Origin of the sequence: Cribrihabitans pelagius, assembly GCF_048820915.1 — a bacterium.
Lineage (GTDB): Bacteria > Pseudomonadota > Alphaproteobacteria > Rhodobacterales > Rhodobacteraceae > Cribrihabitans_A > Cribrihabitans_A pelagius.
In genome coordinates this window covers 55910-112508 of sequence record NZ_JBMERR010000014.1, presented here as the reverse complement: position 1 = coordinate 112508, position 56599 = coordinate 55910, and the positions used below count along the sequence as shown (strand labels likewise).

Here is a 56599-nt window from a genome sequence, read left to right as displayed (position 1 = left end):
TGCCAATCCGGCAGTTGGAGGCGCGGCGCCTAGTTGTTCAGAAGGCAGCGGCCTCTTTTACGCTGAAAATTCTTGTTGCACTCCCAACGGTTACCCGTCCTGGCGAGGTGAGCATTTTCGGGCAGATCAATCAGAAGACACCGCTCACCGGACACTGCGTAGCCGCGCTCGCACTTCCATTGCCGTCCATACGCTGATGCCGCCAGAAAGGCGTTCTCAGGCACTTCGATGGCTGCGCAGGTTTCGCCTTTGGCTTCAAATCCTCGATTGCAAATCCAGGCAGGCCCATGTGTGCCGTCAGTCAGAAAGGCGTCAGGCGGCAGCACAATCTTCTGGCAGGTATCGTCAATTTTCCTGTAGCCGCGCAGGCAGTTCCATCGTCTGCCTGAGGGGGCAAGATACCCGCCTTCGGGCACAAAGACCTTTGCACAGGACGACCCTCCAACCTCAATGAAACCGTGCATACACTCCCACCCTGAACCGTAGTTTCTATGCGTTGGGTAGGCATTCTGCGGCACCACTACAGCAATGCAGGTATCGTCGGCGGCACGGAAAGAGCGATCACATTCCCAGCCATCGCCGTAACTGCTCTCGTGTGCGTTCTCAGGCACTGAAGAAGCCGCCGCTTCCGGATATGCAGGCACTGTGAAGACTGCCAGCAGGCCGAACACCACAACGAGGCGCGTCATCAGGACTTGGGGATAGCTCAATACTCTGATCAGCCGGTCGAACATCTCTGTACCGGCGTGGAGAAGCGGCATTGGCGAAAAGAAACTACGATGCATCTAAATCCAGCCCGGCGAGACAAGCCTGTGCAAGGTCACGGTTCGGGCTCTCTGAGCCTGGAACCGTTGCCCAGCCCGTTGCGATAACGGCATCCCGTCGCTTGAACGACTTCGCCTCCTGGATTGACGCCAGCTTGGCGGTCCGTTCGGAATCTGTTTGAGCCATACTGATGCAAACTGGCACCAAGGCAGCAATCAGTTCGTCATGGGACCTGGAGTTAGCCATTGATTCCGCATGACCTCCTGTCATCCAGCCGCCCCAGGAAAAACCGGCGATAGTAATGGAGACAGCACCGATCAAGGCACCATAAACGCCGGGTCTCAGCCATTCGGGATAAGTCATTTCCGGTCCTCCTGCGGAGAAAGCGCCGCCTCGCTATGATTGCTGTTACGCGCCGGGCCCGCTGTCGCGGTTCAGCGCCGCTTCCAAGTCCTTCTGAGTGATCAGGCGCACTTCGGTCCGGCCCGCGCGGCCGCTCCTGCCGTGGACCATCAGATAGGTTGCCGTCCGTCGGTAGGCCTCGAAGCTGAGGCCCTGAAGAAGCTCTTCTTCAACGGCGACTTCATACTCCCCGGCAGGAAGTTCGTCCTGGTAACCCGCTAAAGTGAACGGGTTGGAAAACGTCACCATCGATCTGGACGACCGCATGTTCATCCTGGACTTCCTCGAATTATGTATGGCTTTTGTGATGCCTGCAGCCGCCGGCCAGGCGCGCTCGTCGGCGAGAACCCGGCAAGGCTGAGCGTTCTCGTTTACCTTACAGCATGAAGGAGGCGCGCGCGCTGATCGATGTTAGCCCCCGCTGTGCCTGCCCGGCTGGGGCGGAATTGCTGCCCCAGCAGTCATCGGCCGCAGGGGCAGGCACAGGCGGCTGCTGACTTGTATCAGGGGGGTGCCTCTTTCTCGGCTGCCCGGCATTGATCAATGCCAGAGGCTGAAAGCGAAAAGGCCGTCAGTATGCTCTCAGCGGACGTTCTCCGGCCTGCGGCGCATCCCTTGGTTAACCTGCGTTAGTGCGCCTTGGCCCGGACAGAGCTAGGGATTCCGGGCCGGCCGCATAATTGCCGGTGTGTTTTTTACGAGTACCCAAGAAGCGCGGAGGGTGTGCCGGTCCTCAATGGTTTTGCACGCAATTCGCGCTTCTTTTTTTCCTGGACGCCGAAGAAAGGACAACCGAATGACACCCGAAGCAAAAGAGATATCCGTAAAGCTGGCCTCAGTCAGGGCTGCCTGCGAGAGGGCCCCGGCCGGACCGCAGAAGGCCGCGGCCCTGAAGCACTACCGGCTGGCTGAACTGGCACAGAGTGAAGAGAACGATACCGAAATGTACAGGCAGCTCGACGCCGCAAAACAAGCGCTTGCGTGATCTCCCCGCCTGAACCGATCCCCCGGCTGTCCAACCATCACCGGAGGGCGGCCATTTCATTTCAGAAGCGGCCCAGTCTGGTCCAAATACGCGGGATCGAATTCTGCCAGTGCCACCAGACGATCAAGATCGCCGAATTTCACATGGCCGCCGCGGAAGGAGACGAGTCCGCTTTCCCGCAATTGCCGCAGAACACGATTCACATGAACCGCGCTCAATCCCAGCGCGTCGGCAAGGTGGTATTGTGTCAAGGGACAAGCATAACCCGCTTTGCTGCCTTGCCCGACAAGAGCCAGCCTGGCGCCAAGTTCCAGCAGAAAATGCGCCATTCGTGCGTCTGCATCCCGGCGTCCAAGACCAACCAGATGCTCCACTACCATGGCCTCGTCCCGCGAGGCTGCCCAAAGTATGGCCGCAGCTAGCCGCGGGGTCTTGGCAAAGGCCTCCAGCAGGTCATCTGCCAAGACTTCGGCGGCTTCGATCTCCACGATCGGTTCGATGCTATGATCCGACGTCCGCAAAAGAACGCTGCGCAACCCCAGGAAATCACCCGGTATCTGGAAGTCAACAATCTGGCGCGATCCCTCCTGCTGGATCTTGTAGGAGCAGGCCCAGCCGGAGGACAGAATGTAGGCAGCTTGTTCCGGCTGCCCCTGATGCACAAGGTCGCTCCCGGCAGCAAACGTTCTGCGGCGCTGGTGTAAACGCTCCAGCACGGCAAGCTCATCTTCTGACAACACGGCAAAAGCTGATAGTTTTCTTGTGAACGGGCTATTTTTGATGGCGTTCATGACCCCCTCGGACAGACGCGGCATTTCAGGACGTCCCCAGGACAGGGACTGCTCTCGATCAGTCCAGCACACTCCGCTTTCTGCAAAGATGCCCTTGATCACCAGTCTGCCACATTGGCTTGATATGCAATGCAAGAAAGGAAAATGCAGGATGCCTGAGTATTCCGACAATGCTGGAATGGCCGCCCTATCGATCTGCGAGGCGCTGCTGCTTGCCATGAATGACCTCCAAATGATGCCGGAGCATGAAATCGCCGGAATCCTCCGTGACGCTGCAGCCTCGCACGAAAACGCTGCCGGTACGGATGCGGAAGTCGCAACTCACAAGGCAGCAGCCGCTCTGATCAATCAGATTATCGCCAATGGAAACTCTGTCCGTCGGCCGTGATCCGCGGCTCCCGGCAAGCGGCGCGAAGGACTGCAATCGGGAAGCGATCAGTACTTTGCAAAGCCCGCTTCCTGCGCTTGCACTAAATCGCTCCGCGATAGGGGCTCTGCGTGGCAGGCGTTGGGCTGAAGCGGTATTTGTTTCGCGGTTTAGGAGGTCGGGTGTGTGCTGTTGGCCGAGGTGATTTTGCCTCGGTTGACAGAGGGTTTTCCCATGACCAATCAGCACCCTGCACCGGCGACACCCCTTCGGGCGCGCATGATCGCGGATATGTCCGCACGCAATCTCGGACCGGCGTCGCAGACCAGCCACCTGCGGGCCTGCAAACGGTTTGCCTCCTGGCTCGGGCGATCTCCGGAGACAGCCTCCCCGGATGACGTGAAGCATTTCCAGCTGCATCTGATCGAGAGCGGGATGAGTATCTGCACCCGCAACCAGACCATGACCGGGCTGAAGTTCCTGTTCCGGGTCACCCTGCGCCGGCATGACCTGGCGGCCGAAGTGTTCCACCTCAAAAAGCCCGTGAAGGTTCCCCTCGTGCTGAGCCGCAACGAGGTCAGGCGCATCCTCGCAATGGCCCCCTGCCTGAAGGCGCGCGTGATGCTGTCACTCGCCTATGGTTGCGGCCTGCGGGCAAGCGAGGTCGTCCGGCTGAAGGCCGGCGACATCGACGGGGAACAGAACATTATCCGCATCGTGCAGTCGAAGGGACGCAAGGACCGCAACGTGATGCTGCCCGTTGATATTCTGAGCCTGTTGCGGGCCTGGTGGACCGAACGCCCGACCGTCAACGACAGGGGTGTGTCCGGGCCTGATCGCGCGCTCTTTCCCGGCTATTGCGGGCGGCATCTTTCGGCCAGACAGATCTCGCGGCTGTTCAAGCAGGCAGTGCTGGCCGCCGGGATCACCAAGCCGGTCACTCTGCACACCTTGCGTCACAGCTTCGCGACGCATCTGCTGGAACGCGGCGTGGATATCCGGATCATTCAGGCGCTGCTCGGGCATGCCAAACTCACCACCACGGCGCACTATGCCAGCGTTGCCACCGGCATGATCTCGGCGGTGGAGAGCCCGCTGGACGGCCTGACCGCGGCGAAGCGCAGGAAAGGCGCCTCATAGACTGCGTTGTCCTGGCCGAAGCTGGAGGTTGCGGATATCTTCCGGCTCCATGGTTCTGCCTGGCGGGCGGCCAATGCAGGCCATATCAGCCTCGACCAGTTGAAAGTGATGAACGCCATCACGCGCTGCCGCACGGCAGCGCTCGGCGGCCATGCCGCGCGGTGTGAAGACTGCGGGCATGAACACATTGCCTACAACTCTTGCCGCAATCGCCATTGCCCCAAGTGCCAGGCGGGTGCGGCCAAGGCCTGGCTGGCGGCGCGCGAGGCGGAACTGCTGCCCGTGCGGTATTTCCACCTGGTCTTCACGCTGCCAAAACCGGTCGCCGACATCGCCCGCCATAATAAACGAGAGATCTACAATCTGCTGATGCGGGCGAGCGCGGACACGGTGATCCGGATCGCCGCCGATCCCAAGCACCTTGGCGCCCGGGCCGGCATCACATCCGTCCTGCACACATCGTGCCGGAGGCGCGTCTTCGACACGACGGGTTCGGCGATGACGCACCACCCGCATGTCCACATGATCGTGCCGGGCGGCGGCCTGTCTGCGGACGGTGCGCGGTGGATCGCCTGCCGCAGGAACTTCTTTCTCTCCGTCCGGGTGCTGTCCCGCCTCTACCGGCGCCTCGTTCTGGACGGGCTGGCCCGGCTGCACAAAGCCGGGAAGCTGCATTTCTTTGGCGACCAAGCCGGGCTTGCGGATCGCGCAGCCTTCGACGCGTTTCTGCAACCGCTGCGCAGGATCGATTGGGTTGTGTATGCCAAGGAGCCCTTCGCCGGACCCAGGGCCGTGCTGGCATACCTGTCGCGCTACACCCACCGTGTTGCGATCTCCAACAGCCGCCTGATCCGCATGAACGGCCGGAGCGTCACCTTCCGCGCCAAGGATTACCGCGTCAACGGTCCGGGGCGGCATACCACCATGACCCTCAAGACCGGCGAGTTCATCCGCCGCTTCCTGATCCATGTCCTGCCCAAGGGGCAGCATCGCATCCGCCACTACGGCTTCTTCGGGAATGGCAACCGTGCCGCCAATATCGCCAGGATCAGGGAACTGCTCAGGGTCGAAACATCTGATCAGGGTTACGCGCACAACGGCACGGCCGATGACGCCGATGCACTTGCCCGCATCCTCGCGCTGCCATGCCCCTGCTGCGGCGGGCACCTGATTATCGCCGAAACCATCGCGCCAGAACGACGCCCCAGGGCGCCGCCAGGAACAGCGAGGGCCGCCACATGACATGCACGCCAAGGACCGGAAGTCCAATCGCCGTTGCTCGCGATACCGCTTGCGGCCCATCCGGCATGCCTGCAGCCCGGATAGTAGTGGTGGTGAGGTTGCCGAGCCCCGCGAGACGCGGCGCATGCCCCTCAAAGCTCACAAAATCCGTGCCGAAGCTGCCTGCAACGAGCGCAGTTGGCCCAACCTGCAGAACAAGAACCAAGGCCATCAACCGCTTCAAATCCCCATAGAGCCAGCTGGTCTACCCAATTCCAACACCGCGATTTCCAGCTTGCGCGCTTCTCCGACGCCAGGCAATGCCGCGCATCATTCAAACGTCGCGCGTGGCGTCCGAGAAACCTGCAGCAAAGGTGCCGTTAGCTGTGTGCTATCATGGGTTTATATTATTGCGGAGAGGGCAGGTAGGATACGGCGGTTGCCTGCTCCCGCAACCAACACTAATTCCTCTGGAATATCAAAGACTTCCGACGTACCACCGGAGGCCTTCTTCGTGTTCGGGCCCTCCGCACCCGTGGCCAGCCGCAGCAGCCCGGCCAGATCGCCCTCCAGCGTCAGATCCAGGCCAGTGCCTTCCGCCGCGGGCGTCAGCACGATCCGCTCCACCAGCGCCCGCAGCGCCTCCTTGGCTTCTTCCATGCCTTCGGCGGTGCCAAGGCACCTGATCAGCCGCGACACCCGGGCCCGGTAGGCTTCGGCCATCGACGGGTGAAACACCACCGGGTCCGGGGCAGGGGTGTGCGCCAGCTCCCGTTCCAGCTGCTGGCGCCGCGTGCCGAGCTCGATCATCCGGTCTTTGACCTGCTCCGCGGGCACGCCCGCGATGATCGCATCCACCAGTTTCTGGTGATCCCGCTTGGCGCGGGCCAGTTGCTGCTCCTTCTCCTTGCGGTTCCCGGCGGCTGCCGCCTTCAGCCGGTTGCGCTCGGCTGTATATTCTTCGCAGAAGACCTGCACCGCGTCCGGATCCATCAGGTGGTTCGCCAGTGCATCCAGCACCCGGGCTTCCAGGTCGGCCTGCTTGATGGTGCGCTTGTTGCTGCAGACCGCGGCGCCCTTGTTCCGCGCCGGGGAGCAGCCGAAGCTGTCCTTGGAGATCTTGGCAAAGCCGCCGCCGCAGCAGCCGCAGGCCATCAGGCCGGAGAACAGGGTCTTCGGGCGGCGCCGGTCCCAGACCGGCTCACTTGTGCCCGCGGTCTTCAGGTCGCCTTGGCGGGCCCGGACCGCATCCCAAAGATCCTGATCGACGATCCGCAAATGCGGGACGTCGGTGATCGTCCACTCGCTTTCCGGGTTCAGCCGCGAGATGCGCTTGCCGGTTTGCGGATCCTTGACGTAGCGCAGCCGGTTCCAGATCTGCCTGCCGATGTAGAGCTCGTTGTTGAGGATGCCGGTGCCGCGCTGGCGGTTGCCGTGAATGGTGGAGGTGCCCCAGTGGCGGCCGGACGGGGCGGGGACACCTTCCTGGTTCAGCGCTTCGGCGATCTTCTTCGGGGACAGGCCGCGGGCATAGTCTTCGAAGATTCGGCGCACGGCGCCGGCCTCTTCCGGGTGGATCTCCCGCTCGCCGCGGATCACCTCGCCGCTGGCCGTGAGCTGCGGCTTCATGCGGTATCCGTAAGCTTTGCCGCCTGCGGACTTGCCCTCCAGTGCGCGCCCTTTGAGACCGCGGTGAGTCTTCATCGCGATATCCTTGAGCTGCAGCGCATTCATCGTGCCTTTGAGCCCGATATGAATCTCCGAAATCACACCCTCGGCCAGGGTCTCGATCGGGAGGCCGTTGAAACAGAATTCCTGGTAGATGTGGGCGATGTCGGCCTGGTTGCGGCTCAGCCGGTCGAGAGCTTCCGACACCAGCACATCGAATGTGCCGCCGCGCGCATCGCGCAGCAGCGCCTGCATGCCGCTGCGCATGAGGCTGGCGCCCGAGATGGCCCGGTCCGAGTAGGTAGAGACGACTTCAAGCCCCTGCGCCTTGGCGTATTCCGTGCAGCTGCGGATCTGGTCTTCTACGGAGGCGTCGCGCTGCAGGTCGCTGGAATACCGGGCGTAGATCGCGGCGCGGAGTTTGGGCTGGGACATCGGTGCCTCCGAGGATTGGTTCTAATCTGGTTCCTTGCCGTCCCGGTGGTCGGCGCGGGCTGCCTCGCGGGCCAGGGCGCGCATCAACGCGTGCAGTTGCGTTTGAGTGCAGATCGTATCGTCCGGGCGGACGGTGGTATTGTCGGCGGGCGCGTTCGATGCCCGCTGGCAATTGACATAGCTCTTCTGGTCCCGTGCCATGGGCCGAGGTCTCCCGCCGCTCCCGGACACAGGCCCGGGGCGGTCTTCTGATGCTGCTGATCTGGCCGGGATCTGTCCCGGCACCTGTTGGCTTCATCATATCGGGGGAGGGAGGACGGCGGGTCCCGTGAAAGAGTGCTGGGTGCCGCGGCTGGCCGGGTTTATGTGGATAACCCCGCTGGCGGGGCTCATGTCCGGCGCCGAGCGGGGGCGCCGGAGGTTTGCTTTTGGGACAGCGCCGGGCCGCAAACTATTACCGGCAGGGAGTTATCCGGAACCTGGGCTGAATGCAGTGGCTTCGTTTGAATTATCATCTCCGGTGACTTCCGGATCATCGTCCGGGCCGGGCTTGCGAGGCACGGCCTGCAGCCAAGACTTTACGGTGCTAGCGTCAAACTCCCGTTCCCGGGTCAGAACCGAGGCCATTTTCTGCAGCAGGTGCCTGTGTGGATACAGGAGGGCGCGGGCAAAGTCCTCGGCATGGTCAAGCCGCTCCTGCAGGCGTTTGCGCTCGCCTGCCGAAAGGCGGGCAAAGTCCGGCGTCCCGAGCCAGGCGTTTCCATGAACGCCAAGCCCGAGTTCATAATCCATCGCTAGGGCTAGCTGTGCGGCTTTCGCGAGGTCTGAATTTGCGCCTCCGCCCGCCCCTGCGGAGATCGTCCCGAACACAAGCCGTTCCGAAGCTCGGCCCGCCAGATGGATGGTCATCTGCCTGTCGAAATCCGCCTCCAGCCCGGCACCCGGCGGTGCGCTGCGCTCGGTCAATCCTCCGGTCGGGCAGAGGCAGACACGTTTGATCTCTTCACCGTAGAGCCACGCGGAGATAACGTGCCCGCATTCATGCACGGCAATGCGCTCATCCAACTGCTTTCGGTATCCTAGTTCCTTGCCGAGGACCTGCTCAAGAAATCTTGGGTCAAAGCTGCGCCCCTGGCGCCGCGCCTTAGCGCGGGCGTCGCGGATTTTTGCATCGATCACGGCGGGGGTCTGTCCGGTCAGGTTCCGGGACAGCGGAACCAGATATTCCCCGGTGTCCGGGAAAGCTTGCTCAAGCATGACCAGGATCTGCTGCCGGGTTGGAAGCGGCATCTCGTGTTGCAGGTCGAAACGGCCTGGGCGGAGGATGGCCGGGTCGATCTTTCCGGGAAAATTGGTGGCGCCGATCAGCAGAATGCCTTCTTCCTGATGCAGCAGATCGATCTGGCGCAGGAACTCGTTGATCACCTGTTGGCGATAGGCTTGATTGCGGTCGCTGGTGTCGGCGCGAGACCCGCAACTGTCGATCTCATCGATGAACAATACGCAGGGCTTCCGGGATTTGGCATCCTCGAAACAGGCCAGCATAGCGGCCAGCATATCGCCCAAGTGACCCCGGGCCTGCCAGGCTCCGAAGGATCCTTGGATCAGGGGAACCCCGGCCGAGGCAGCAATCGCCTTTGCAAGCACGGTTTTTCCGGTGCCGGGTTCGCCGTAGATCAGCAGCGAGCGGGACATGTCGCTCCACTCGATCTCACCGCACTGCCAGCTGCGCAGATCGGCAACCAAATCTGCCGCCGCATTGTGCGCGGGAGAGGTGCCGTTGATGCCCTCCAGGGACAACCCGTGGACCCCGCCAGCGTGCTGCCGGGTCCGGGAAACCGCCGCAGCCAGGCGCTCTGCCGCGCTGCGGGCATCCGGAGCGCGGAGCGCCAGAAGGATATCCGGATCTCCAAGCAGGGACAGGGCCCCGTCGTCCGGGATGAGTGGTTCCACGGTCTCGCGGTCGATTTTGCCGGTCGCGCTGTGACTGTGCTCCAGCTGCGCCATGACGATGTCGCGGCTTAGCGGCTCCAACTTAATGGGGTCGGGCAGGACCGTATTGAGGCTGTCCGGGATGCTTTCGCCGTCCGGAAGCAGAACCAGCAGCGGGCTGGGCTGCTGCAGCGCTTCGCACAGGTTGCGCTCCAGGCGGTAGAGATCGCCGGTCCGGGAAGACCCGGTTGATGTGGTGATTTGAAGTACCCGGAGTGTCTGCTCGTGGTGCCGTTCGTCGCCCCGCGTTGTGACCTTCCACTCTTCGGGCAGAATACCGCAGCGGCAGGCTGCCAGGATTTGATCGGCGTCCGCGGTGCGGAACCCGGAGAGCACGGTCACGGCACCCGGAGCGAGCAGGGTCTCCGTGACGTTCCGGGATGAGATGAAGGTGACCGCGAGCCGAAGCGCGATCAGGCTTTGACTTACGGGCAGGACGGTTGCCGGACGGCTGCGTCCCTGATCATCCAGCGCCCAGCCGTCGATGCCACTTTCCCGTAATTTGTCTAGCTCCTCGCTGGCCCGGTGCTGCATTCCGGGCAGGTCGTTGAGCGCGTCTAGGAGATTGGATTTGGGGGGCTCCGGGGTGGCAGCGCCGCGTTTGTCTGCCGCGCTGATTTGCTCCGAGATCATCCGGCGCAGGACCTGTTTGGCGAAGGGAATCCAGGCGGGACGTGAGGGGTGAGATGAGAACTGTGGCATCGGTTGTCTCCGAAGAAAATGCAGACAAAGGGGCACCGCCCACCCGGCCTCCGGGTTGGCTGGGGCGGCGCTGAGAGGGCGGATGAAGGAGCGTCAGGCGGTGCTGTCAGTATCGTTCTCGTCCAGCATCCGGACGATCTCCCGGGTCACCTCCGCGAAATAGATCTCGCTTCGGACATTGAGGGATCCGGCATAAAGAACGGGTGGAGCAATACTGTCCGGAAAGGCGGTCTTAAGACGCGCGTGCAGCCGTTTCTCAGTCTGCAGGGCACGTTGCCCGGTCTCCATGGGGACGGTCTTCAGGATCTGTGCTACCACGCTGCAGTGCTTCAGCAGCTGGTGGCGCAGCCTGGAATCCGGGTTCCGGGAAAACCCCAGCTTCACCAGCTGCGCGCCATTCGGAAGCTTGAACTGCATGGCGTAGAGATGGCTTGGTGCCGCGGGCCAGTTCTCGCCGCACCCGCCACAGTCAAACCGTCCGGTTTGCATATTGGCACGGGCCACCCTTTGGGAGTGCCCGCATTCCAGATGACGGTACAGACGATAGTTCGGGTCCCCGTCCGGGCCGGGGCCGATCAGCTCCCAGCCCTGAGCGGCGGCTTCCTCTTGTTCCTTCCGGGAATGGCAGAGTTCGCAGCGCAAGTCGCAGATCCCTTCGGCCGCTCTCTTGACCAGTTCGAACTGCCGCCGCAGGCGGTGGCCGCAGGCTGCAATGTAGAAACCATGGTGACGGCTCTCGGGATCGCGGCCGGCCCATTGCAGCCCGGCGGCCTTGGCGTCAGCTTGCCAGCGGTGCTCGATGCAGTGCGGGCAGAGGGGCTGGTTGTTCATCAGTACAAAGAGTTTGCTTACGTGCGTTGCGCCGCACGCCCGGCACGCCAGCAGCAGGTGGTAACGGTCGCGGATGCGCTTCAGAATGTCGAAGCCTTTGCTCGCGGCGGTCTCGCGCCAATGGGCGTGGATCGTGAGCGGAAACGTCGGATATGCGGATTGGGTCATGAAAAGCTCCAGTCAGGCAAAGGGATAGGGGACGGCGGGCGCGCGGTGCGCCTGCCGGGGTAAATTCGGAAAAGGACAGGACATGGCCGGACGCAGGCGGGGAGATCCGTGGCGGGTGCCAAGTCAAGTTTTGTCAGTAGGAAAAGGAAGGGGCGGAATCAGACCGGCGCGAAGCCCAGCGCTGTCACTGCCATTTCCACGATGGCATCGACTTGCCGGGCTGCGCGGTTCAGCGCCTGAATCACCCCGGGATCCGCGGTGGTGAAAAGGTCCCGGTGCGCGTGCATCAGCTGATGGAAATGCAGCGCCTCGTCCGGGCTTGTGGCTTCAATGAGGAAGTGCATCAGCATGGCCATGCGCTGCAAGGGCTGGTCTGATGCGGAGGCCGGAGCCGCTGCAAGAATGTCACCGGCCAGGCGCAGGCAGTCTTGCCAGCAGCTCTCGGCTTCTTCCGCAAAGCCCAACATGGCCGGGTCCCAGCTCATCGCATGCGACAGGTCGCGCTCCATCTCGACAGCGGACTCCACCGCGTCGATCAGCGCGGCGAACGTCCAAAAAATCGGGGTGGGTGCCTGGTCAGCAACCGGGGCGTTCAATGCAGGATGCAGGTCTTTCGCCGCGCTCACGCGCGTGGTAACTCGTGCTGTAGTCATTCTGATCTCCTCGCAGATCGGATTGATGAGGGTGGGGGAAGAGGTTCCAGCTCTTGCCTCGCCCGCACAATATGCGATAATGCCATTATGATGTCAACATCAAAATGGTAATATTGAAATGGCCCCTCCCAAGAAAGATACAGCAGCTCTGACGCTTAGACTGCCGCGAGAACTCATCGATGCGATCGACGAAAGGCGGCGGCTCGAGCCTGACGTTCCGACACGCCCAGAAATGATCAGGCGCGCATTGATAGACTGGCTGGACAAGACAAGCTGATCGCCAGCGAGCATTGGAACCGAAGACCTTCCGCCTATCCAGATTATCGAAAAACAATTAGGCATCCTTGGCCCCCGGCGGGGCGGGTCCAGAACTCCTGTGATGGCAATGTAACCGGGGCGTCAGGGCCAAGCCGGGTGTAGTTTGGCGCCGAAGTGTAGGCAGTTCGAAGCCCAATAGAGACAACCAAAAGCAAACCCAATGCAAGGCCGGGAACCGGCCGCGCAAGCACCCGCAGGGCTGCTGGAGCGCCTCCCCGGCGTAAGGGGCAGACGAGGTAGCTTCAGCTACCTATAGTCTGTCCCTATGGGGAGCATTTGCGCGCGTGCGGCGCATCATCCTGTGCTGCCCCAAGTCACAGAAAAACAATATGGCAACAGAAACCCAATAATTTACAGGGTGTTATCGGTCGGATCCGCTTTTGCGTTTTCGCCGAGGTCGCGTACTCAATGAAAAAAGGAGTACCGCGAAATGGCATACCAATTCGTCCATATCGAAACTTATTCTCGCAAGCCGAAGAAGTTGAAGGGAACCAAAGATCAGTGGAACTGTGCGCGTCAGGTGTTTGAGGAAGCGCAGCGCAACCCAGACTTCTCCATGCATGTCGAAAACCCGCGCGCGCCACTGCCGGTTCTGAGCCGAGGGGCGATGGCCGTCAGTGATCTTCAGGCGCTGCACGATCGGCGATGCAGCGAAATCCGGGAAACCGTGACCGCGAAATCCGGAAAAACTTACAGCCGCAGCCTGCGGTCCGATGCGCCGACATTGTACACTGAGATCCATTCACACCCCATGGCGTCCAAGGATTTCCTGGCGGATCGGGCAAGGCACCAGAAGGAGATCGCCCGGTGGGCGGACTTGGCTGTGCGGGATTTCCGGAAGCGGATGCCGGAAGGCGTCGCCTTCGCTGGGGTCATTCACCTGGATGAGGCGCATGTTCACATGCACATCCTCGCACTGAATGCGGGCGATCCGCGGTTGGATGCGAACAAGCTGCACGTGGGTAAAGCGGCGGCTGCGGAATACCGGGCCGCGCATGACAAGCCGCAGACGCTTTCGTCATTGCCGAAACCGGAATTGCTGCCGAAACCCAAGAAGCCAAAAAAGCCGCGCCTAAGCAAGAACCGGGTCACCCAGAAAAAGAATATGGCAAAACACGAAAGGGCATTGGCCGAATGGAGGGCCGCTTGCGCCGGGGTCGAGGCCGCCAATGCCAGAAAGCTCGAAGAATGGTCGGTAGAGAACGGGCGCCATCTGCATGCCGCCCGGAAGAAAAGATCTGGGAATAACCCGGAGAAGGCTGCTTTCACGGCGGCGATGAAAGCTTTCCAGGACTGCTACTACGAAGCGGTCGGCCGGCCTTGCGGGCTTCTTCGCAAAGGGCCTGGCCACGAGCGCCTGACCACCAGGCAGTACGCCGCGCGCAAGACCGGTGCCAAAGCCCGCGCGGAAGAGCAGCTGGCGAACCTTCGGTTCGAGACCCAGCTAGAGGAAAGGGAGCAGGCGCTGGAAGCGCAGGCACGCCGCGTCGCGGCGGAAGAAAATTCTTTGAAGAAGAAGGAGGCAGAGGTCACGGCCAGAGAAGAAATGGTCTCGAGAAGGGAAAGGGAGGTTGAGGCGAGGGAAGGGTCCTTGAAAGAAAAGGCCGAACGGGCTGCGCAGCAGGAAGAAAAACTGGCCGAACGGGAAGCAGCACTTTGTGCCCGGGAAGAGGAAGCTGCGGTTGCTTGGGCACAGGCTAAGGCACTAAATTTGGGATTGGAATTGATCCGCAGAGACCAGCTGCGATGGGTGCCCATTAAAAAAGGCGGTGGGGGCAAGCTGGTGCATGGACCGCGCGATGCTGCGGAACGTCCGCTGCCCCTGGAGATGCATACTAGGCTTGAACCAGCCATGTCGCTGCTCGAAATCCTTCTGAAGATCATCGCAGAGATCATTGAGGACGCATTGCACGAGCGCCGAATGGAAATTGCCCGGGACGCTGAGGCGGTCGCGGTATGCCGTAGGCAGCTGGATTTACCGGAGGATCCTGTCATTTCCGGGATCTTGCAACGCGGCACCCAAGACCAGAGATTTGATTTTTGACATCGGCGAAAGGTCTGCTGGGAATTCTCAGCCTGGAGGTTATGGCAGTAGGGGGAGTCGCTGCGCTTATGTTGGACGGCAGGAACGCGCAGAAAAGCGACCTTTGCAAACTCAAGGTTCAAACGGCGGCAAAGCGGACTTTACCGCCGTGGCTCTTGCGGGATCTTGCTGGCGCAGCATCTCCTCGCAGGTGCGGCACACTCATTGTTGCGATGCAGCGGATGTCACCGAAGAGGTCATTCAAAGGTGCCAGTTTTGCCTGGACCGCAACCGTGCTTTCGCCGCAGATTGATCCGACAACTCAGACGCGGAACCAAGCAGCCATTTGCTGCGCGTGCAACCTGTACTAATTAGGAAACTCGCTTCGCGCGTTACCTTTTGAGACATCGGCATTCCCCCGATGCCATGCTAAGGCCCGCAACAGAGATGCCGATCAGCTACTGCCTATTTATTCGCACTCGAGCTTCATTCCCGTGCCTTGGTTTCATCAAGGCAGGCGTTCTGCAGATCTTGAGCAAACAGTTCTACGGCATGTCTGAGAACGTGCACACGGCGGGTTGCGAGATAGAAGGTTGAGTTCCAACGTATTTGGGTATTCCTGATTTCCCGGAAATTGCCTTCTGCAACCCGCCTGCGGGCGAAATGCGTTGGCAGTGGCCTTAGAAACTGACCGGTTTCAATGAGCATCGCCATGGCCTCCATGTTGGCCACGACCGCCATCGGTTCGGGCGATCCGAGTTCCGGTGATACCAGCATATCATATGATCGCTGGCACAACTGATACCGCCCGATGGTTTCAAGACAGATTTCACTGTCCAGCTCAGAGAACAAGGGATGTCCCAGGGCACAGTAGAGCCTGTGCTCCTCCCTGCATAGTTCCACATACTCCAGTTCGGGCACCTGGTTGCGGAACGGCGCCACGGCAGCGTTCAGCTCGCCGCTGATCAGCTGCTGTGTCAGGTCCATGGGGGAGGCGACCACGATTTCGAGCGGCAGCAGAAACTGAGACACGAAGGCGTCTAAGAAACGCGGGGCTATTCAGTCCGGCGCTTGTGAGGCCATTGAAAAGCCACTGCGACAGTGGCCTGGCCTCGAAACCAACCCGCTCGAAGGTGCCGTCAATACCAGCCAGCACTTCTCCAATGTCGGAAGGGTCCGAGACCGCCTTTGCCTCAAGGATCATTCCGCCCTCGGCATCGACAACACAGATGCTGGTCATCTCGACTGAGACGTCGAGGCCCACGTACAAAACTCTGGTCATGGTCGTTCTCCCGGTTGTGGCCTTACCGGCAAGAAGACTACCGGCGATCCCGGGGACTGCGCCCCGATTACGCCATCTGAACGCGCATTTCTTCGCCAACCTGCGCCACGCACGGGAGCTGATTGCGGCCTGGCATGACGATTACAATCACCAGCGCCCACATACGAGCCTAGACGGGCTCACCCCGTGGGAGTATCACCAACGGTCAGAAGAGGACCAAACCCTGAACAGAGCTAACTTATAAACGCGGGTTCCGAGGGGAGCAGGTCAGCACAAATGCTTGATGTTCCGCGCGGCAATGAAAACCACCCGGCTGCTGTTGCGTCAGCAAGCTGGCAAAGCCCTGCAGCGGATTGATTGCAGAAAGAGCGCCCGCGACAGGTCGTACGGGCGCTCCGGGAGTATTGAGCGCCGTTACTCGGCCGGAAACCGGTCCTCATCGTCCACGGTCGACGCGATTCCGGCCATGCTCCGGCGGCTGTCGTTGATGATTGCCTTGATCAGGGCAAAGCCCATCAGCACCATCGCGAAGCTGAACGGCAATGCGGCGATGACCATCGCGGTCTGAATGGCCTTGAGACCGCCGACCACAAGCAAGGCTCCGACAACCAATGCCAGCGCAAATCCCCAGAAGATGATATGGGGGCGCGCCTTGGGGCCATCGTCCCCGGCTGCATTGATGGTGTTGATGATCAACACGGCCGAGTCTGCCGATGTCACCAGGTAGGTCAGCAGCAGGATCACCACGACGACGGAAAACACCCAGGTCAACCCGTCGGTGAGCAAGACCGAAAGCGTGGCATAGAGCTGATCCGAAATCCCGACGCCGAGGATCGCGTTATCGGCCGCGCCACTGAGTTCCAGATCGATGGCGGTGCCGCCGATGAACGCGAACCAGATGAAGCACATGATCGACGGAATGATCATAGCGCCGAGGATGAATTCGCGCACCGTGCGCCCCCGCGAGATCCGGGCGAGGAACAAGCCGACGAATGGCGTCACCGCGATCCACCAGGCCCAGTAGAACACGGTCCAGCCGCCTTGCCATCCGGCCAGCGCGGCGCCCTGTTCGGTGCCGTCATCGGACCATACGGTAAAGCTGATGCCGGGCAGGGCGCGCAGGTAGTCCCAGATGCCGACAAAGAACACCTCGAGGGCGAACAGCGTCGATCCGAAGATCAGGAAGAAGGCCAGCAGGAAGAAGCTCAGCCCCATGTTCAGGTTCGACAGCCACTTGATCCCGCGTCCAACGCCGGACAGAGCTGACGCCGTGGAAGCACCGACGATGACCAGAAGGGCGAACAGGATCGCGGCAAAGGAAGCTTTCTGGCCGCCGTTTCCGTCGTCAACCAGCAGCCAGTCGCCGACACCAATGCGTGCAAGACCGGCCACGAATTGCTCCACGCCGAACCCAAGCGTCTGCGCGATGCCCAGAACAATGGCAACCACCGATACGATGTCCACCACGTGACCCAGCGGCCCGGACAGCGATTTTCCGAACAGCGGGATCAGCGCCGTGCGCACCGTCAGCGGCAGATTGCGCCGGTAAGAGAAATAGGCAAAGGCCAACCCGGCGATCGCATAGGCGCCCCAAGCCGACAGACCCCAGTGCGCGAAGGACCAGACGTAGGCCGATCGCACCGTCTCGGCCGACATGCCGGCGACGTCACCGAGGATCACGTTAGGGTTGTTCTGGAAATGATAGATCGGTTCGGCGGTGGCGAAGGTCAGCATGCCGATCCCGATCCCCGCACTGAACATCATGGAGAACCAGGAAAAATTAGAGAACTCCGGCTTTTCATCATCGCGGCCCAACCGCAAGCCGCCGGAGATAGGCAAGATCGCCAGAACCAGGCAGAGGATGAGGAAAAACGCGACGGCGTAGATGTACCAGTAATTGAACACGCCAAGAATGAGCGTGTTGAACGAGCCCAGAGCGGTCGATGCGCTTTCGGGGAAAGCCACCGCCCAGACGATCAGCGCCGAAACGAGCAGCTTGGCTCCGACGGCCACGTTTTTAGAGAAGCCAGCGTAAAAGCCGCTCTCTGAAACTGGAATCTCCAATTGGTCTAAAGGTGGTTTCACGCTTTCCTCCCTGGTTGGTGAAACAAGTCCGCCAGCAGCCCCCGGCCTTGGGGGCTGTTGACGAGAAATTGGTGAGCTGGAGTGTCTGCTCAGGTTGTTTGGCCCATCAGGCGCTCATCGAAGGGGTAGCGGGTCAGGTTTTCGTAACCGTCCTCGGTGATCAGCACCTGATCTTCGAGCTTGATGGAGAAATCGCCGCCCTCGGGGCTGACCAGCGCCTCGACACACAGCACCATTCCCGGCTCCAGCTCGTAGTCGAAGGCGCCTTCGACCATCTGATCCGGATAGGCGATCAGCGGCCATTCATCACACAATCCGACACCGTGCATCATGCAGCCGTATTTCTGCGCCTGGAACTGATCATCCAGTTTGTGGCAGGCGCGGCTGATGTCTTCGATATTCGCGCCGGGTTTCAGCAGTTCCATGTTGGCCTGGATATGCTCGTATCCGTGCTGCATGGCGTAGATCATGTCGGGTCGGGGCGGTTGATCGCCGATCCACCAGCTGCGCGAAATGTCGATGCAGATGCCGTAGGCGCCGACCAGGTCGGTATCGAAACTGACGATCTCATTGTTCTGGACGATCCGGGGGCCGCATTCCTGGAACCACGGGTTGGTTCGCGGGCCAGAGGTGAGCAGCCGGGTCTCGATCCACTCGCCGCCGCGGCGGATGTTCTCGGCGTGCAGGACCGCCCAGATGTCATCTTCGCTCATGTTGCCCTGCGGCACACCTTCGCGCGCGGCCTGTTCCATGATTGCCACCGCCTGTTCGCAGGCGTGATGGGCGCAGCGCATGGCCAGGATCTCGTCCGGCCCCTTGACCGCGCGGCACTTCTCGGAGACTTCCTCGCCGGGCATGATCTCAAGCCCTTGCGCCTGCAGCGCGTGCAGCCCGTGCAGCATGACCTTGTCGACCGCCAGGCGTTTGTTGCCGCCCGCGTGTTCTTGCAAAAGGATGCGGACTTCGTTCGAGAACTTGTCCGCCGCAACATCGATCTTGTCACCCCGGTCGAAGTAGAAGAGATCTGCCCCGGCGCGCTGTTCCCGCACCAGCGGGTTGAACTCGCTGAGGAACGGCGATTGCTTGTAATCCCAGATGACGAGGTAGCCATCGGCGCACAGCAGCACTGCCCGGAAGGGGTTGTGGGTGTTCCACAGCTGCATGTTGGTGCTGTCGGTGATGTACCGGATGTTCAGCGGGTCGAACAGCAGGATGCCGCCGTAGCCGCGATCGTTGATGAAACGTGTCAGCCGCTCCCAGCGGAACTTGCGCATGGCCTGCAGGTCGGGCAGCTGCAGCCCGGCGGCTTCCCATTCGCGGAAGGCCAGCTGGGTCGGGCCGATCTCGACCCGGTCATTGTCATTGGGCGTGTTGTCGCCCAGCGTTGCGCCGCGGCTGGGATCGATCTTTCGGACATCTCTGTGATGAGAATTCATGACGTGATCCCCCTTCTAAGGTCTGATTGCATGCAAAAATGCCCGCGCAACATTGGTGCGCGGGCCGTTGATCAAGCTATGTTCGCGGCCTGGTCCACGTATTGGCCGATCTCCGAATTCGGGATGCTCAGGTCGTGTTGTTCCGAGGCCTGATCTGCATATTTGCCGATCGCTGCACGCGGGGTGCGCGGGGTGCGCTTTTCCGCGGTGTAATCGTTGATCAGGTCACAGGGCGTGTAATTGCGTTCGATCTCGTGCAGATCTTCTGCATCAAGCTCGGTATCAAGCGCAGCAAAGGCCGTATCGAGCTGTTCAACGCTATCCGCCCCCACCAGCATGGACGAGATTTCGGGCTTGCGCAGAACCCAGGCCTGCGCCACCTGCGGGGCGGTGATGCCCTTGGCGTCCGCCACGCGCTGCACGGAACAGGCGATGTCATACGACGCCTGATCGTTGTACATCTGCGCCGTAAAGAAGTCGGTCTTGTTGCGGAGCGAGTGGGGTTCATTGGCCAGAATGCCCCGCGCCAGAGGGCTGAACGACGACACACCGATCCCCTGATCGATGCAGTAGGGGATCATCTCGCGCTCTTCTTCCCGATAGGCGCAGTTCAGCTGAAGCTGCATGTTGATCGGCTTGGACCAGCCATGCCGTTCGCAGACATTCAGGATCTTGGCGAATTGCCATGTGTACATGGTCGACACGCCGATATACCGCGCCTTGCCGCTGCGCACGACGTCGTTCAGGGCTTCCATGGTTTCTTCGACCGGAGTTTCGGTATCGAAGTAATGCAGCATGTAGATATCGATATAATCCATCTTCAAACGCTGCAGGGAGCCATCGATGGCGTCGAGGATATGCTTGCGCGACGTCCCGTAGGAATTTACGTCCTGACCGATCTGGTATCCCAGTTTGGTTGTCAGGATCAGCTCATCACGGCGCGCCAGACGGCGCAGGATGTTGCCGACCACGGCTTCGCCTTCGCCCGCCGAGTAGAAGTCCGCGAGATCGATGAAGTTGATGCCGTTATCCAGTGCGTGGCCGATCAGCGGCTCGCTTTCGGTTTCGTCAAAGATCCAGGGTTTCCAGTCTTTGGATCCCATGTTCATCGTACCAAGGCACAGCCGAGAGACGCGCAGGCCGGAGTTTCCAAGGCGTGTGTATTTCATTCGACAGTCTTTCCCAGTGAATGAATTGATGGTGGAGAGGACGGAGCTGGATCACCCGTAGGCGATCCAGACCCCTTTGGTTTTGGTGTAGGAACTTAGCGAGTGGATGGCCATTTCCTTGCCCCAGCCGCTTTCTTTGAAACCGCCAAACGGGCTGGACAGGCCGTAGCAGCCATAGCGGTTCACAAAGATCATGCCCGCATCCAGGCGGTCCGCCATCCGGTGCGCGACGTTGATGTTGCCGGTGTAGACGCCGGCGGCCAGGCCATAGGTGGTGTCATTGGCCAGGGTCAGCGCGTCTTCGGCAGTGTCGAAGGGTGTGCAGGACAGAACCGGCCCGAAGATTTCCTCCTGGGCGATGCGCGCGGAGCCCGGCACATTCGCGAAGATCGTCGGACGGATGAACAGGCCGCTGGCATTGTCACCCTGCTGATCCGCGTAGCCGCCGGCCACCAGTTCGGCTTCGCCTTTGCCGATCTCGATGTAGTCCATGATCCGCTTGAACTGCGCCGGGTTGCACTGCGGGCCTTGCTGCGCATCCGGCGAGAGCGGGTCGCCACAGCGCACTGCCTCGGCCTTCTCGATCAGGCGGCTCATGACATAGTCATAGCTGCCCTTCTGGATCAGGAAGCGGGTCGGCTCGGAGCATTTCTCGCCTTTGTGCGAGAACATGACAGTAAAGGCGCGGTCGATTGCAGCATCGAGATCCGGCGTGTCGTCAAAGAAGATGCACGGCGACTTGCCGCCCAGCTCCAGCGTCACCGCCTTGAGGTTCGACTGGCCCGAGTTCTGCACGATCTGACGGCCCACGTTGGTGCTGCCGGTGAAGGACACCTTGTGGACGTCGCGGCTGACCGTCAGGTGGTTGGCGACCGGTCCGTCACAGACCAGCAGGTTCAGCAGCCCGGCGGGCAGGTCCAGCTCGCGGTCGATCAGCTCGAACAGGAATTGCGTGGCCAGCGGCGTGTATTCGGAGGGCTTCATCACCACAGTGTTGCCCATGGCCAGCGCCGGGGCGATCTTCAGGCTGGCCTGATAGAGCGGGAAGTTCCACGGCGCGATCAGGGCGCAGACGCCCACCGGCTCCTTGTTGGTGAAGTTCAGAAAGCCGTCTTCGACCGGGGAGACCTCACCGTAGAACTTGTCGGTCCAGCCGGCGTAGTATTCGAAGATCTCGGCGCAAGTCGGGATATCATCGACCATGGCCTCGGAGAGCAGTTTGCCATTCGGCAGGCTTTCCAGAATGGCCAGCTTCTGCGTGTTCTCCCGGATCAGTCGCGCAATGGCATTGAGCACGTCGGCGCGCTGCTTGCGGGTGGTCTTGCGACTCCAGACATCACTTTGGTGGCAGCGGTGGGCGGCGGCGGCGGCGGCATCCGCCTGGCCCGCATCGGCCAGCGCAATGGTGCTCAGGGTTTCGTCTGTCGCGGGGTTCTTCACCTCCCACGGCTGACCTGCACCGGCCACCCACTGGCCGTTGATATATTGCTTCCTGTCCTCTTTCAGCCAGGCCTTGGCCCAGCTCAGATCTGCATCGAGTGTCATTGTACTTCCTCTATTCCGGAAAGTGCTGCGCGCACGATGGACACATCGCCCGCGGCCCGTTTCGCCACAGCCGAGGCACGGCTGTAGCCAAATTTGCGTTTTAGCTGCATGAGACTCGGCCCCAGCCCTTGCGCATTCTCGGTGTTGCGCTGGGTGTTCAATTCCAGCTCATGCACGCAGTTGCGGCGCAGCGAGGCGACGCCGCTCTGCAACAGGGCGGTCATGTCCAGCAGGGCGATCACGACCAGCATCTGCCAGGGGTTGTAATCCAGTTCCCCGTGATCCTGGGTCATGCGCACCGTCGCCGCGCGGCCGCAGGCCATCATGGCGCATTGCATGGTGAATTCCGGAATCGTCGGGTTGATCTTGCCTGGGATGGCCGAAGAGCCAGGCTGTTTTTCCGGCAAGCGGATCTCGCCGAAGCCTGCATTCGGTCCTGATGCCATCAGGCGCAGATCTCCGCCAATGCGGATAAGAGTCCGGGCGATCTGTTCCAGCGACGCGGCCAGGTTCTGCAGCGGATCATGAGCCTGCGAAGCCGCAAACAGATTCTGCGCGCGGCGCAGATCATGGTCCAGACCCGCCTGCTTCAGTACCGCGTTCAACTGATCAATGATCTGGGCGAAGAAGCCCGGATCACAATCATCGGTCCGGCCTATGATGTTGCCGCCCAGGTTCACCGCTGCCAGATCGCTGGCATCGGCCCGGGCGCGCTGCGTCAGCTGACGCAGGTTATGCGCGACCCCGCCGAAGTAATCGGCGGCTCGAATGTCCACCGCATCCTGCAGGCAGGTGCGCGCGAGCTTGGGCTGATCCCCGGTCCGTTCCGCGAACCGATCGAGATCATCCACCAGTCCCAGCAGCTCGGTTTCCAGCCCCGTCCAGGCTGCGCGGGCCGCGATATGGCAGGCGGTGGACAGGCAGTCGCTGGTGGAATGGTTGAGGTTGATGTGGTCATTCGGATGCAGCGGCGCATAGCTGCCAAAAGGCGCGCCGAAACCCTGATGATTGGCGAGATTGGCCAGCACTTCATTCACGTTCATGTTGATGCCGATCCCGCCACCTCCATGAAATGAATGTATGGGGAAATCAGTCTCCAGAGATCGGGCCAACAGGTGGTCAATGGCTGCGCTGATCGCGGTTTCGACGTCTTTCGGCAGCGCGCCGATGGCCGCGTTGGTTCGCGCAGCCGCGCGTTTGACGTGCAGAATGGCCTCTATCAGCTGCGGATATGCAGATAGTTCCTGCGCACCGGAAACGGGGAATAGGCCAACGGAGCGCTGTGTTTGAGCACCATAGCAGGCAGCCGCGGGGACAAATACCGCGCCAAGAGTGTCATGCTCTGTCCTGAAGTGATCCACCGGCCCCACGCCTCCCTTGTGTCGAGCTGCCATGGCGCGTCTTTGGGGAAATTCGGGGATTCAGGCAAATTACAAAAAGGAACAGTCATTCTTTTTTGTAATGACCTTGGCGCGAGTAGCCCTTAGGCTACGTGGCAACCCTTCCCAGCGGCGTGCGCATCGAACCCATGAACACTCTTCCTAGCCTTACCTCGCTCCGGGCGTTTTCGGTTGTTGGCAATTGTCTCAGCGTCACGGGCGCGGCCCGGCAGCTTGGCGTCACCCAAAGTGCTGTAAGCCGCCAGATCAAGGCATTGGAGGATACATTGGACCTCAAGCTGTTTGATCGTGTCGGCAACAGCATTTCATTGACGGACGAGGGCCGGGCTCTCCATCAGCGGGTCTATGAGACGTTCGGCCTTCTTGAAGACGCCGTGGGCGAAGCCACGGGCTCCCTGAAACGGCAAAAAATAAACCTTCTGGCGCCCCCCACCTTGGCGTCCCGCTGGCTGACGCGGCGCCTGTCGTCCTATCCGCAACGGTTTCCGGGTGTCGAATTGGCGGTCCACACTGTGGCACGGCCGGATATCCGCATGGATTGCGTCGTGCAGTTCGGTGCCCAACCCACCGCAGGATCGGAACATGTGCAATTGCTGGTGGAGCAGCATATCGCCGTCTGCTCGCCCGCACTTTTCGAGGACCGTGAGGCCATGCGGGCGAGCTGCCTTTTGCATGTCTTCGACAAGGGGGTACGGTTCCCCTTGTGGGAAGACTGGCTGGCACTTGAGCCAGACAACCCGGATCTTCCAAGCGGGACATCGATGGAATTTGCAACGCTTGAGCTTGCCATTCAGGCGGCCAAGAATTCGGTTGGCGTCGCCGTGGTGGATCGCAACATGATAGAATACGAACTCAACGCAGGCAGTCTTGTCCAGATTTCGCCAACAACTGTGGTGGGGCCAAACGGATACTGGCTGGAGATTTCAGAAGAGCAACAAGCCAAGGGGCGCTCGGTGCAGTTCTTTCGATGGCTCAGAGGCGTAGCAGGCTTGACAGTGAACGCGTTCTAGCAACGGCATTTGCAGTTAGCTTGCCACAAGCCGTGTACTCTTACTGAAATTCTGCTCGTCAACGGCGGAACGACTTTCGGCCACAGCGCAGATGGCGGCAGCGGGACGGTTCCAGCCGCTCAAGTGAGCTACCCTCCGAAATTCGGGCACTGACATAAGCTACGATTTGCAGTCTGCTCGATCTTCGAGGAGAAGGAGATCAGAGATGTCGAAACGCAAAGAACGCGCGCCGGTGTTCAAGGCGAAGGTCGCGCTGGAGGCTCTGAAGGGCGAGGAAACCGCAGCCGAGCTGGCGAGCCGGTTCAGGCTGCATCTGGGACCGGCAGGTGTTTGACTGCAAACACCGATAAGCGACGATGATCCATCAATGGAATCTGAGGAAACCCGTCGGCCCGAACCGCCTGCGCTATTTGAGGGCTACGGCGCCTCCGGCCAGCTGCGCGCACGTCAGGCGGGTCTCTGTTGAATGCCTATGCAGTCTCGCGATTTCATGCCGATTGACAGATTGATGAAGATAATCCCGCTCACCACCCTTCTGCCATCAACCCGTGGCTTGCCATGCGACTTCGGGAAGAAAGGGGAAAGCTTGGCCATAGTTTCATCGGACAGCTCGAAAAGGTCGTTGATATTCCCGCTCCGTTTTCCGAAGCGTGAATCATGCATCCCATTGAAGATCGATACATCCCGACCCAAAACACCTCAGCCGAAAGGCGCGGCAGAAAGCAGGAAGGGTTGGAATAGAACCGGCGAAACCGCTTTGGCGGATCAATTTGCCTGCATGAACTGCCTGACTGGCGCGCCCCGTTCCCGCAGTCCTGGCTCTGGCATTCCGCACGAATTCCAATATTGTGGACTTAGCAAGGCTCTCGCTGCCATCAAGGAGCAATCTAATATACTGGAATCCAGAAATGAATTCACATACGACCACTCCCGATATCGGGAAGATCATGAAGGAAGCCAGGAAATCGCTTGGCCTGACATTGGAGCGGCTCTCTGAGCGTACCGGGGTGTCCCGATCCATGCTGTCCGCCATCGAAAGGGGGGCCACGAACCCGACCTTCTCCATTGTCTGGGCTCTTTCTCAATCGCTCGGGGTTGATCTCAGCCTGCTGGAAAGCGGGCCGGGGAAAGACGCGCCAATCGAACACCTTCACCACTATTCCACGCCGATGCGGCGAAGCGCGGATGGGAAATGTGAATTGTATATGCTGAGCCCTCGGCGAACGGTTCTGCCGGTTGAGTGGCACAGACTGCTGATGAAGCCCGGAGCGGAGCTTGATTCAAAGCCTCATGCCCCCGGCACTTTTGAACACCTGACGTGTCTGTCCGGCGCGCTGTCGGTAATGGTTGGCGATCGAACCGTCCGGGCGGAGGCCGGCGACACACTGCGGTACCGCAGTGACTGCAACCATCGCATCAGCAATGAGGCAGAGGGGGAGACGGAGGCAATTCTCCTCGTGGCCCAGCCGACGCAGTATCAGGAGCCGGCTGCGTCAGTCTGACAGCCGCTGTTGAAGGGCTTGACCGAATCCCGGCGCTTTTCCTATATACAGGATTTAATGCGGCATATTGGAAATGGCGAAGTGAATCTGCGTATGTTGCCTCAGGGTCTTGGCGGGCCTGCAAGCCCGCCGCCCCCGCTAGTTTGAGCGGCGGCCTGCGAGTTGGTTCTTCATCCGGCTTCCGTCCGTAGAAACGGACTAGAGGGCTTGAACCCAACCCTCTCGTTCCCAAGCTCAAATCCGGCAATGAGGGTGCTATCGGATGTCAACTGACCAACTGTCCCGAGGGACGCGCGGACGCCGCGGGCGCCGCCGTGATGGCGGGGCCCCGGCCCCGGCAATCGTGCAGCGGCCCTTCACCCAACTCAAGCGTCCTTATCCGGCCGTTGAGCTCATTTCGGATGATCAGGTCGAACATATTCACCAGGCATCCCTGAAACTGCTTTCAGAAACCGGCTTGGACGTTTTGCACGATGACGCGCGCGCCGTGATGAAAAAGGCGGGTGCAGATGTCAGGGATGGCGAAGTGCGCGTGCGCTTCGATCCGGATCTGATCAACGAAGCCGTTGCAAGTGCTCCGTCGGAGTTCACGCTGCACGCGCGCAACCCCCAGCACAACGTTGTTATGGGTGGGAACAATATTGTTTTCAACATGATGGCAAGTGCGCCGAATTGCTCTGATACGGACCGGGGACGGCGTTCTGGCAATCAGGAAGACTATCGTAACTTTCTGCGGCTGGCCCAGATGCACAACGTTCTGAACGTGACCGGCGGGTATCCTGTCGAACCGGTCGATATTCACGCCTCTGTCCGCCATCTTGATTGCATCCAGGATTACATCACGCTGACCGACAAGGCTTATTGTATCTACTCGCTCGGTGAGGAGCGTGTTTCCGATGCGATTGAAATGACGCGGATTGCCCATGGCCTGTCACACGACCAGATGCGCGATCAGGCGTGCATGTTCTCGATCATCAACACGAACTCCCCTTTGCAGCTCGATATTCCGATGATGCAGGGTGTGATGGCTTTGTCTGAAATGGGCCAGCCTGTCGTGATCACACCCTTCACACTTGCTGGGGCAATGGCGCCCGTCACGATTGCCGGAGCAGTTATGCTGCAAAATGCCGAGGCATTGGCGGGAGTGGCCTTTACCCAGATGGTGCGCCCCGGAGCCCCGGTGATGTATGGCGGTTTCACGTCCAATGTGGACATGAAGACCGGCTCACCCGCATTTGGCACGCCGGAATACATGAAGGCACAGCATATCGGCGGACAACTGGCGCGGCGCTATGGCATTCCTTATCGCTCTTCGAATGTATGCGCGGCCAATACGGTCGACTCGCAGGCTGCATACGAGGCGGTTTTCTCGCTTTGGGGCGCCATCAATGGCGGCGCAAATATGCTCATGCATGGGGCAGGCTGGCTCGAAGGGGGCCTGTGCTGCTCGTATGAGAAAGTGATCCTTGATATCGACCTGCTGCAGATGATTGCAGAATTCCTGCAACCGGTTCCGACCAGTGTTGACGATCTGGCGCTGGAAGCCATCAACGAGGTCGGGCCAGCGGGCCACTTTTTCGGTACTGAGCACACCCAGGCGCGTTATCGCGATGCCTTCTATTCACCAATCCTGAGTGACTGGCGAAACTTTGAAACGTGGCAGGAGGCCGGATCGCCGATTGCGATCGAGCGTGCCAACGCAGAGTGGAAGAAGCGGCTCGCCTCATACGAGGCTCCGGCTCTGGATCCGGCGATCAGGGACGAGATTGACGCCTTTGTCACCAAGCGCAAGGCCGAAGGTGGCGCAGCAACAGACTTCTAACACTTACGGGATCGCTTCGCGGGTCGCAAAGGGTGCGATCGCGCTGCCGACCAGTAAATCACTAAAAGTCAGAAACCCCGCTTTCATTTAGAAAAGCTCTGGGATTCAAACGGGGTGCGCGCACTCCATTCCCGGGCGCTGTGAGAGCTGAATCCCTGAGGATGAACGAGACATGCCTACTATTCAGACCGACGAGTCCACCGGCGGAAAGAAACTTCCGTCACATGCCAAAGTCGTTGTCATTGGCGGTGGCGTTGTTGGTTGCTCGATCCTGTTTCACCTTGCCAAGTTCGGGTGGAAAGATGCGGTCTTGCTTGAACGTGACGAACTGACATCCGGTTCCTCCTGGCACGCGGCCGGGGGGATCCACACCATCAGCTCTGACCCGAACATCTCGCGCCTGCAGTCATATACGATCAATCTTTACAAAGAGATAGAGGAACTGTCCGGCCAGTCCGTCGGCCTGCATCAGACCGGTGGGTTTTACGCGGCCTCCACCAAGGAATGGTATGACTACCTGAAGGGCGAGCGCTCGAAGGCCCGTTACATGGGCCTGGACCAGGAATTCATCTCGCCCAAGGAACTGGCCGAGCGGCATCCGCTGATCGATCCCAACCACTACCATGCGGTTCTGTGGGATGCGCAGGATGGCCATCTGGACCCATCCGGCACGACCTATGCTTTTGCCAAGGCGGCCAAGGTGCATGGCGCGCAATATTTCACCCACTGCGGTGCAACCGGTATGACACAGCGCCCGGATGGCAGCTGGGACATTGTCACCCCCGAGGGTACCATCAATGCAGAGCATGTCGTGAACTGCGGCGGCCTGTGGGCGCGTGAGGTGGGCCATATGGCAGGCATTCAGTTGCCGGTTCAGCCGATGGAGCACCATTACCTGATCACCGAGCGCATGGATGAAGTTGTAAACTTTGGTCAACAACTGCCGCACGGGATCGACTTCGAGGCCAATGTTTACTGCCGGCAGGAAGGGCAGGGCATGCTGCTGGGCACCTACGAGGCCCAGGCAACACCTTGGAAAGTCGGCGGGACGCCCTGGGACTTCGGCCATGAACTGCTGCCGCCGGATCTGGACCGCGTGGCAGACCGCCTGGAAACCGCGTTTGAACGCCTCCCGGCGATGGCCAAAGCCGGCATCAAGGATGTGATCAACGGCCCGTTCACGTTTGGTCCCGATGGCAACCCGCTGATCGGTCCGGTTCCGGGCGTGAAGAACTGCTGGGTGGCTGTCGGCGTCATGGCAGGCTTCTGCCAGGGCGGCGGCGTGGGCCTGACCCTGGCGGAGTGGATGATTGACGGCGAGCCGTCCATTGACGTCTGGGCGATGGACGTGGCGCGGTTTGGCGAATTCGCGACACCTGACTGGGGCACCATCAAGTCCTCTGAAAACTACGAACGCCGCTTCGTGATGACTTTCCCGAACGAAACTCTGCCTAAGGGGCGCAAGCAAAAGACGACCGCGCTCTATGACCGCATGATCGCCAAGGGGGCGGTGATGGACCAGGGGTTCGGCTTGGAACATGTGCTGTGGTTTGCCGACGGTCCCGAGGATGCGCATGAGGTTCCATCCTTCGAGCGCAACCGGTCGCACGACTATGTCGCGCGGGAAATAGAGGCCGTGCGCGACGCTGTCGGCGGCATCGAGATTGCGAACTTTGCCAAGCATGAGTTCAAGGGGGAGGGCGTTCGCGAATACCTGAACCATATCCTTGCCGGCTTCATTCCCAAACCCGGACGCCTGGCGCTGACACCTATGCTGACACCAAAGGGAAAGCTTTATGGCGACCTGACGGTGGCTTGCCTGGCCGAGGACCACTTCATGCTGTTCGGTTCGGGCGCGATGCAGGAGGCGCACCGCCGATGGTTCGAAAAAGATCTGCCCGCGGGCATCTCCTATGCAAATGTGTCAGACGACTGGCACGGCATCGCACTGTCAGGCCCGAAGTCGCGGGAGCTGCTGGCCCGGCTCACGCGTGACGATGTTTCAGCCGAGGCCTTCAAGTTCCGCGACCTCCGCCAGACGTTTGTGGGCGGCGTGCCGGTGATCATCAACCGGATCAGTTTTTCCGGTGAACTGGGCTATGAGATCTACTGCAGGCCGCAATACCTGATGCGCCTGGCAGACGCCATCGAAGAGGCCGGCGCCGATCTGGGCTACCGCTGGTACGGCGCGCGCGCCCTGCTGTCGATGCGGCTTGAAAAGGGTTGGGGCGTCTGGACGATGGAATACCGTCCCGACTTTAACGCGGTCGAATCCGGCATGGATGTCTTCATCAACTGGAAAAAGGACTTTGTCGGCAAGGAGGCAACGCTGAAGGCCCGCGACGGCGGCGCATCCAAGAAGCTGGTGACGATGACCATCGAGGTTGAGGGGATCGACGTGGTTCATGACGAGGCGATCCTCAAAGACGGTGAACCGGTCGGCTACGTCAGTTCGGGCGGCTACGCGCATCGTATCGGCAAGTCGATGGCTATGGGCTACGTCGCGTCCGGGTTCGCGGATCCCGGAACGAAGCTCCAAGTGGAAATCCTGGGCGATTTCTATGATGCGCAGGTCCTGGCAGGACCGGCCTACGACGCCAACGGCGCCAATATGCGTTCTTGATCCGGGGTCAGGACGATGGGGCGGCCAGAGAAGAAAATAGAATCAAAACGATGCGGTCCGGTCACGATGAACCGTTTCGTATTCCTGCTGATGCCGGGGTTCTCAGCCTTGGAGTTGGGATCGGGAATTGAGTCACTGGCCGCCGCAAATGAAACATCAGGAAAGACTCTTTTCCAGTGGAAAATTGTCAGCGAAACGGGGGACAGCGTTATATCCTCTTCGGGACTGACTGTGGCGGTCGATACTGGTTTGCCGGATGTGCGCCGCGAAGATTGCATCGTCATTTGCAGCGCCTTCAATTCCCAGAATTACCCCAAATCCGGCAAGGCCGCGGCTTGGTTGCGGCAGGCAGCGAGACTCGGGGCGCGGCTTTGCGCACTGGGAGGCGGAGCACTATTTCTTGCCCGGATCGGCATCGCAAAGGAGGGGCGCATCAGCTCGCACTGGAGAATGAAGCCCATTTTCCAAGAGAGCTTTTTTGAACTGGATCCTGTTTGCACGATCTTCGAGGAGACTGCCAACGTCGTTTCCTGTGGCGGCGGCGCTGCCACGCTGGACCTTTTCTCCGCGCTGATCAGTCAGAAGGCCGGCCCCGAGGCATCCAGTCTAGTCGCGGATCAGCTCTTGAGTGCATCTGTCCGGGAGGGGAGCAGCCGCCAGGCTGTGGCCAGTCTCCGGCGGGTCGAATACAGGAATGAGAAATTGTCGAAAGCAATAGGCTATATGCAGGAATGCTTGGAGGACCCTGTTTCGCCGTCAATTATAGCTAAACAAGTTGGTATATCGACACGGCAACTTGAGAGACTTTTCAGCCAGCATTTGGGAAACAGTCCCAAAAGCTACATGACGATCCTCAGGCTCGAAAAAGCGCGCGCGCTCTTGCAGCAAACGCAGATGCGCGTGATCGATGTCGCTGCGGCCTGCGGTTTCTCATCGGTCAGCCACTTTTCAAAACACTACAAGAAACAATTCGGCATTACCCCCCGCTTCGAAAAGGCCGTGCTCGCTCGCTAACTCCGGACTGCCTCGCTCCATTATGGCTGAGCTGCACCCCGATCTTTGGACAGGATCTGGCGTAACTTATGCTGCTTGTTACACCTGCTGATCGGATTGCTTGATATGGCACTGTAAAGTTAACCGGCCTTGCCCGAAGCTGGGGCAGGCTGCGATGTCCACTCGGCTCGGAGATTTGCGATATCGCGCCACGCATCCATGGCGGCATGCGGAGCTCGCGAAATTCTGCGGATGTCATCTTGTGGCGGGGCTGGTGAAACAGGTTTGCAATCGGATCGTGAATGGAGACGAAGCGCTGCATGTGCCGAGGCGGGTTGAAGCGTTTCATAATGCGTTCACGCCTTCGGATAGGCTGGTGGGAGGTATCGGCCCGGTTGTTCAAACCCTTATGCGAGCGGTGTTCAACCCCCGGCATGATCGCACGCCCAGCGGCTTAGTATGAGCGAAGCTTGTCGGTGATGAAAACACGCAGCGGATGGCCTTGCCGGGTCAGCAGCTTGCGCATCAGGCGGAGAACAGCCCGCTGATCGCGGCGGGCTTGGACCAGGACATCCAGCACAAACCCTTCCTGATCAACGGCCCGCCAAAGCCAATGCTTGCGTCCCCTGATCGAGACGACAACTCTGTCCAGATGCCACTTGCCGCCAAGCTTGCCAGCCGACCGGCGGCGGATTGTTTTTGCGAGTTCCCTCCCGAACTTTTCAGCCCAGGCCCGCACTGTCTGATGCGATACGATGATGCCGCGCCCGGCAAGAAGATCCTCTACCATCCGGAGGCTCAGCGGTAGCTGGAAATACAGCCAGACAGCGTAAGCAATCACTTCGGGCGGGAAACGGCGGCGCCGATAGAGGGGGGCGTCGGTCATGCCGCCATGTCGCATTTTATGCGGCCAGCCGCATTAGCCTTACAGTGCCCGCTGGCGATATTTGCGATCTATTCAACCCAATGGAGTGCTGGAACTTCATCAAGGCTGCCGGGTATGCCTCAGATTAAATGCAAAATGCTCTATTTGCATGATGCGCGGTGTACACCCCTCGGGGTTTTGCCTTCCCTGGCCGGATCACAACGCCCAAACAGCTTGGCATCCCCGCGCCGGTGCTGCCTTGGCCACGGCAGTGGCCAAGGAGATTGGAGCTGTACCCGCCAACGCTCCTATTGGAACATGCGCCCTTCCGCAGCGTATTCGCGCAGGATTGCGGGGGGCTGGAAGCGCGGGCCGTACTTCCCGGCCAGTTCCTCACAGCGCGCGATGAACCGATCCAGGCCATAGGTGTTTACATACTGGATATATCCCCCGGTGTGGACCGGCGCTCCGATACCCATGATCGACCCGATATTGCCATCGGCGGCGCTGCGCAGAACGCCCTCCTCGAGACACCGCAGGCTTTCCAGAACCGGGCGGAACAGGATGCGGTCCTGAATGTCCCGGTCCGAAATCTCGGCATCATCCTTACGCCACTTGGACAGGCCGGACCAGATCGCCTTGCCGCCGTCTGCGTAGTCGTAGAACCCCTTGCCGGTCGCGCGGCCATGGCGGTCGTGATTGTCCAGCATGTCCGCCAGCATCGCCCGCGCCTCGGGGTTTTGTTCCTCGGCCGGGTCCAGCAGGCCCATTTCGATCTGCGTGCGATAGATATCCGTCACCAGCTTGATCTGAACTTCGTCCAGCAGCGACAACATCCCCGTGGGCATTCCGATCAGTCTGGAAAGGTTGTCCACCCGCAGGGGATCATGCCCCTCGGCGACCAGTTGCACACCTTCGATGATCTTCGTGCCGATCGTGCGCGAGGTGAAGAAACCCGTCTTGTCCCCGACAATGATCGGCGTCTTGCGGATTTGCTGGGCAAAGTCGAACGCCCGCGCCAGCGTTTCGTCCGAGGTTTCCTCGCCCGCGATGATCTCCAGCAGCGGCATCTTGTCGACTGGCGAGAAGAAGTGCAGGCCCACAAAGTTCTTCGGGTTCTGCGCTTTAGACGCCAGCCGCGTGATCGGCAGGGTCGAGGTGTTCGAGCCCCAGACCCCGTTCTCGGCCAGATACTCTTCGGTCTCGGCGATCACCTTGTCCTTGACTTCGATCTTTTCAAAGACCGCTTCGATGATCATGTCGCAGCCGCGCAAGTCTTCCATATCGGCGCTGGCTTTGATCCGGCCCAGAACCTCGGCGGCTTTCGCCTCGTCCATGCGGCCCCGCTGGACACGTTTTGCCAGCAGTTTCTCGGTATAGGCTTTGCCACGATCAGCAGCCTCTTGCGTCATATCCTTCAACACGACCTCGATGCCGGCCATGGCCGAGGAGTAGGCGATCCCCTGTCCCATCATTCCTGCACCCAGAATGCCCAGCTTGCCCACCTTGCTGCGCGGGATGTCCTTGGGTCGGCTGGCGCCGCCATTGACCTGATTGAGACCAAAGAAGAAGGTCGAGACCATGTTCTTCGCTTCGGGCGACACAAGCAGCGCGCAGAACTGGCGGGTTTCATAGCGCAGCGCCGTGTCGAAATCCAGCTTGCCGGCTTCGACCATGACGTCCAGAATCCTGGCCGGCGCAGGCAGCAGGCCGCGCGTTTTCTGGAACAGCATCGCCGAAGCGCCCGCAATCTTGGGGGCTAATTTGGGCGAGTTCGATCCGCCTCCGGGAATACGATAGCCCTTGGTGTCCCAGGGCTGCCTTGCCGCCGTCTCGTCGTCCTGAACGGAGAGGATCCATTCGCGGGCGCGGGTCAGCAGGGCGTCAGCCTCGACAACCTCCTGCACCAGCCCCGCCTTCAGGGCTGCGGCAGGGGCCAGTTGCTTGCCTTCCAGCAGGAATGGCATCGCAGCTTCCAGTCCCAGCAGCCAGGTCAGGCGCACAACGCCGCCGCCACCGGGCAACAGGCCCAGCGTGACCTCGGGCAGGCCGATCTTGGATTTCGGGTTGTCCGCGGCGATACGGTGGTTCGATGCAAGGCACAGCTCATAGCCGCCGCCCAAAGCCGCGCCGTTGATCGCGGCGACCACCGGAACCGGCAGCTTTTCCAGACGGCGCATATCGGCCTTGATGCCCTCGACCTCGTCAAACACGTCCTGCAGCTGATCCTGCTCGACCGCCACCAGCCGCTTGAGGTCACCCCCGGCAAAGAACGTTTCTTTGCCCGAGGTCAGAATGACGCCTTTCAGCCCCGCTTCGGCCTCAAGCTTGTTCACCATGCCGGCATAGAGCGGCCCGAACTCTTTGTTCATCGAGTTCACGGGACCGTCCATATTCATGGTCACGGTCACGATGCCGTCTGCGTCTTTTTCGTATGTAAATTCGCCCATGTGACTATTCCTTCTCAAATGCGCTCGATAAGCGTAGAAATTCCCATGCCGCCAGCGACGCACAGCGACACCATTGCCCGTTTGGCATCACGCCGCTCAAGCTCGTCCAGCACGGTCGAAACCAGCATGCCGCCGGTCGCGCCCAGCGGGTGGCCCATCGCGATCGCGCCGCCGTTGACGTTGGTGATCTCGTGGTCGATGCCCAGATCCTTCATGTAGCGCAGGGCGACCGAGGCGAAGGCTTCGTTGATTTCCCAGATGTCGATGTCCTTGACGGACAGTCCCGCCTTTTCCAGGCACTTGTGCGCCGCCGGTCCCGGACCGGCCAGCATGATGACCGGGTCGGTGGCAATGACGGTTGAGGCGACGATCCGCCCGCGCGGCTTCATCCCCAGATCCTTGCCTGCCTGTTCCGAGCCGATCATGACCGCCGATGCGCCATCAACGATCCCCGAGCTGTTGCCGGGCGTGTGGACATGGTTGATGGCCTGCACCTCGGGGTATTTCGCCAGCGCCATGTCGTCAAAGCCAATGCCGCCCATCTGAGCGAACGAGGCCTTCAGCGACCCCAGCTTCTGCATATCGGTGCCGGGTTTGATGAAATCGTCACGTTGCTGAATGACCAGACCGGACTCATCCCGGACCGGCACGACCGAGCGGTCGAACCAGCCATTGTCCCGCGCATGCGCCGCACGGCGCTGGCTTTCCACGGCAAAGGCGTCGACATCTTCGCGGCTGTATCCGTCGATCGTGGCGATCAGATCAGCGCCGATCCCCTGCGGGGCGGACTTGTTCTCGATGACGAATTCCGGGTCAAAGAGCATTGGGCCGCCGGACGATCCGAGCGGCACGCGGCTCATCGATTCCAGACCGCCCGCAACGACCAGGTCCTGCTGGCCCGAGCCGACCTTGGCGGCGGCGATGTTAACCGCCTCAAGCCCCGATCCGCAAAACCGGTCAAGCTGCACACCGGGCACGGCCTCGTCCCATCCGGCGGACATCACAGCGGCCTTGGCGATGCACGAGCCCTGATCCATCAAGGGGGCGACGCATCCCAGGATGACGTCCTCGACCTTCGCGGTGTCGAGGTCATGGCGTTCCTGCAAAGCCTCCAACAGCCCTGCGGCCAATCGGACCGGTTTGACTTCGTTCAGAGTGCCGCCCGCTTTGCCTTTGGACCTCGGCGTTCTCACTGCGTCATAAATAAATGCCTGGGACATAAGAGTACCTCTTTCTGTCGGAATGGTTGTTTTGGCGATCAGAGCTTGCGCGAGATCAGTTCTTTCATGATCTCGTTGGCGCCACCGTAGATGCGATGCGCCCGAATGTCGGCGAAGGCGCGAGTGATCGGGTATTCCTGCATGTAGCCATAGCCGCCATGCATTTGCAGCGCTGTGTCCGCCACTTCAAACGCCATTTCACTGCACCAGAGTTTGGCGCCGGCGGCGTCTTCGGCCCGCAGTTTGTCGAGGGCAAGATTGGTCATGCATTGGTCAACCATGGCCTGTCCCGCTGAGATTTTGACCTTCATGTCAGCGAGCTTGAACCGCACATCCTGAAACTCGGCCAACGGGCGGCCAAAGGCCTGGCGCTCTTTGGTGTAGCTAAGTGCTTGTTCGTAACAGAACTTGGCACCTGCTACTGCCCCGATGGCGATCATGAGCCGTTCCCAGGCAAGTTCACCAAACAGCATCATCAACCCGCCACCAACGGCCTTTTCTCCGCCAAGGACGTTTGATTTGGGAACGCGTACGCCTGAGAAGTTCAGGATACAGGTGTCCTGAGCTTTTTGGCCCAGTTTCTTCAGCGGTTTTTCCTTGGTGAACCCGTCGCGGCCGGCTTCGACAAGCACCAGTGACAGTTTCGGTTCGCCACCCACGGCCGGATCAACAACCTGTGCGGCGACGATAACAAGATCGGCCATGAAACCGTTGGTGATGAAGATCTTCTCACCATCCAGAACAAGTTCGTCACCATCCGCCATGGCCCGTGTCTTGATGCCCTGCAGGTCAGACCCCGTACCCGGTTCAGTCATAGCGATGGCGCCGATGACCTCGCCCGTGGCCATTTTCGGCAACCAGGTTTGCTTTTGCTCCGGGGTGCCGTAATTCCGGAGGTAAGGGGCGACAATGTCGGAATGCAGCGCGAAACCGGGGCCGCTCGCGTTGGCGCCGTAGAGTTCTTCGAGGATGATGAGGCTGAACCGGCGGTCCACGCCTGCGCCACCATATTCCTCGGGGATGGTTGGGCATAGGAAACCCTGTTCGCCAGCCTTCCGCCAGGCATCCCGGCTGATGTGCTGGTCAGTCTCCCATGCCGCGTGATGGGGACTGATCTCGGTTTCGACGAACTTGCGAAACGCTTCGCGGAACATGTCGTGTTCCGGTTCAAAGAGGGTGCGGTGCAACATTGGAGTCCTCCAGTCCATTTGGCTGGAAGAGAAACATCGGGCGCACCCTTACTCAAATCGAAATGAATACGTTAATATCTAAAAAATGAATACCTCAGAAAGAGTCTTCAGGCCTCAGCATCAGGCGGGAATTTCCGAACTGCGGCAAGACAGGCGCGAACGGCCCGGCTTGGCAGCCAGCGCGACAGATGCGCAACGCCCATGTTCAGTGGAGGGAAGACATCCAGATCAAGCAGCGCAAAGTTCTTCTGGAAACTGCGCGTGCTGCCATAGGTGCTGCTGACAATGCCAATCAGGTCGGATTCAGCGACGGCCGTTTGGGTCACGACAAAGTTTTCGATGATGTGCAGCCCGCGACGTGGATCGACGTCGCCCTGCAACAGAAACTCGGCGAAGCGCTGCGCATAACCGACATGATAATCAGGCGAGACCACTCGGTATCGTCCAACCAGTTCCAGCGAAATCTGTGATGCTGACAGAATGGGATGCCCTCTGCGGCAAAAGAGCCGAGGATGGAATGTGCCTAGCTCTTCGACGGAAAAGTCTGGCTCTCGCGCCAAGTCTTCTGTTGGAGCAAACAGCAGATCGAGGTCTCCGCGCTTCAGCATCCGCACCCCACGCTCAACCGGCAGGCCCACCATGTTCAGGCAAATATCCGGGCTGGTTTTCAACAAATGAGCAATGGCGCGGTTAAACAGACCTTCCTGCGAGGCCGGAGAAATGCCAACCCGCAGAAACTGGTCGATCTGTTCCTTCTGGGATCGGGTATCCTCAACCAGCATGTCGAAATCAGCGACGATCCTTTCGGCTCGATTCAAAAACTCCCGTCCTTCAGGCGTTGCTGACACCCCACGGGCGGTGCGATGAAAGATGACCAGACCAAGGTCCTGTTCCACGTCGGCAACGGCCTTGGTGAGCGTCGACTGGCTGACATTCAGAACCTTTGATGCGGCAGAGAGCGATCCCGCCCTGTCTATTGCAACGATCTGCCGGAGCTTGGTCGATGTGAACATGGTATTCCTAAATTAGATATTGTCACTGTAAAATAGATTGGATTTGTGGTCAGGTCTATGGCTCCTTTCCGTTCGCAGGCGCCCTTGCAATTTGCCGGGTTTGGAACGGAGGACATGATGCAAGAGAAACCGCTAAGTGGCATTCGCATTTTGGAGTTTGCTGGCATTGGGCCAGGGCCGTTCTGCGGCATGCTTTTATCCGACCTGGGGGCGGACGTGGTGCGGATCGACCGTCCCGGCGTGACCCCTCAAGGCGTTGGGCCGGTCACGGGGCGGGGCCGACGCTCGGTGGCGCTGGACCTTAAAAGTGCCGACGGAGTGACGACGGCGCTCGATCTGATTGCAGCCGCTGACGCCTTGTTCGAAGGGTTTCGCCCCGGCGTGATGGAACGCATGGGCCTTGGCCCGGAGGTGGCGTTGGCGCGCAACCCGGCGCTGGTATACGGGCGCATGACGGGCTGGGGACAGGAGGGCCCCCTATCGCAGGCTGCCGGGCACGACCTGAACTACATCGCGATTTCCGGTGCGTTGGGGGCGATGGGGCGGCCGGCGGTTCCACCTTCGCCTCCGCTGAATCTTGTGGGGGACTATGGCGGTGGTGCGATGTTCCTCGCAATGGGAATGCTTGCCGGAATACTGCGCGCTAAAACGACAGGTGAGGGGCAGGTGATCGACGCTGCGATGAGCGATGGCAGCGCACTGTTGATGGCCATGTTCCATGATCTCAAGGGTATGGGGCTTTGGCAGGATCAGCGCGGATCCAACTTTCTCGACGGCGCCGCGCCTTTTTATGACACCTATGAATGTGCGGACGGAAAATACATCAGCATCGGGTCAATCGAACCACAGTTCTTTGCAGTTCTGATGGAGAAAACCGGCCTGTCCGATGATCCCGTTTTTGCCACGCAGATGAACCCTGCCAGGTGGCCGGACATGAAAGACAAGCTGGCACGCGTGATCAAGGGCAAGTCGCGTGACGAATGGTGCGAAATCATGGAAGGCACTGACGTGTGTTTCGCGCCGGTTCTGTCGCTGGGTGAGGCTCCCTCGCATCCTCACAATATCGCGCGCGAAACCTTCGTAGAGTTTGACGGGCGGCAGCATCCGGCACCGGCACCCAGATTCCGCAATGTACCGAACCGTCCCGATCGACCTGCACCCAGGCCGGGAGAACATACTGAAGAGGTCCTCGGCGAATGGATTTCGCCGACCTGACACCCGCGTGATGCGCGGAACAAAAACAGACACGCTGGGAGGACGTGACATGACTACTACAGACCTGAAATGCCCGATCGATCAGTTGGAGCTATGGGCGCAAACACGGCCTCAGAGCGTATATTTACGGCAGCCGGAACACGGAAAAATTCGCGAAATAACCTGGGCAACGGTGTGGGATCAGACGCGCCGCATGGCTGCCGCTTTGCATTCGATGGGGCTTGAACCCGGTGACCGGGTCGCCATCATCGCCAAGAACAGTGCCGAATGGTTCATTGCTGATTTCGCGATTCAGGCCGCCGGGCTGGTGTCGGCGCCGGTCTATCCGACAGCATCGCCAGAAACGATCCGGTATATCCTGGAACACAGCGAGTCCAAAGTGGCCTTCATCGGCAAACTGGATGACATGACGCTGGTCAAATCAGGGTTGCCCGAGGATGTCACCACAATTGCGATGCCCTCTCCAACCTTGCATTGCGATCACCGGTGGCAGGATCTGATCGAGACCCATGATCCGCTGCAGTCCATTGCAAGGGCTGCGTTGGATGATCTTTTGACCATTGTCTATACGTCGGGATCCACCGGTAAGCCCAAGGGCGTTGAACTGACCTGCCGCAACATGGCCTATGGCGGCAAGGTGCCGATGGAGAAATTGGAACTGGGGCCAGAGGATCGCATGCTGTCTTATCTGCCCCTGGCGCATGCATTCGAACGCACCGTGGTAGAACATGGCAGCTTGTATCATGGGGCCTCGGTTTCTTTTGTGGAGTCCCTCGATACCTTCGCCGATGATCTGCGAAATGCTGCACCAACGATTTTCCAGTCCGTCCCCCGTCTTTGGATGAAGTTTCACTCGGGTGTTTTGGGCAAAATGCCCCAACGCAAACTGGATCTCTTACTGAGCATTCCTGTTCTGGGGAATGTCGTACGCAAGAAAATCAAGACCCAACTAGGCCTGCAGAACGCCCGCTTGTGCATCTCCGGCTCGGCTCCGATTTCACCGGCCATCCTGCATTGGTTTGAAAGACTGGGGATCAACATAAGCGAAGGGTGGGGCATGACCGAGACGGGTGGGGCCTCGACCGTCAACTACCCCTATCGCTCCGACAAGGTGGGCACGATTGGCGACCCAACTCCTGGAACGGAAATCAAGATATCGGCTGAGGGCGAAATCCTTGTGCGCGGGGACGGGGTGTTTTCCAGCTATCACAAGGAACCTGCGAAAACCGAAGAGGTAATGTCGAACGGATGGCTGCACACGGGTGACAAGGGCGAAATCGACAGTGACGGATACCTTCGGATCACCGGGCGCGTGAAAGACATCTTCAAGACAGCCAAAGGGAAATACGTTGCACCCGTGCCAATTGAAAGCCTGTTGTTCGAGGACCAGCATGTAGAGCAGGTCTGCGTGGTCGGCAGCGGCTTACCTCAGCCCGTTGCCATCACTGTCCTGTCACATGAAACCACTGATGCAGTCCCGGAGCATGAAATTCGGCAATTGTTGAGCCAATCTCTGAACAGGGTCAATGCCCAGCTTGGGAGACACGAGCAATTGGGACGGATCATCGTCGTGCCAGATGCATGGACCGTTGAAAACGAGCTCTTGACGCCGACGATGAAGATCAAGCGCGAATTGATTGAGGAAAAGTATGAAACTGTCGTGGCTATGCCTGCAGACAGCGAGGTTGTATTGCTGTGAATGTGACCTGGCCCCCTTTAATGGTCCTTACCCGAGAAACTGATCCGATCTGAATGCGAAATTTTGGGTGCATTTCTGGCACGAGAGGAGTGTACCGATGCCGAAGAAGCGCTTCAGCTCGAACCCCGCCTGGCCGAGATAATGTGCCAGTGCCCGATGATAGTTGCCAGTTGCTTCGAACCCGATCCCAACCGGCAGGCCGCAACCGGAAAGAGCCGCCACCAAACGCCCGAAGTCATCCGGAGTATTGGTGATGGTCATGCGGCGGAGGCGCTTCTTGCCGGGAGCCCCGATCAGAACACCGTGGCAGTGTTTGGAAATGTCGATGGCGGCCAGTAGCGCCGACGCAGTAGAATAGGTGGCGGTCATAGCCGGTTTCCTCAACGGTGTGGTTTACCCAAAACCACTGTTGAGACCCGAGCCTCGGTTATGGCCACGCGCGAACTGAGGTCTGCGCGCGTGGCCATAACCTCTCAGCGGCTAATCTTCCCGACGTGCTACGGCTCTAAGTTCGCAGGGCGGCCGCTGGACCAGTGGGCTTATCTGAACGAGCTTATCTGAACAAAGTCGAGCTGGACTTCAGCCGGCCAGGGAAGCCGACAGACAACGCCTTTGCGGAGACGTTCAACGGGAAGGTGCGGGCAGAGCGCATTGACCAGTAGCGGTTCTTGCCGGTCGAGGACGCCCGGTTAGAATGTGAGATGTACCGCCATGAGCACTGCAATCAATGGCTGCACAGCTCAGTCGCAACGTAACACCGGCAGAGTTCACGAAATCTAATGGGGCCACCTGCCACCCAATGGCATAGAAAACGGAAAAACGCTCAGGCCCGTGGTCCAGCATTGGGGGCAAGTTCATTACAACAGCAGCCTGCTGACACCCAAGCTGGACCACTCGGATGGCGCTGATCACGCCGACCACCCCGCGCCGCACGAACTGTTGCCGCTCATTTGCTGAAGCCGCTCTGTGCGTAGTTTCTTGCGCAACCGTCAGGTTACCAAAAGTATACTGGTTGAATTTCGTACCAGGTATTCGCAGGTACGCGACTTAAGCAGGAAACGCGGAGTGACACCATATGATCCCGCACGAAATCATGAGCCGAAGCTTTATATACAGTGATCATCAGCCCTGTCTCTTCGACATGCGGCCAGGGGCGCCGCGACCTACTGCTGCAGAATGCTCAATCGGGTTGGATGAAAATCATCGCTCTGAGTCGCGTATCGACGGCCTGCCCTATCCTTGGGTTCGGGATGGCCGAGACCCGTTTGACGATCAACTTTCCTGAAATGGGTTCAGAGCTGAAATAGCGAAGGCGAAGCAATGGCAGGTACGTCAAATAAGAAATTCACTGTCCTTATCGGCGTGTTGGCGATCGCCGGTCTCGGGGTGTGGTTCGCCACACGCCCCGATCCGATCATTCTCCAGGGAGAGGTGTCCGCCGATCGCTACGATGTCTCTGCGCGGGTTTCCGGCCGCGTCGTGGAATTGGGTGCAGATGTCGGCGACACCGTCGAGAAGGGCGATTTGCTGGTGATGCTGGAATCTCCGGAACTCCAGGCGTCACTGCAGACTCGCAAGGCAACCGTCGAAGTTGCCAGGGCCGACTATGAGCGCATCATCACCGTGCGCGATGAGGAAGTGGCCGCGCGGCAGGCGGAGCTTGAAGCCGCCGAGGCCGAGCTGGGACTGAGAGAGCACGAACTGGGACGCTTGCAGAGGCTGCGCGATTCCCCCGCCTTCTCCCAAGCTCAGCTGGATGTTGCAGTGCGCAATCGCGACTCCGCCCTGAAGCGGCGGGACGTTGCGCAAGCGACGCTGCAGCTGACGAAAGAAGGGGCGAGCGAGGCGGATCGGCAACTGGCCCGGGCGAGGGTCGAAGAGGCCGAGGCGGCCCTGCAGTCCGTGCAAGCGCAGATCAGCGAGCTTTCGGTCAAGGCACCCGTCGGCGGCCTCGTGACAACGCGCGTCGCCGAGATCGGCGAGAACTTCAGTCCGGGCGCCCCCCTGATCTCTCTCGTCGATATGAATGATCTGTGGTTCACGTTCAATGTGCGCGAAGATCTTCTCGAAGGCATCGAGATCGGCGACGTCCGCACGGTGCGGGTGCCAGCCCTGGCCGACAGGGAGGTCGAGGCGCGCGTTACCTTGATGAACGTGCTGGGGCAGTTCGCGGCGTGGCGCGCCACGCGTGCGACGGGCGATTTCGACTTGCGCACATTTGAAATTCGCGGCAAGCCCGTCGAGCCGGTGGAAGGGTTGCGGCCCGGGATGAGCGCGGTCGTGAGCGTCCCGGTGACGGAACGCTAAGGCCGATGAGGAGGAAAACCGTCCGACCCGGATTCTGGCTCGTCTTCAGGCGCGAAGTCCGGTGGCTCATCCGCCGTCCGTTTCTGGTCCTGCTCGCAAGCATCATCCCGATTGCGATGTTCTTGATCCTGGCGAGCGTCTATGCGCGCGGCATCGCGACGGAACTTCCCATCGCCGTGCTCGATCAGGATGACAGCCCCGGCTCTCGCCAGCTTGTGCATCTCGTCGATGCCGCGCCGGACATCCGGATCAAGACGAAAGTTGTCGATCTGGAGGAAGCGAAGCGCGGGATACTTTCCGGCAGCTACCAGGGACTGCTCTTGGTTCCGGAAAACTTCACGCGCGACGCCATGGCTGGCCGCCGGCCCGAGATCACGTTTTTCTACAACACGCAGATGATGGTTGCCGGCAACCACTCGGCGCGCGGCGTGTCGTCGGCCCTGCCTTCGATCGCGGCGCAGGTTCAGGCGGCGTCGCGCATGGCACGCGGCATGACCGCAGATCAGGCGGCGATTGCCGTTCAGCCGGTTGCGATGGACGCCCATGGCCTGTTCAATCCCGCACTCGATTACAGCCACTTCCTGCTCGCCGCACTTGTGGTCGCGGTTTTGCAACTGACGACGTCGCTCGCGACCTGCTACAGCGTTGCGCTGGACGTCGAAACGCCCCACAGCCTGAGAATCCTGCGCCGTCTGGGCGGCGGCATCGTGCCGGCCGTCCTGGGCAAGCTCTTGCCACTGACGATCGTCGCTTGCCTGGTTCACGCTGTGTGCGACATTATCATGTTCGGGTATTTCGGGCTGCCCCTCGACGGCTCGGGCTGGCTCCTGGCTCTGTCGGCGCTGGTCTTTCTTCTTTCCTGTCAAATCCTGGGAGCGCTTGCCGCGCTTTTTATCGGGGCGCCACCGCCGGCGCTGTCAGTCCTGGCACTGACGGTCTCTCCCTCGTTCGGCTATCTCGGGGTCTCGTTCCCGCGCGAGGCGATGAACGCCTTCTCGATCTGGTGGGGCAACATCTTTCCGGCGACTCCTTACGTTTCATTGCGGATCGACCAGACTGTGAGAGGGGGGCCAGTGGACGTGTCGCTTGCGATCCTGCATCACCAGTTTGTCTATCTCGCGGTCGCAGTGTCGATCCTCCTTTTCATCCTCGTGCGGATCAGACGGAAAGCGGCCACTGCGGGCACGCAACCGCCGGGTCAAGCAGCGGCGCCGGAGGTGTAGTCCATGACAACCTTTTTTTCTGTTGTGCGTGGCGAACTGGACAACCTCGTCACCAACGGCCGCATCTTCGCAATCTTCTTCATCGCAATTGCAATTCTCGGGCTTTATTATCCGCAACCCTACAGTTCCGAGGTCTTGCGAGAAGTCGCGGTCGCGGTGGTGGACCGGGACGACACGACCTCCTCGCGGCAGCTCACCCGCGACGTGGACGTGTCGCAGAACGCCCGTGTCGTCATGAAGCTGCCCGATGTGGCCTCGGCCGAGCGCGCCGTCTTCGAGCGCAGGATCTCGGGCTATCTTTTCATTCCGCAGCATTTCGAACGCGAGGTGTTGAGCGGACGGCAGGCGGCGGTCGCTTTTTACGGAGACGCCAGCTATTTCCTCATCTTTTCTAAGCTGCGATCGGCCATCGGCACCGCCATTCAACGGCTCGGGACGAACGTGGTGATCGGACAGCTTGCCGCCGACGGGATGAACCCGGATGAGGCGCTCGCGGTGGCTTCACCAATGCGCATCAACATGATCCCGCTGTTCAACCCCGAGGGCGGCTATGCCAGCTATGTCGTTCCGGCCGTCTTTCTGTTGATCGTTCAGCAGCTTCTTTTGATGGGGGTCGGCCTGCTGAACACCCTGCCTTCAGAAGCCCCAAGGGTCAGTGCCCCGCCGATCGTGGCCACCGTCGGCAAGTTAATCTCCTACGTGATCCCCGGCGTGTTCCTATACCTCGTGGCCACGATCATCATCCCCTACGTCTATAACATTCCGCGCATCGGCGATATCTGGTCGAGCCTCGCGATCGCGATCCCGTTCAGCCTAGCCGCCTCGGCGCTTGGCCTGTTCCTTGCAGCGCTTCTGCGGGATGCCATGATCGTCCAGCTTGTTTGCAGTCTGCTCGGATTGCCGCTGTTTTTCATGTCCGGCATCGCATGGCCGAGTGAAGCGATGCCCGAGCTCTTTCAGTCGCTGGCCCTCCTGATCCCCTCGACATCCGGCATCGACGCCGCAGTGCGCGTCAACCAGATGGGCGCGGACCTGTCGGATGTCACCGGGCAGGTCCGGACCCTGTGGATCCTCGCCGCGGGCTACGCGGTGCTGGCGGCTCCTGCCATGCGGCTGAACTCAGGCAAAGCAACGAAACACATTGACCGTATTCCCTAGCCCATGTCTCAATGAGATTAACCATTAAGGCCCTCGATGACAGCCCCGTAACAGGCCGCTGAAGAAGCCGGCTTTAGACGCGGCCTGCGGAACACGCTTCACCCTCCGCACGATAGTGGCGGTGGGGAATGATGCAGGGGACAAACGAGGCGCGTGGATCGCTTTGTAGCTACGTCGATCTTGACGCCCGCATCCCCGCACGTCGCCAGGTAGGCGCGGCATTCAGCAATCAACGGGCGCACAACCCGGCACGAAGGCTGCGCCTTGTCCCGGAAAAACCGCATGCGGATCGCGGAGGCGAATGGCTGGCTAAGATTGCTGGCGGCATGAGGCTGGATGAGACCGCCACAGGCCTGCCTCCAGCCACCCAATCCGGAAGATCTAGGAGGGACCTCAATCCAGCAGGGAAAACGGCGTCCCGCTGGCCTGGCCAATTCAGCGGCCTGTTAGATTGAACGGCAGCAACGCTAAGCCATCCGCCTGGCGACGCTAGCGCCGAGGGATTGAGACGACGCCGGTGCAGGAGGGGCTTGCCAGCGGCGCCAACGCGGCGCTGACCTTCGGCCGCTACGAGGGCGCGCTGCACCGGTTCAATGCCGAGGTCGAGGCCCGGCTCTGAGCCAGAGGGCCTAAACGCTCACCAGCTGGGCGCGCAGGAAGGCGACGTTGAAGGCGAGCCCCGGCAGCAGCCACTGGAACAGGCGCACGACGGCGAGGACCTCCTGAGGGTCGGCATCCTCTGACACGGCCTCTGTCAGCGCGTCCGGCGTGAGGCCGGTGGCATTGGGCAGTGCCAGCGCCAGCTCCACTGCGCGTTCGTGAATGTCCTGCACCGCGGGTTCGTAGCGGCCGGAGAGGATCACCGGCTTCAGGTCTCCCCAGGCCGCCGCGAAATAGCTCGGCCAGCGGGCAAAGGCGCGGTAGTCGGTGTTCACGAAGGGCAGGCCGAGCGTCTCGCGGAGGTCCGCATAGAGCGCGGCGGTGTCCGGGCTGGCGTGATGGGCCTCCATCAGCACCGGATGCGCCCCGGCGGATGGCTGAGCGGACCGGGACGCGGCCTCGCCCTGCGCGGTCCAGGCCTGGCCCTCCAAAAGCGCGCGGGCCAGCGACGCCATCAGCAGATAGGGCATGTTCCCGGCCGAGAAGACCTCGTTGCAGGCAGTGATCTGGTCCAGCTCGGCCGCGTCATAGCCCGCCTCCGCGAGCCGCGGCCCGATGGCAGGCGGGGAGAACGCACCGGCCCGCGTCTCCGCAAAGCTGCGCAGGTCCCGGCAGGCGGCGGCAAAGGCCTCGCTCGCGGCCACCGGCTCCAGGGCCTGCCAGAGCGTCCTGTAGAAGCCCGGGTAGCGGGCGAAGGCCATCGCCACGACCCCCATCCACGGCACACCAAGCCCGCGCTTGGTGCGGGCGTAGACATCGGCGAGCTCGCCGGTTGCGGCGCGCTCCGGCACGGGCTGGATGGACGGCAGCGGGGAGGGTTTCAGCCGGGCCAGCATCTCAGGCCTCCGCCGTCACGCTTGCGGGCAGCCCTTCGCTCCACTTGCGCAGCTCGTCCAGGAACCCAAGCGCGGTGCGGCCCAGATCGGTGATCTGGTATTGCACCGAGACCGGCGCGGTATCCAGCACCTGCCGGGTCACCAGCCCCTGCGATTCCAGCTGGCGCAGGCGTTCGGTGATCATCTTCTTACTGGCGCCGCCGATCATCCGGGCGAGATCGTTGAACCGCACCGGCTCGTCCTTCAGATGCCACAGGATGGACCCGGTCCACTTGCCGCCGATGATCCGCATACCCCGCTCGATGGCGCAGGGTTCAAAACAGGCGTCATAGGCGTTGCGGCGGCCTTTTTCGTCTTCTTCCACGCGAGCGCGCATCATTGCCTCCATGAGGTTTCGAAGAGGATTCGGGAGACAGGAAAAGTGATCAGGTGACTTTTCGTTTCCTTCCGCCACCCTTCATGAATTTCTTGCAGTTGTCAACGCGGCCTTCCCGGGTGCCGGTTTCTCCTTCAGTTTCGGGGCTCTAGCGGGTCCCGTCCGTGCAGGGCGCAGGCGTCGCGGGTGGCATGATCTCAAGGTTACCAAAAGTATACTAGTTGCGAAATGTTTCGTTGTGTCCAGATTGCTCGCTGTGCAGCGGCCGATCCCGCCGCGCCGCAGGCAATCGCAAGGAAGACACCATGAGCAATATTCTGATCCTCAACGGCCACCAGCCCTATCCCTTTGCCAAGGGTGAACTGAACGCAGCCTTCGTCGAACGCGCTGCCGCATATCTGGAGAAGGCAGGCCACGACGTGCGTGTGACCAAGGTCTCCGAGGGCTATGATGTCGAGCAGGAGATCGCCAGCCATCAATGGGCCGACATCGTCATCATGCAGTTCCCGGTGAACTGGATGGGGGTTCCGTGGTCGTTCAAGAAGTACATGGACGAGGTCTACACCGCCGGCATGGACGGCCGCCTGACCAATGGCGATGGCCGCGTCGCCGAAGCCCCGAAAGAGAACTACGGCATGGGCGGCTCGCTGACCGGCACCACCTACATGCTGTCCGTCACGCTGAACGCGCCGGCCGAGGCCTTTGACGACCCGTCCGAGCCGTTCTTCGAAGGCGCGTCGCTCGACGATCTGCTGCGTCCGGTGCATCTGAACGCGAAGTTCTTCGGCATGGCGCCGCTGCCCACCTTCGGCGCTTTCGACGTGATGAAGAACGCCGAGCCCGAGGCCGACTTCGCCCGTTTCGACGCGCATCTGGGCCGTGTCTTTGGTGCCAATTCCGTATCGGAAGTGGCCTGATCTGCGCCTGTGGAACTCATTCCAGAAAAGGAGGCTCATGAGATGAGCAACTCTCCCCTGATCACCGAAGGCCAGCGTGCTCCGCTGGCCGACGAGGCGTCGCCCGACATGTATGAAGAGCTGGTGAACACCGGAATTACGCGTCTGGTCCGCATGAAGATGCCGCCGGGTGCGACGGATGAGCCGCACCGCCACCCCGAGGAGATCGTCTACTTCATCAAGGGCGGCACGCTGTCCATCAAGCTCGAAGACGGCTCGATCGTCGAGAAAGAGGTGGCTGATGGCGACTTCATGCACAACGGACCCTGGATGCATCAGGTCAGCAATGTCGGAGCCACCACGGTTGAGGCCGTGCTTTTCGAGCGTCTGGACAATGACTTGGAACCGCACGACTGAGGCGAGGAACGGCAGATGAGCAAGACTATTCTGATCACTGGTGCCGGCTCCGGGCTTGGCAAGGGTGCGGCCTTCGAACTGGCGAAGCAGGGTCATCGCGTGATTGCGACGACCCACGGCGCAAAAGGGGCGGAAACGCTCAAGGCAGAAGCGGCTGAGCTGGGCCTAGCGCTGGAAACCGTCAAGCTGGACATTACCAGTGCGGAGGACCGTCAGGCCGCCTTCGACCGCTTTGGCGCCGAGGTGGATGTCGTGGTGGCAAACGCCGCCATCGGCGATACCGGCCCGATTGCCGAGGTTGACGTCGACCGCATCCGGAATGTGTTCGAGACCAACGTGTTCTCAACCGTCGAGTTCGTACAGCCCTATGCGCAGGCCTTTGCCCGCCGCGGGCGCGGCAAGGTGGTGTTCGTCTCGTCGATCGCCGGGTTCCTGACCTTCCCGTATCTGGCCCCCTATACCGCGTCCAAACACGCGCTGGAGGCCATCGCCGAACTGATGCGGGAAGAGCTTGAACCGATGGGTGTCCAGGTTGCGACCCTCAACCCGGGCGCGTACCGGACCGGGTTCAACGACCGGATGTATGACAAGATGGACGAGTGGTACGATCCGGAAAAGAGCATTACGCCGCCGGAAGCGATCCGCAAGGTCCGCGACCTGTTTGCAGGCGACGGCCTGCAGATGGATCCGCAGCCGATGATCGACAAGATGGCCGAGGTCATCGCAGCGGATCACCACAAGTTCCGCACTGTTTTCCCGGAAGAGGCGATCCAGGCCGTGCTGGATTACCAGCAAAAACACTGGACGCTGGAAATCTGAACCCATCGGGCCTGCGCGGCAACGCGCGGGCCCGGACACTCGCCCTCAGGAGACAATCATGAGCAAACCGGATATTCACCTTTATACCGCGGCCACGATGAACGGCTACAAGCCGGTCATCTTCCTGGAGGAAGCCGGGGTGCCCTACGACCTGACCTCGATCGACTTTGCCCGCCAGGAGCAGAAGGCGCCGGAGTACCTCGAGCTCAACCCCAACGGCAAGATCCCCACGATCTATGACCGCGCCGAGGGCCGGGCGGTCTTCGAGTCCGGGGCGATCCTGTGGCACCTGGCGGAGAAATACGGCCGGTTCCTGTCGGACGATCCGGTTACCCGGTCGGAAACGCTGCAGTGGCTGTTCTTCCAGGTGGGTCACGTCGGCCCGATGATGGGGCAGGCGATGTATTTCCAGCGCATCGCGGCGCCGAACGGGCAGGAGGAGCCGTTCTCGATCAAGCGCTACGTGGATGAATCCCGCCGCCTGATGGAAGTGCTGAACACGCGCCTTGAGGGACGCGGCTATATCGCGGGCGAATATTCCATCGCCGACATGATGATCTACCCCTGGGCGCGGGCCTACCCTTGGGCGCGGGTCGAGGTTGACGACTTGCCGCACCTGAAGGCCTGGTTCGACCGCATCGACGCGCGCCCGGCGGTGCAGAAGGCGCTGACCATCCCCAAGGCGCAGCCTCAGTTCTGGGACGAAAACGCGGATGCGGAGGCCTTCCTGAAGGAAAACGCGGCGCGGTTTGCGGGCGATGTGAAGAAGGCGTGAGCCTTGCAGGGCGGGGCGTGCGCAGCGCCGCCGCCCGCGGGGCCGATTGCCGGGAAGGAGCGATGGCATGAAGACACTGGTATACCTGGCGCATCCGCGGCCCGGCCGCTCGGAGATCAACGCGCCGATGTTCAGGGCCGCGCAGGCGATCGAGGGCCTCACCTGCGTCGATCTCTACGGCGAATACCCGTCGTTCGGCATCGATACCGACCGCGAGCAGCAGCGGCTCACCGAACATGACGCCATCGTATTCCTGCACCCGGTGTTCTGGTATTCCGCGCCGGCCTTGCTGAAGGAATGGCAGGACCTGGTGCTGGAGCACGGCTTTGCCTATGGCCAGTCGGGCCACGCGCTTGACGGCAAGGTGACCTTCAACGCAGTCACCTGCGGGGCCGCCGCCGAGGTCTACACACCCGACGGTGCAAATGGCGCGCATCTTCGTGACTTGCTGATGCCGTTCGAGAAAACCGCTGATCTGTGCCGGATGCGCTACCTGGCACCCTTCGTGCTGTTCGGCGCGGGGCGTGCGGTGGACGAGGGGCGGGACAAGTCCCACCTCGCCGAATGGCGGGCGCTGCTGCAGGCGCTGCGCGACGATACGCTGGACATCGCGGCGGCACGTGCGGCGCTGACGCTGAACGGGATCGCGGCGGCAGGGGCCGCCAAGCTGGAGGCCGTGTAATGGAACTGCTCGCTGCCGGTTTTGTCTATCTCGCCGCTGCCGTCCTGGCGGTGCCGCTGGCCAAGCGTCTCGGCCTCGGCTCCGTCCTCGGCTATCTGATCGCCGGGGTGGTGATCGGCCCGGTTCTGGGCATCGTCGGCGGCGAGACCGCCGACATCCAGCATTTTGCCGAGTTCGGCGTGGTGATGATGCTGTTCCTGGTCGGCCTGGAACTGCAGCCCGCAATGCTGTGGCGGATGCGGGCGCAGCTTCTCGGGCTGGGCGGCCTGCAGGTGCTGGGCACCGCCGCGCTGATCGCCGCGGCAGCGCTGGCCTTTGGCCTGGCCTGGCAGGCGGCCCTGGCGCTGGGGATGATCCTGGCGCTGTCCTCCACCGCGATCGTGCTGCAGACGCTGGGCGAAAAGGGGCTGATGCCGACAACGGGCGGCAAGAGCGCCTTTTCCGTGCTGCTGACGCAGGACATCGCAGTGATCCCGATGCTGGCGCTGATGCCGCTGCTGGCGGTGAACGCGGCGGCGGGCGGAGATGACGGGCTTGGCGATGCGGGCCATGGCGCGCCCGCGGCGGATACGCACGGGCACGGCCACGGCGCGCCGACGCTGTTCGACACGCTGCCCGACTGGGTGCAGGCGGCGGCGGTGCTGATCATCATTGCGGGCATCGTCGTGGCGGGGCGGACGGTGATCCGGCCGGTCTTCCGCTTCATCGCCGAGGCCCGCCTGCGCGAGATCTTCACCGCCGCCGCGCTGATGCTGGTGATCGGCATTGCACTGTTGATGAATTACGTCGGTCTGTCCCCCGCGCTTGGCACATTCCTGGCCGGCGTGGTGCTGTCGGACAGCGAATACCGGCACGAGTTGGAGAGCGACATCGAACCCTTCAAGGGGCTGCTTCTGGGCCTGTTCTTCATCACCGTCGGGGCGGGCATCGACTTCGGGCTGCTGCTGTCCAACCCCTTCGGCCTCGTGGGGCTCACGGTTGCGCTGATGGCGGTCAAGGCGGGGCTGCTCTACGTGCTGGCCACCGGCTTCGGGCTGCGCGGCGCCGACCGCTGGCTGGCCACCCTGGGGCTCGCGCAGGCGGGAGAGTTCGCCTTTGTCCTGTTCGGCTTTGCCGCCGGGGCCGGTATCCTGGGGGCAGAGGTGGTCAAGCCGATGACACTGGTGGTGGCGCTGACCATGCTGCTGACGCCGCTGCTGTTCATTTTATACGAGAAGGTACTGGCGCCGCGTGCGGTGCGGACAGAAGACCGCGCGGCGGACGGGATCGACGAGGCGGGCAGCATCGTGGTGGCGGGCATCGGCCGGGTTGGCCAGATCATCACGCGGATGCTGGTCACCAACGGCCACAAGGTGACGGTGCTGGACCACGATCCCGACACCATCGGGAACCTGTCGCGGATCGGCTTCCGCGCCTATTACGGCGATGCCACCCGCCCGGACCTGCTGCACAGCGCCGGGCTGGAGAACGCCCGGCTGTTTGTCGCCGCGCTGGATGACCGGGAGAAGCAGACCGAGCTGGTGCATCATGTCGCCAAGACCTATCCCGGGGTGATCATCCACGCCCGCGCCCACGACCGGCACCACGTCTACGAACTGGAGCAGGCGGGCGCCCATCTGGTCCAGCGGGAGACCTTCGAGAGCGCGCTGGCGATGGGCCGCGATGCGCTGACCGCCATCGGCTGCCACCCCTTCCAAGCCGAGACCGCAAGCCGCATCTTCCGCGCCCACGACCGCGAGGCGCTGGACGGGCTGCGGGAGACCTGGAACGCCGAAGGGGTCTCGGCCGGGTATCTCGACGCGATGCGGGCGCAGTCGCAAACCCTGTTCAAGCTGATGACCGCCGACCGGCTGGACCGCCACGACCGCTCGGAACGCGGCTGGACACCTCCGCCCAAGGGCGATGCAAACCTGTGAGGAAGACCGCGATGAGTGACAGCAGACCTGACATCCTGCTCTATACGGCGCCGACGATGAACGGCTGGAAGCCGCTGATCTTCCTGCACGAGGCGGGCATCCCCTACGAGCTGGCGGCAGTGGATTTCGCTAGGAAGGAACAGAAGGCGCCGGAGTATCTGAAGCTCAACCCGAACGGCCGCATCCCCACCATCGTCGACCGCGGCAACGATGACTTCGCGGTCTTCGAAAGCGGCGCGATCCTGTGGTATCTGGCGGAGAAATACGGCCGCTTCCTGAGCGCCGATCCCAAAGAGCGCTCGCAGACGCATCAATGGCTGATGTTCCAGATGGGCGGCATCGGGCCGATGATGGGGCAGGCGATGTATTTCCAGCGCATCGCCCGGCCCAACGGCCATGACGACCCCTTTGCCATCAAGCGCTACGTGGAGGAGACCCGCCGCCTGCTGGAGGTGCTCGACGGCCGTCTAAAGGGGCGGGACTGGCTGGTGGGGGAGGAGATGTCGATTGCCGATATCGCCACTTACCCCTGGGCGCGGTCCCACTTCTGGGCCGGGGTGGACGTCTCCGGTCTCGACCATCTGAACGCCTGGTTCGCGCGCCTTGATGCGCGGCCTGCCACCCAGGCAGCGCTGCAGCTGCCGAAACCGCGGCCTGCTGTCTTTGGCGCAGGCGACACCGAAGCCGCGGCGGCCGCCAATGCGGCCAATTACGCCGCCGATTAAAAGGAGTGAGCCCATGACCGCAGACACCCCTCCGATCCGCGTCGATATCGTCTCTGATGTCGTCTGTCCCTGGTGCGCCATCGGCTATTACCAGCTGGCCAAGGCGGTGCGCGAGACCGGCATCGAAGTGGACATCCACTGGCACCCGTTCGAACTGAACCCGCAGATGGCGCCGGAGGGGGAGAACCTGCGTGAGCACTTGGCCGCGAAATACGGCACTACGCCGGAGGGGTCGCGCCAGGCGCGGGCGCGGTTGACGGAGATGGGCGCGGCGCTGGGGTTCACCTTCAACTACGCTGACGACATGCGCATGTATAACACTTTCCGTGCCCATCAGCTGATCGGCTGGGCAGAGGAGCAGGGCAAGGCGCATGAGGTCAAGCTGGCGCTGTTTGCGGCTTTCTTTTCCCGGCGCGCGGATGTCTCCAGCATCGATGTGCTGGCCGGGGTGGCCGCGGCCACGGGACTGGACGGCGATGCCGCCCGCGCCATGCTGGACAGCGGCGAACGCGCCGAACAGGTGCGCGCCAAGGAGCAGTTCTGGCCCAGCCGCGGGGTGCGGGGCGTGCCCGCGATGATCTTTGAGCGCCAGCATCTGGTCAGCGGCGCGCAAGGAGAAGAGAATTACGCCGGTATCCTGCGCCAGCTGAAGGCCGCGCAGGCAGCCTGAGGGAGGGCGCTATGAGCGAAGCATTCGATATCCGCCGCGCGGAGGGCGAGAGCAAGGGCCGCTATGTGTTGCGTTTGGACGGGCATGAGGCGGTGATGACTTATTCGCGACTGGGCACCGCCTCGATCATCATCGACCATACCGAGGTGCCGGAGGCGCTGAAGGGGCGCGGCGCGGGCCGGGCGCTGGTGCAGCGCGGCGTCGAGGATGCACGCGCCGAGGGCCGCAAGATCGTGCCGCTGTGCCCCTTCGCCAAGGCCCAGATCGCCCGCCATCCGGACTGGCAGGACGTGCTCTAGCAGTTGCCTCCGCAGGGCAATTGGATACTTGGGTCTGTCCCCGGCCAATGCGTCGGCATGCGAATATGCGTTTATGGGAGGAGATGGATGAATCTGAAGGAAATCAAGGCATTGACCTACGACACCGGCGGTACCGTGCTGGACTGGCACAGCGGCTTTCGCGATGCATTCGCCGCGGCAGGGCAGCGCCACGGGATCCGCCGGGACTGGGCGGCGCTGGCCAATGATCTGCGGCGGCGGTCGATGCAGGCGATGCTGAACCTCGGCGAAAACGGCCCGCCGGAGTACAATTTCGACGAGGCGCACCACTTCTGCCTGGAGGCGCTTCTGGAAGCCGAAGGGCTGGAGGCTTTTGACGCGCAGGACCGGCGCGCGATTGCCTGGGAGGCGCCGCATGGTTTTGACGCCTGGCCGGACGTGCGGGAAGGGCTGGCGGCGCTGCGCCGGGACCGCATCGTCGCGTCGTTCTCGCTGCTGTCCTACCGGCTGATCATCGACAGCTCGCGCCGGAACGGCCTGGTCTGGGACGCGGTGCTGTCCTGCGAGGGGCTCGGCCTCTACAAGCTGCTGCCAGAAGCCTACCGGCGGGCGGCGGGGCGGCTGCAGCTGGCCCCGGAGGAATGCCTGATGGTGGCCTGCCACCCATATGACCTGGACGCGGCGCGGCAGGTGGGGTTCCGCACCGCGCTGGTGCGGCGGCCGCGGGAATGGGGGGACCAGCCCCCGGAGACGCCCGCGCAGGGCGAAACCGGCGCCTATGACCTGGAGGTGGACAGTATCACGGAGCTGGCGGCGGCGCTGCGGGGCTAGGCGCGCTCCCCTGCGTGCGGCGGAAGCGGCCGGGGGTCATGCCTGCTTGGCGGGAGAACACCCGGTGAAAGGCCGGCAGGTCGGAATAGCCCACCTCCGCCGCGATCTCCGCCACGCTGCGGGTGGTCGCGGCGAGCAGATCGCGGGCGCGCTCGATCCGCAGGTTCTGCTGGTAGGCGGTCAGGCTGTGGCCGGTGGCGCGGGTGAAGCGCCGCTGCAGGCTGCGCAGCGACAGGCCAACCGCGGCGGCCAGTTCCTTCGCGCGAAGCGGCTCGGCAAGCTGCGCCTCGATCCGCTGCTGCGCGGCCAGCACGGGGGCATCGCCATGGTCCATCGGCGGCAGGAAGCGGCGGAAGCGGCGCTGGTCGCGGCGGCCCGGGTCGATGATGAAATGCCGGGCCGTGTCCAGCATCGCGGCGCGCCCCGCCAGCCGCTCGATCATCACCAGCGCCAGGTCGATCCAGGCCATCAGCCCGCCCGCGGTCACCAGGTCGGTGTGCTCGATCACCAGCCGCCCGGTATCGAGCTGCAGGCCGGGGTAGGCCGCCCGCATCCGCGCCTCGAGCCCCCAGTGGGTGGTGACCGGACGGCCCCGGTCGATCCCGGCGGCGGCAATCCAGTGCAGACCGGTGCAGGCCGAGCAGATCAGCGCGCCGCGTGCGGATTGCTGCGCCAGCCAGCCGGTGACCCAGGGTGCGTCCGTGGGATGAACCTCGCGCGCGGAAGGCGGCAGGATCACGGCGCGGGCGCGCTCGGGCGCGTCATCAGGCTGGCGGACGGTCAGCGGGGCGAGCCCCGCGTGGCCCAGGATGTCGCCAAGCCCCAGCACCGCCGAGGGCATTGCCCCGGGGTAGGCCAGGATCACGGCGGGCAGCGGTTCGGCGGAGGGATCGGGTGGCATGGCTTGGCGTAACCGGCAAAAACTTTGTCACCCGCGACAATACCCGGCCCGGCGGCGCTGCGCCATACCAGTGCGGGACCAAGCAATGGAGAGCCCCGATGCCAAACACCCCCCACAGCCTCACCGTCGGCCGGATCCGGCTGACCGTG

Annotated in this window: 50 protein-coding genes and 5 pseudogenes (1 of these 55 only partly in view); 30 read left to right on the top strand and 25 right to left on the bottom strand. The window is 61.4% G+C overall.

The genetic code is table 11. The annotated features are described in order from the left end of the window. Positions 1-29: 29 nt before the first annotated feature. The 3 genes from ACOHX0_RS13730 to ACOHX0_RS13720 are packed head-to-tail and all read right to left on the bottom strand — an operon-like array spanning position 30 to position 1440. Positions 30-785 (bottom strand): hypothetical protein, encoded by a 756-nt coding sequence (locus ACOHX0_RS13730; protein ID WP_420677450.1) that lies wholly within the window; start codon positions 783-785, stop codon positions 30-32. After that, positions 775-1128, bottom strand: coding sequence for a hypothetical protein (locus ACOHX0_RS13725; protein WP_420677449.1), 354 nt, complete (start codon positions 1126-1128; stop codon positions 775-777). The genes ACOHX0_RS13730 and ACOHX0_RS13725 overlap by 11 nt, the downstream gene beginning before the upstream one ends. Positions 1129-1173: 45 nt before the next feature. After that, on the bottom strand, positions 1174-1440 hold the full coding sequence (locus ACOHX0_RS13720; RefSeq protein WP_420677448.1) for a hypothetical protein: 267 nt from the start codon (positions 1438-1440) through the stop codon (positions 1174-1176). Positions 1441-1963: 523 nt separating this feature from the next. Here ACOHX0_RS13720 and ACOHX0_RS13715 point away from each other — a divergent pair. Beyond that, complete coding sequence (locus ACOHX0_RS13715; protein WP_420677447.1) at positions 1964-2152, top strand: hypothetical protein; 189 nt, start codon at positions 1964-1966, stop codon at positions 2150-2152. Positions 2153-2208: 56 nt separating this feature from the next. Here the strand turns inward: ACOHX0_RS13715 and ACOHX0_RS13710 are convergent, their stop codons facing one another. Further along, a complete protein-coding gene (locus tag ACOHX0_RS13710) occupies positions 2209-2943 on the bottom strand; it encodes a Crp/Fnr family transcriptional regulator (protein ID WP_420677492.1) in 735 nt (244 codons plus the stop codon). A gap of 151 nt (positions 2944-3094) precedes the next feature. On the opposite strand from ACOHX0_RS13710, the gene ACOHX0_RS13705 reads away from it, so the two are divergent. The 3 genes from ACOHX0_RS13705 (at position 3095) to ACOHX0_RS13695 (ending at position 5692) form a co-directional block, all read left to right on the top strand. Continuing rightward, complete coding sequence (locus tag ACOHX0_RS13705; protein WP_420677446.1) at positions 3095-3331, top strand: hypothetical protein; 237 nt, start codon at positions 3095-3097, stop codon at positions 3329-3331. 213 nt (positions 3332-3544) lie between these two features. After that, entirely contained in the window at positions 3545-4450 is a 906-nt protein-coding gene (locus ACOHX0_RS13700; protein ID WP_420677445.1) for a tyrosine-type recombinase/integrase, read from the top strand. A gap of 6 nt (positions 4451-4456) precedes the next feature. Then, a complete protein-coding gene (locus ACOHX0_RS13695) occupies positions 4457-5692 on the top strand; it encodes an IS91 family transposase (protein WP_420677444.1) in 1236 nt (411 codons plus the stop codon). A 381-nt stretch (positions 5693-6073) separates the two neighbouring features. Here ACOHX0_RS13695 and ACOHX0_RS13690 read toward each other — a convergent pair whose 3' ends face one another. The 5 genes from ACOHX0_RS13690 to ACOHX0_RS13670 all read right to left on the bottom strand — a co-directional run bounded on the left by ACOHX0_RS13690 (position 6074) and on the right by ACOHX0_RS13670 (position 12120). Then, positions 6074-7774, bottom strand: a complete 1701-nt coding sequence (locus tag ACOHX0_RS13690; RefSeq protein ID WP_420677443.1) for a recombinase family protein — start codon at positions 7772-7774, stop codon at positions 6074-6076. Positions 7775-7795: 21 nt separating this feature from the next. Next, complete coding sequence (locus ACOHX0_RS13685) at positions 7796-7975, bottom strand: hypothetical protein (protein ID WP_420677442.1); 180 nt, start codon at positions 7973-7975, stop codon at positions 7796-7798. Between the two features lie 267 nt (positions 7976-8242). Then, the gene (locus ACOHX0_RS13680) at positions 8243-10468 is read right to left on the bottom strand and encodes an AAA family ATPase (RefSeq protein ID WP_420677441.1); all 2226 of its coding nucleotides are present in this window, start codon (positions 10466-10468) and stop codon (positions 8243-8245) included. A gap of 93 nt (positions 10469-10561) precedes the next feature. Then, on the bottom strand, positions 10562-11467 hold the full coding sequence (locus ACOHX0_RS13675) for a GIY-YIG nuclease family protein (protein ID WP_420677439.1): 906 nt from the start codon (positions 11465-11467) through the stop codon (positions 10562-10564). 158 nt (positions 11468-11625) lie between these two features. Further along, positions 11626-12120 carry a hypothetical protein gene (locus tag ACOHX0_RS13670; RefSeq protein WP_420677437.1) on the bottom strand — a complete coding sequence of 165 codons (495 nt, stop codon included), beginning with the start codon at positions 12118-12120 and terminating at the stop codon, positions 11626-11628. Positions 12121-12238: 118 nt separating this feature from the next. On the opposite strand from ACOHX0_RS13670, the gene ACOHX0_RS13665 reads away from it, so the two are divergent. Further along, positions 12239-12397 (top strand): ribbon-helix-helix domain-containing protein, encoded by a 159-nt coding sequence (locus ACOHX0_RS13665; protein ID WP_420677436.1) that lies wholly within the window; start codon positions 12239-12241, stop codon positions 12395-12397. A gap of 471 nt (positions 12398-12868) precedes the next feature. Beyond that, entirely contained in the window at positions 12869-14482 is a 1614-nt protein-coding gene (locus ACOHX0_RS13660) for a plasmid recombination protein (protein ID WP_420677435.1), read from the top strand. A gap of 465 nt (positions 14483-14947) precedes the next feature. Here the strand turns inward: ACOHX0_RS13660 and ACOHX0_RS13655 are convergent, their stop codons facing one another. Continuing rightward, positions 14948-15493 carry a substrate-binding domain-containing protein gene (locus ACOHX0_RS13655; RefSeq protein WP_420677433.1) on the bottom strand — a complete coding sequence of 182 codons (546 nt, stop codon included), beginning with the start codon at positions 15491-15493 and terminating at the stop codon, positions 14948-14950. A 326-nt stretch (positions 15494-15819) separates the two neighbouring features. Between ACOHX0_RS13655 and ACOHX0_RS13650 the strand changes: the two are divergent. Further along, positions 15820-15987: pseudogene (locus ACOHX0_RS13650) on the top strand (integrase core domain-containing protein); the annotation flags it as partial. A gap of 170 nt (positions 15988-16157) precedes the next feature. On the opposite strand, the gene ACOHX0_RS13645 reads toward ACOHX0_RS13650, so the two are convergent. From ACOHX0_RS13645 to ACOHX0_RS13625, 5 genes are all read right to left on the bottom strand, one after another. Further along, positions 16158-17828 (bottom strand): BCCT family transporter, encoded by a 1671-nt coding sequence (locus tag ACOHX0_RS13645; RefSeq protein ID WP_420677432.1) that lies wholly within the window; start codon positions 17826-17828, stop codon positions 16158-16160. A gap of 89 nt (positions 17829-17917) precedes the next feature. Next, positions 17918-19264, bottom strand: coding sequence for a dimethylsulfonioproprionate lyase DddP (gene dddP / locus ACOHX0_RS13640; protein WP_420677430.1), 1347 nt, complete (start codon positions 19262-19264; stop codon positions 17918-17920). 71 nt (positions 19265-19335) lie between these two features. Further along, on the bottom strand, positions 19336-20433 hold the full coding sequence (locus tag ACOHX0_RS13635) for an aldo/keto reductase (RefSeq protein WP_420677429.1): 1098 nt from the start codon (positions 20431-20433) through the stop codon (positions 19336-19338). Between the two features lie 51 nt (positions 20434-20484). After that, the gene (locus tag ACOHX0_RS13630) at positions 20485-21978 is read right to left on the bottom strand and encodes an aldehyde dehydrogenase family protein (RefSeq protein ID WP_420677428.1); all 1494 of its coding nucleotides are present in this window, start codon (positions 21976-21978) and stop codon (positions 20485-20487) included. Next, positions 21975-23339, bottom strand: a complete 1365-nt coding sequence (locus tag ACOHX0_RS13625) for a lyase family protein (RefSeq protein WP_420677427.1) — start codon at positions 23337-23339, stop codon at positions 21975-21977. Before ACOHX0_RS13625 ends, ACOHX0_RS13630 begins: the two co-directional genes overlap by 4 nt. 167 nt (positions 23340-23506) lie before the next feature. On the opposite strand from ACOHX0_RS13625, the gene ACOHX0_RS13620 reads away from it, so the two are divergent. Together ACOHX0_RS13620 and ACOHX0_RS13615 are read left to right on the top strand one after the other, a co-directional pair. Next, a complete protein-coding gene (locus ACOHX0_RS13620) occupies positions 23507-24388 on the top strand; it encodes a LysR family transcriptional regulator (protein WP_420677426.1) in 882 nt (293 codons plus the stop codon). Between the two features lie 205 nt (positions 24389-24593). After that, complete coding sequence (locus tag ACOHX0_RS13615) at positions 24594-24722, top strand: hypothetical protein (RefSeq protein ID WP_420677501.1); 129 nt, start codon at positions 24594-24596, stop codon at positions 24720-24722. 170 nt (positions 24723-24892) lie between these two features. Here ACOHX0_RS13615 and ACOHX0_RS13610 read toward each other — a convergent pair. Next, positions 24893-24982: pseudogene (locus tag ACOHX0_RS13610) on the bottom strand (IS5/IS1182 family transposase); the annotation flags it as partial. A 314-nt stretch (positions 24983-25296) separates the two neighbouring features. On the opposite strand from ACOHX0_RS13610, the gene ACOHX0_RS13605 reads away from it, so the two are divergent. The 4 genes from ACOHX0_RS13605 (at position 25297) to ACOHX0_RS13590 (ending at position 31349) form a co-directional block, all read left to right on the top strand. After that, the gene (locus tag ACOHX0_RS13605; protein ID WP_420677425.1) at positions 25297-25890 is read left to right on the top strand and encodes a helix-turn-helix domain-containing protein; all 594 of its coding nucleotides are present in this window, start codon (positions 25297-25299) and stop codon (positions 25888-25890) included. Positions 25891-26152: 262 nt separating this feature from the next. Next, positions 26153-27712: a trimethylamine methyltransferase family protein gene (locus tag ACOHX0_RS13600; RefSeq protein WP_420677423.1), complete on the top strand. Its 1560-nt coding sequence runs from the start codon at positions 26153-26155 to the stop codon at positions 27710-27712. A gap of 172 nt (positions 27713-27884) precedes the next feature. Continuing rightward, a complete protein-coding gene (locus tag ACOHX0_RS13595; protein ID WP_420677422.1) occupies positions 27885-30335 on the top strand; it encodes a GcvT family protein in 2451 nt (816 codons plus the stop codon). A 66-nt stretch (positions 30336-30401) separates the two neighbouring features. After that, the gene (locus tag ACOHX0_RS13590) at positions 30402-31349 is read left to right on the top strand and encodes a GlxA family transcriptional regulator (RefSeq protein ID WP_420677421.1); all 948 of its coding nucleotides are present in this window, start codon (positions 30402-30404) and stop codon (positions 31347-31349) included. Between the two features lie 119 nt (positions 31350-31468). Here ACOHX0_RS13590 and ACOHX0_RS13585 read toward each other — a convergent pair. From ACOHX0_RS13585 to ACOHX0_RS13565, 5 genes and pseudogenes are all read right to left on the bottom strand, one after another. Continuing rightward, positions 31469-32214: pseudogene (locus tag ACOHX0_RS13585) on the bottom strand (IS6 family transposase). A 287-nt stretch (positions 32215-32501) separates the two neighbouring features. Then, positions 32502-34643, bottom strand: a complete 2142-nt coding sequence (locus tag ACOHX0_RS13580) for a 3-hydroxyacyl-CoA dehydrogenase NAD-binding domain-containing protein (protein WP_420677419.1) — start codon at positions 34641-34643, stop codon at positions 32502-32504. 14 nt (positions 34644-34657) lie between these two features. Then, a complete protein-coding gene (locus ACOHX0_RS13575) occupies positions 34658-35863 on the bottom strand; it encodes an acetyl-CoA C-acetyltransferase (protein ID WP_420677418.1) in 1206 nt (401 codons plus the stop codon). 38 nt (positions 35864-35901) lie between these two features. Continuing rightward, the gene (locus tag ACOHX0_RS13570) at positions 35902-37053 is read right to left on the bottom strand and encodes an acyl-CoA dehydrogenase family protein (RefSeq protein WP_420677417.1); all 1152 of its coding nucleotides are present in this window, start codon (positions 37051-37053) and stop codon (positions 35902-35904) included. 107 nt (positions 37054-37160) lie between these two features. Further along, positions 37161-38066 (bottom strand): LysR family transcriptional regulator, encoded by a 906-nt coding sequence (locus ACOHX0_RS13565; protein WP_420677416.1) that lies wholly within the window; start codon positions 38064-38066, stop codon positions 37161-37163. 117 nt (positions 38067-38183) lie between these two features. Between ACOHX0_RS13565 and ACOHX0_RS13560 the strand changes: the two genes are divergently transcribed. Both ACOHX0_RS13560 and ACOHX0_RS13555 read left to right on the top strand, forming a co-directional pair. Then, positions 38184-39281, top strand: a complete 1098-nt coding sequence (locus ACOHX0_RS13560) for a CaiB/BaiF CoA transferase family protein (protein ID WP_420677414.1) — start codon at positions 38184-38186, stop codon at positions 39279-39281. 49 nt (positions 39282-39330) lie between these two features. Further along, positions 39331-40980: an AMP-binding protein gene (locus tag ACOHX0_RS13555; protein ID WP_420677413.1), complete on the top strand. Its 1650-nt coding sequence runs from the start codon at positions 39331-39333 to the stop codon at positions 40978-40980. A gap of 93 nt (positions 40981-41073) precedes the next feature. On the opposite strand, the pseudogene ACOHX0_RS13550 reads toward ACOHX0_RS13555, so the two are convergent. Further along, a pseudogene (locus ACOHX0_RS13550) lies at positions 41074-41349 on the bottom strand (IS110 family transposase); the annotation flags it as partial. A 132-nt stretch (positions 41350-41481) separates the two neighbouring features. On the opposite strand from ACOHX0_RS13550, the pseudogene ACOHX0_RS13545 reads away from it, so the two are divergent. The 4 genes and pseudogenes from ACOHX0_RS13545 to ACOHX0_RS13530 form a co-directional block, all read left to right on the top strand. After that, a pseudogene (locus tag ACOHX0_RS13545) lies at positions 41482-41639 on the top strand (integrase core domain-containing protein); the annotation flags it as partial. A 661-nt stretch (positions 41640-42300) separates the two neighbouring features. Next, complete coding sequence (locus ACOHX0_RS13540) at positions 42301-43287, top strand: HlyD family secretion protein (RefSeq protein ID WP_420677411.1); 987 nt, start codon at positions 42301-42303, stop codon at positions 43285-43287. Between the two features lie 5 nt (positions 43288-43292). Further along, entirely contained in the window at positions 43293-44510 is a 1218-nt protein-coding gene (locus ACOHX0_RS13535; protein WP_420677410.1) for an ABC transporter permease, read from the top strand. A 3-nt stretch (positions 44511-44513) separates the two neighbouring features. Then, on the top strand, positions 44514-45668 hold the full coding sequence (locus ACOHX0_RS13530) for an ABC transporter permease (RefSeq protein ID WP_420677409.1): 1155 nt from the start codon (positions 44514-44516) through the stop codon (positions 45666-45668). 629 nt (positions 45669-46297) lie between these two features. Here the strand turns inward: ACOHX0_RS13530 and ACOHX0_RS13525 are convergent. Both ACOHX0_RS13525 and ACOHX0_RS13520 read right to left on the bottom strand, forming a co-directional pair. Continuing rightward, positions 46298-47164 (bottom strand): halocarboxylic acid dehydrogenase DehI family protein, encoded by an 867-nt coding sequence (locus tag ACOHX0_RS13525; protein ID WP_420677407.1) that lies wholly within the window; start codon positions 47162-47164, stop codon positions 46298-46300. 1 nt (position 47165) lies between these two features. Continuing rightward, positions 47166-47540: a winged helix-turn-helix transcriptional regulator gene (locus ACOHX0_RS13520; RefSeq protein WP_420677406.1), complete on the bottom strand. Its 375-nt coding sequence runs from the start codon at positions 47538-47540 to the stop codon at positions 47166-47168. Positions 47541-47845: 305 nt separating this feature from the next. Here ACOHX0_RS13520 and ACOHX0_RS13515 point away from each other — a divergent pair, with 305 nt between their 5' ends. The 10 genes from ACOHX0_RS13515 (at position 47846) to ACOHX0_RS13470 (ending at position 55549) form a co-directional block, all read left to right on the top strand. Further along, a complete protein-coding gene (locus tag ACOHX0_RS13515; protein WP_420677405.1) occupies positions 47846-48457 on the top strand; it encodes an NAD(P)H-dependent oxidoreductase in 612 nt (203 codons plus the stop codon). 42 nt (positions 48458-48499) lie between these two features. After that, the gene (locus tag ACOHX0_RS13510; RefSeq protein ID WP_420677404.1) at positions 48500-48853 is read left to right on the top strand and encodes a cupin domain-containing protein; all 354 of its coding nucleotides are present in this window, start codon (positions 48500-48502) and stop codon (positions 48851-48853) included. A 15-nt stretch (positions 48854-48868) separates the two neighbouring features. Continuing rightward, positions 48869-49672 (top strand): SDR family oxidoreductase, encoded by an 804-nt coding sequence (locus tag ACOHX0_RS13505; protein WP_420677403.1) that lies wholly within the window; start codon positions 48869-48871, stop codon positions 49670-49672. Between the two features lie 58 nt (positions 49673-49730). Further along, on the top strand, positions 49731-50447 hold the full coding sequence (locus tag ACOHX0_RS13500; protein ID WP_420677401.1) for a glutathione S-transferase family protein: 717 nt from the start codon (positions 49731-49733) through the stop codon (positions 50445-50447). 67 nt (positions 50448-50514) lie between these two features. After that, the gene (locus ACOHX0_RS13495) at positions 50515-51129 is read left to right on the top strand and encodes an NAD(P)H-dependent oxidoreductase (RefSeq protein WP_420677400.1); all 615 of its coding nucleotides are present in this window, start codon (positions 50515-50517) and stop codon (positions 51127-51129) included. Further along, on the top strand, positions 51129-53045 hold the full coding sequence (locus ACOHX0_RS13490) for a monovalent cation:proton antiporter-2 (CPA2) family protein (RefSeq protein WP_420677399.1): 1917 nt from the start codon (positions 51129-51131) through the stop codon (positions 53043-53045). Before ACOHX0_RS13495 ends, ACOHX0_RS13490 begins: the two co-directional genes overlap by 1 nt. An 11-nt stretch (positions 53046-53056) precedes the next feature. Further along, a complete protein-coding gene (locus tag ACOHX0_RS13485; RefSeq protein ID WP_420677398.1) occupies positions 53057-53770 on the top strand; it encodes a glutathione S-transferase family protein in 714 nt (237 codons plus the stop codon). A 13-nt stretch (positions 53771-53783) separates the two neighbouring features. Then, positions 53784-54440 (top strand): DsbA family oxidoreductase, encoded by a 657-nt coding sequence (locus ACOHX0_RS13480; RefSeq protein ID WP_420677397.1) that lies wholly within the window; start codon positions 53784-53786, stop codon positions 54438-54440. 11 nt (positions 54441-54451) lie between these two features. After that, positions 54452-54739 (top strand): GNAT family N-acetyltransferase, encoded by a 288-nt coding sequence (locus ACOHX0_RS13475; RefSeq protein ID WP_420677396.1) that lies wholly within the window; start codon positions 54452-54454, stop codon positions 54737-54739. 87 nt (positions 54740-54826) lie between these two features. Next, a complete protein-coding gene (locus ACOHX0_RS13470; protein WP_420677394.1) occupies positions 54827-55549 on the top strand; it encodes an HAD family hydrolase in 723 nt (240 codons plus the stop codon). On the opposite strand, the gene ACOHX0_RS13465 is transcribed toward ACOHX0_RS13470, so the two are convergent. After that, complete coding sequence (locus ACOHX0_RS13465) at positions 55518-56450, bottom strand: GlxA family transcriptional regulator (RefSeq protein ID WP_420677392.1); 933 nt, start codon at positions 56448-56450, stop codon at positions 55518-55520. The two genes, ACOHX0_RS13470 and ACOHX0_RS13465, sit on opposite strands and share 32 nt — an antisense overlap. Before the next feature lie 98 nt (positions 56451-56548). Here ACOHX0_RS13465 and ACOHX0_RS13460 point away from each other — a divergent pair, with 98 nt between their 5' ends. Further along, positions 56549-56599 carry the 5' portion of an MBL fold metallo-hydrolase gene (locus ACOHX0_RS13460; protein WP_420677390.1) on the top strand. 753 nt of this gene lie beyond the right edge of the window, so the window shows 51 of its 804 coding nt (coding positions 1-51); its start codon is at positions 56549-56551; its stop codon lies beyond the right edge, outside the window.

Excerpts from the sequence above, each read along its gene's own strand:
- ACOHX0_RS13730 (WP_420677450.1), bottom strand. The coding sequence starts at position 785 with ATGCATCGTAGTTTCTTTTCGCCAATGCCGCTTCTCCACGCCGGTACA.
- ACOHX0_RS13725 (WP_420677449.1), bottom strand. The coding sequence starts at position 1,128 with ATGACTTATCCCGAATGGCTGAGACCCGGCGTTTATGGTGCCTTGATC.
- ACOHX0_RS13720 (WP_420677448.1), bottom strand. The coding sequence starts at position 1,440 with ATGAACATGCGGTCGTCCAGATCGATGGTGACGTTTTCCAACCCGTTC.
- ACOHX0_RS13715 (WP_420677447.1), top strand. The coding sequence starts at position 1,964 with ATGACACCCGAAGCAAAAGAGATATCCGTAAAGCTGGCCTCAGTCAGG.
- ACOHX0_RS13710 (WP_420677492.1), bottom strand. The coding sequence starts at position 2,943 with ATGAACGCCATCAAAAATAGCCCGTTCACAAGAAAACTATCAGCTTTT.
- ACOHX0_RS13705 (WP_420677446.1), top strand. The coding sequence starts at position 3,095 with ATGCCTGAGTATTCCGACAATGCTGGAATGGCCGCCCTATCGATCTGC.
- ACOHX0_RS13700 (WP_420677445.1), top strand. The coding sequence starts at position 3,545 with ATGACCAATCAGCACCCTGCACCGGCGACACCCCTTCGGGCGCGCATG.
- ACOHX0_RS13690 (WP_420677443.1), bottom strand. The coding sequence starts at position 7,774 with ATGTCCCAGCCCAAACTCCGCGCCGCGATCTACGCCCGGTATTCCAGC.
- ACOHX0_RS13685 (WP_420677442.1), bottom strand. The coding sequence starts at position 7,975 with ATGGCACGGGACCAGAAGAGCTATGTCAATTGCCAGCGGGCATCGAAC.
- ACOHX0_RS13680 (WP_420677441.1), bottom strand. The coding sequence starts at position 10,468 with ATGCCACAGTTCTCATCTCACCCCTCACGTCCCGCCTGGATTCCCTTC.
- ACOHX0_RS13675 (WP_420677439.1), bottom strand. The coding sequence starts at position 11,467 with ATGACCCAATCCGCATATCCGACGTTTCCGCTCACGATCCACGCCCAT.
- ACOHX0_RS13670 (WP_420677437.1), bottom strand. The coding sequence starts at position 12,120 with ATGACTACAGCACGAGTTACCACGCGCGTGAGCGCGGCGAAAGACCTG.
- ACOHX0_RS13665 (WP_420677436.1), top strand. The coding sequence starts at position 12,239 with ATGGCCCCTCCCAAGAAAGATACAGCAGCTCTGACGCTTAGACTGCCG.
- ACOHX0_RS13660 (WP_420677435.1), top strand. The coding sequence starts at position 12,869 with ATGGCATACCAATTCGTCCATATCGAAACTTATTCTCGCAAGCCGAAG.
- dddP (WP_420677430.1), bottom strand. The coding sequence starts at position 19,264 with ATGAATTCTCATCACAGAGATGTCCGAAAGATCGATCCCAGCCGCGGC.
- ACOHX0_RS13635 (WP_420677429.1), bottom strand. The coding sequence starts at position 20,433 with ATGAAATACACACGCCTTGGAAACTCCGGCCTGCGCGTCTCTCGGCTG.
- ACOHX0_RS13630 (WP_420677428.1), bottom strand. The coding sequence starts at position 21,978 with ATGACACTCGATGCAGATCTGAGCTGGGCCAAGGCCTGGCTGAAAGAG.
- ACOHX0_RS13620 (WP_420677426.1), top strand. The coding sequence starts at position 23,507 with ATGAACACTCTTCCTAGCCTTACCTCGCTCCGGGCGTTTTCGGTTGTT.
- ACOHX0_RS13615 (WP_420677501.1), top strand. The coding sequence starts at position 24,594 with ATGTCGAAACGCAAAGAACGCGCGCCGGTGTTCAAGGCGAAGGTCGCG.
- ACOHX0_RS13605 (WP_420677425.1), top strand. The coding sequence starts at position 25,297 with ATGAATTCACATACGACCACTCCCGATATCGGGAAGATCATGAAGGAA.
- ACOHX0_RS13600 (WP_420677423.1), top strand. The coding sequence starts at position 26,153 with ATGTCAACTGACCAACTGTCCCGAGGGACGCGCGGACGCCGCGGGCGC.
- ACOHX0_RS13595 (WP_420677422.1), top strand. The coding sequence starts at position 27,885 with ATGCCTACTATTCAGACCGACGAGTCCACCGGCGGAAAGAAACTTCCG.
- ACOHX0_RS13590 (WP_420677421.1), top strand. The coding sequence starts at position 30,402 with ATGAACCGTTTCGTATTCCTGCTGATGCCGGGGTTCTCAGCCTTGGAG.
- ACOHX0_RS13580 (WP_420677419.1), bottom strand. The coding sequence starts at position 34,643 with ATGGGCGAATTTACATACGAAAAAGACGCAGACGGCATCGTGACCGTG.
- ACOHX0_RS13575 (WP_420677418.1), bottom strand. The coding sequence starts at position 35,863 with ATGTCCCAGGCATTTATTTATGACGCAGTGAGAACGCCGAGGTCCAAA.
- ACOHX0_RS13570 (WP_420677417.1), bottom strand. The coding sequence starts at position 37,053 with ATGTTGCACCGCACCCTCTTTGAACCGGAACACGACATGTTCCGCGAA.
- ACOHX0_RS13565 (WP_420677416.1), bottom strand. The coding sequence starts at position 38,066 with ATGTTCACATCGACCAAGCTCCGGCAGATCGTTGCAATAGACAGGGCG.
- ACOHX0_RS13560 (WP_420677414.1), top strand. The coding sequence starts at position 38,184 with ATGCAAGAGAAACCGCTAAGTGGCATTCGCATTTTGGAGTTTGCTGGC.
- ACOHX0_RS13555 (WP_420677413.1), top strand. The coding sequence starts at position 39,331 with ATGACTACTACAGACCTGAAATGCCCGATCGATCAGTTGGAGCTATGG.
- ACOHX0_RS13540 (WP_420677411.1), top strand. The coding sequence starts at position 42,301 with ATGGCAGGTACGTCAAATAAGAAATTCACTGTCCTTATCGGCGTGTTG.
- ACOHX0_RS13535 (WP_420677410.1), top strand. The coding sequence starts at position 43,293 with ATGAGGAGGAAAACCGTCCGACCCGGATTCTGGCTCGTCTTCAGGCGC.
- ACOHX0_RS13530 (WP_420677409.1), top strand. The coding sequence starts at position 44,514 with ATGACAACCTTTTTTTCTGTTGTGCGTGGCGAACTGGACAACCTCGTC.
- ACOHX0_RS13525 (WP_420677407.1), bottom strand. The coding sequence starts at position 47,164 with ATGCTGGCCCGGCTGAAACCCTCCCCGCTGCCGTCCATCCAGCCCGTG.
- ACOHX0_RS13520 (WP_420677406.1), bottom strand. The coding sequence starts at position 47,540 with ATGCGCGCTCGCGTGGAAGAAGACGAAAAAGGCCGCCGCAACGCCTAT.
- ACOHX0_RS13515 (WP_420677405.1), top strand. The coding sequence starts at position 47,846 with ATGAGCAATATTCTGATCCTCAACGGCCACCAGCCCTATCCCTTTGCC.
- ACOHX0_RS13510 (WP_420677404.1), top strand. The coding sequence starts at position 48,500 with ATGAGCAACTCTCCCCTGATCACCGAAGGCCAGCGTGCTCCGCTGGCC.
- ACOHX0_RS13505 (WP_420677403.1), top strand. The coding sequence starts at position 48,869 with ATGAGCAAGACTATTCTGATCACTGGTGCCGGCTCCGGGCTTGGCAAG.
- ACOHX0_RS13500 (WP_420677401.1), top strand. The coding sequence starts at position 49,731 with ATGAGCAAACCGGATATTCACCTTTATACCGCGGCCACGATGAACGGC.
- ACOHX0_RS13495 (WP_420677400.1), top strand. The coding sequence starts at position 50,515 with ATGAAGACACTGGTATACCTGGCGCATCCGCGGCCCGGCCGCTCGGAG.
- ACOHX0_RS13490 (WP_420677399.1), top strand. The coding sequence starts at position 51,129 with ATGGAACTGCTCGCTGCCGGTTTTGTCTATCTCGCCGCTGCCGTCCTG.
- ACOHX0_RS13485 (WP_420677398.1), top strand. The coding sequence starts at position 53,057 with ATGAGTGACAGCAGACCTGACATCCTGCTCTATACGGCGCCGACGATG.
- ACOHX0_RS13480 (WP_420677397.1), top strand. The coding sequence starts at position 53,784 with ATGACCGCAGACACCCCTCCGATCCGCGTCGATATCGTCTCTGATGTC.
- ACOHX0_RS13475 (WP_420677396.1), top strand. The coding sequence starts at position 54,452 with ATGAGCGAAGCATTCGATATCCGCCGCGCGGAGGGCGAGAGCAAGGGC.
- ACOHX0_RS13470 (WP_420677394.1), top strand. The coding sequence starts at position 54,827 with ATGAATCTGAAGGAAATCAAGGCATTGACCTACGACACCGGCGGTACC.
- ACOHX0_RS13465 (WP_420677392.1), bottom strand. The coding sequence starts at position 56,450 with ATGCCACCCGATCCCTCCGCCGAACCGCTGCCCGCCGTGATCCTGGCC.